54 protein-coding genes and 7 pseudogenes are annotated in these 55,858 nt (G+C 60.2%); 30 read left to right on the top strand and 31 right to left on the bottom strand.

Features of this window, described 5'->3' with window-relative positions; genetic code table 11:
• Window positions 1-146: 146 nt before the first annotated feature.
• On the bottom strand, window positions 147-1,640 hold the full coding sequence (locus F0169_RS06880; protein WP_099236670.1) for an aldehyde dehydrogenase: 1,494 nt from the start codon (window positions 1,638-1,640) through the stop codon (window positions 147-149).
• 229 nt (window positions 1,641-1,869) lie between these two features.
• Here F0169_RS06880 and F0169_RS06885 point away from each other — a divergent pair, with 229 nt between their 5' ends.
• Complete coding sequence (locus tag F0169_RS06885; RefSeq protein WP_058415709.1) at window positions 1,870-2,232, top strand: cupin domain-containing protein; 363 nt, start codon at window positions 1,870-1,872, stop codon at window positions 2,230-2,232.
• Between the two features lie 64 nt (window positions 2,233-2,296).
• Here F0169_RS06885 and rpmG read toward each other — a convergent pair whose 3' ends face one another.
• Together rpmG and rpmB are read right to left on the bottom strand one after the other, a co-directional pair.
• Window positions 2,297-2,452 (bottom strand): 50S ribosomal protein L33, encoded by a 156-nt coding sequence (gene rpmG, locus F0169_RS06890; RefSeq protein WP_003176906.1) that lies wholly within the window; start codon window positions 2,450-2,452, stop codon window positions 2,297-2,299.
• A gap of 11 nt (window positions 2,453-2,463) precedes the next feature.
• Window positions 2,464-2,697, bottom strand: coding sequence for a 50S ribosomal protein L28 (gene rpmB, locus F0169_RS06895; RefSeq protein WP_003176907.1), 234 nt, complete (start codon window positions 2,695-2,697; stop codon window positions 2,464-2,466).
• A gap of 458 nt (window positions 2,698-3,155) precedes the next feature.
• Here rpmB and F0169_RS06900 point away from each other — a divergent pair, with 458 nt between their 5' ends.
• Window positions 3,156-4,748 carry an ABC transporter substrate-binding protein gene (locus F0169_RS06900; protein ID WP_152746088.1) on the top strand — a complete coding sequence of 531 codons (1,593 nt, stop codon included), beginning with the start codon at window positions 3,156-3,158 and terminating at the stop codon, window positions 4,746-4,748.
• Window positions 4,749-4,806: 58 nt separating this feature from the next.
• Here F0169_RS06900 and radC read toward each other — a convergent pair whose 3' ends face one another.
• The gene (gene radC, locus F0169_RS06905) at window positions 4,807-5,481 is read right to left on the bottom strand and encodes a RadC family protein (RefSeq protein ID WP_058415711.1); all 675 of its coding nucleotides are present in this window, start codon (window positions 5,479-5,481) and stop codon (window positions 4,807-4,809) included.
• Window positions 5,482-5,624: 143 nt separating this feature from the next.
• On the opposite strand from radC, the gene coaBC reads away from it, so the two are divergent.
• The 5 genes and pseudogenes from coaBC to argB all read left to right on the top strand — a co-directional run bounded on the left by coaBC (window position 5,625) and on the right by argB (window position 9,882).
• Entirely contained in the window at window positions 5,625-6,833 is a 1,209-nt protein-coding gene (gene coaBC / locus F0169_RS06910) for a bifunctional phosphopantothenoylcysteine decarboxylase/phosphopantothenate--cysteine ligase CoaBC (RefSeq protein ID WP_152746089.1), read from the top strand.
• Between the two features lie 5 nt (window positions 6,834-6,838).
• On the top strand, window positions 6,839-7,294 hold the full coding sequence (gene dut / locus F0169_RS06915; RefSeq protein WP_058415713.1) for a dUTP diphosphatase: 456 nt from the start codon (window positions 6,839-6,841) through the stop codon (window positions 7,292-7,294).
• Between the two features lie 68 nt (window positions 7,295-7,362).
• Window positions 7,363-7,563 (top strand): hypothetical protein, encoded by a 201-nt coding sequence (locus F0169_RS06920; RefSeq protein WP_058415714.1) that lies wholly within the window; start codon window positions 7,363-7,365, stop codon window positions 7,561-7,563.
• A pseudogene (locus F0169_RS06925) lies at window positions 7,536-8,957 on the top strand (phosphomannomutase/phosphoglucomutase); the annotation flags it as partial. The gene F0169_RS06920 and the pseudogene F0169_RS06925, both read left to right, overlap by 28 nt.
• 19 nt (window positions 8,958-8,976) lie before the next feature.
• Window positions 8,977-9,882, top strand: a complete 906-nt coding sequence (gene argB / locus F0169_RS06930) for an acetylglutamate kinase (protein WP_058415716.1) — start codon at window positions 8,977-8,979, stop codon at window positions 9,880-9,882.
• 183 nt (window positions 9,883-10,065) lie between these two features.
• Here argB and pyrE read toward each other — a convergent pair whose 3' ends face one another.
• Entirely contained in the window at window positions 10,066-10,710 is a 645-nt protein-coding gene (gene pyrE / locus F0169_RS06935; RefSeq protein WP_058415717.1) for an orotate phosphoribosyltransferase, read from the bottom strand.
• A gap of 82 nt (window positions 10,711-10,792) precedes the next feature.
• Here pyrE and F0169_RS06940 point away from each other — a divergent pair, with 82 nt between their 5' ends.
• The gene (locus F0169_RS06940; protein WP_058415718.1) at window positions 10,793-11,572 is read left to right on the top strand and encodes an exodeoxyribonuclease III; all 780 of its coding nucleotides are present in this window, start codon (window positions 10,793-10,795) and stop codon (window positions 11,570-11,572) included.
• A 59-nt stretch (window positions 11,573-11,631) separates the two neighbouring features.
• Here the strand turns inward: F0169_RS06940 and F0169_RS06945 are convergent, their stop codons facing one another.
• Together F0169_RS06945 and rph are read right to left on the bottom strand one after the other, a co-directional pair.
• Window positions 11,632-12,000 (bottom strand): DUF4870 domain-containing protein, encoded by a 369-nt coding sequence (locus F0169_RS06945; protein WP_152746090.1) that lies wholly within the window; start codon window positions 11,998-12,000, stop codon window positions 11,632-11,634.
• Window positions 12,001-12,021: 21 nt separating this feature from the next.
• Window positions 12,022-12,743: pseudogene (rph, locus tag F0169_RS06950) on the bottom strand (ribonuclease PH).
• A 211-nt stretch (window positions 12,744-12,954) separates the two neighbouring features.
• Here rph and F0169_RS06955 point away from each other — a divergent pair.
• The 7 genes and pseudogenes from F0169_RS06955 (at window position 12,955) to F0169_RS06985 (ending at window position 19,045) form a co-directional block, all read left to right on the top strand.
• Window positions 12,955-13,816: pseudogene (locus F0169_RS06955) on the top strand (YicC/YloC family endoribonuclease).
• A 10-nt stretch (window positions 13,817-13,826) separates the two neighbouring features.
• On the top strand, window positions 13,827-14,447 hold the full coding sequence (gene gmk / locus F0169_RS06960) for a guanylate kinase (RefSeq protein ID WP_058415722.1): 621 nt from the start codon (window positions 13,827-13,829) through the stop codon (window positions 14,445-14,447).
• A gap of 167 nt (window positions 14,448-14,614) precedes the next feature.
• Complete coding sequence (gene rpoZ, locus F0169_RS06965) at window positions 14,615-14,878, top strand: DNA-directed RNA polymerase subunit omega (RefSeq protein ID WP_003176920.1); 264 nt, start codon at window positions 14,615-14,617, stop codon at window positions 14,876-14,878.
• 60 nt (window positions 14,879-14,938) lie between these two features.
• Window positions 14,939-17,044 (top strand): bifunctional GTP diphosphokinase/guanosine-3',5'-bis pyrophosphate 3'-pyrophosphohydrolase, encoded by a 2,106-nt coding sequence (gene spoT, locus F0169_RS06970; protein WP_083356111.1) that lies wholly within the window; start codon window positions 14,939-14,941, stop codon window positions 17,042-17,044.
• A 24-nt stretch (window positions 17,045-17,068) separates the two neighbouring features.
• Window positions 17,069-17,449, top strand: a complete 381-nt coding sequence (locus F0169_RS06975) for a RidA family protein (RefSeq protein ID WP_003176922.1) — start codon at window positions 17,069-17,071, stop codon at window positions 17,447-17,449.
• A 55-nt stretch (window positions 17,450-17,504) separates the two neighbouring features.
• The gene (locus F0169_RS06980; RefSeq protein WP_099236659.1) at window positions 17,505-18,248 is read left to right on the top strand and encodes a hypothetical protein; all 744 of its coding nucleotides are present in this window, start codon (window positions 17,505-17,507) and stop codon (window positions 18,246-18,248) included.
• A gap of 74 nt (window positions 18,249-18,322) precedes the next feature.
• Window positions 18,323-19,045: a hypothetical protein gene (locus F0169_RS06985; protein ID WP_122249687.1), complete on the top strand. Its 723-nt coding sequence runs from the start codon at window positions 18,323-18,325 to the stop codon at window positions 19,043-19,045.
• Between the two features lie 30 nt (window positions 19,046-19,075).
• Here the strand turns inward: F0169_RS06985 and F0169_RS06990 are convergent, their stop codons facing one another.
• Window positions 19,076-19,933, bottom strand: a complete 858-nt coding sequence (locus F0169_RS06990) for an SDR family oxidoreductase (RefSeq protein WP_152746091.1) — start codon at window positions 19,931-19,933, stop codon at window positions 19,076-19,078.
• Window positions 19,934-20,122: 189 nt separating this feature from the next.
• Between F0169_RS06990 and exbB the strand changes: the two genes are divergently transcribed.
• The 6 genes and pseudogenes from exbB (at window position 20,123) to F0169_RS07020 (ending at window position 26,987) form a co-directional block, all read left to right on the top strand.
• A complete protein-coding gene (gene exbB / locus F0169_RS06995) occupies window positions 20,123-21,103 on the top strand; it encodes a tonB-system energizer ExbB (RefSeq protein ID WP_152746092.1) in 981 nt (326 codons plus the stop codon).
• A 6-nt stretch (window positions 21,104-21,109) separates the two neighbouring features.
• Window positions 21,110-21,535, top strand: coding sequence for a TonB system transport protein ExbD (gene exbD / locus F0169_RS07000; protein ID WP_003195519.1), 426 nt, complete (start codon window positions 21,110-21,112; stop codon window positions 21,533-21,535).
• Window positions 21,532-22,281 (top strand): energy transducer TonB family protein, encoded by a 750-nt coding sequence (locus F0169_RS07005; RefSeq protein ID WP_152746093.1) that lies wholly within the window; start codon window positions 21,532-21,534, stop codon window positions 22,279-22,281. Before exbD ends, F0169_RS07005 begins: the two co-directional genes overlap by 4 nt.
• A gap of 148 nt (window positions 22,282-22,429) precedes the next feature.
• Complete coding sequence (locus F0169_RS07010) at window positions 22,430-23,350, top strand: hydrogen peroxide-inducible genes activator (RefSeq protein WP_058415729.1); 921 nt, start codon at window positions 22,430-22,432, stop codon at window positions 23,348-23,350.
• A 25-nt stretch (window positions 23,351-23,375) separates the two neighbouring features.
• Window positions 23,376-25,450, top strand: a pseudogene (gene recG / locus F0169_RS07015) (ATP-dependent DNA helicase RecG).
• 136 nt (window positions 25,451-25,586) lie between these two features.
• Window positions 25,587-26,987, top strand: a complete 1,401-nt coding sequence (locus F0169_RS07020) for an aminoacyl-tRNA deacylase and HDOD domain-containing protein (RefSeq protein WP_152746094.1) — start codon at window positions 25,587-25,589, stop codon at window positions 26,985-26,987.
• A 109-nt stretch (window positions 26,988-27,096) separates the two neighbouring features.
• On the opposite strand, the gene F0169_RS07025 is transcribed toward F0169_RS07020, so the two are convergent.
• From F0169_RS07025 to F0169_RS07040, 4 genes are all read right to left on the bottom strand, one after another.
• Window positions 27,097-27,474: a hypothetical protein gene (locus F0169_RS07025; protein WP_058415833.1), complete on the bottom strand. Its 378-nt coding sequence runs from the start codon at window positions 27,472-27,474 to the stop codon at window positions 27,097-27,099.
• Between the two features lie 212 nt (window positions 27,475-27,686).
• Window positions 27,687-27,962, bottom strand: a complete 276-nt coding sequence (locus F0169_RS07030) for an HU family DNA-binding protein (protein ID WP_003213368.1) — start codon at window positions 27,960-27,962, stop codon at window positions 27,687-27,689.
• 191 nt (window positions 27,963-28,153) lie between these two features.
• Window positions 28,154-29,302, bottom strand: a complete 1,149-nt coding sequence (locus F0169_RS07035) for an NAD(P)/FAD-dependent oxidoreductase (RefSeq protein ID WP_058415732.1) — start codon at window positions 29,300-29,302, stop codon at window positions 28,154-28,156.
• Between the two features lie 36 nt (window positions 29,303-29,338).
• Complete coding sequence (locus F0169_RS07040; protein WP_003213373.1) at window positions 29,339-29,506, bottom strand: rubredoxin; 168 nt, start codon at window positions 29,504-29,506, stop codon at window positions 29,339-29,341.
• Between the two features lie 195 nt (window positions 29,507-29,701).
• Between F0169_RS07040 and F0169_RS07045 the strand changes: the two genes are divergently transcribed.
• Together F0169_RS07045 and ubiA are read left to right on the top strand one after the other, a co-directional pair.
• Window positions 29,702-30,265 carry a chorismate--pyruvate lyase family protein gene (locus F0169_RS07045; RefSeq protein WP_058415733.1) on the top strand — a complete coding sequence of 188 codons (564 nt, stop codon included), beginning with the start codon at window positions 29,702-29,704 and terminating at the stop codon, window positions 30,263-30,265.
• Window positions 30,265-31,155 (top strand): 4-hydroxybenzoate octaprenyltransferase, encoded by an 891-nt coding sequence (gene ubiA / locus F0169_RS07050; protein WP_152746095.1) that lies wholly within the window; start codon window positions 30,265-30,267, stop codon window positions 31,153-31,155. Before F0169_RS07045 ends, ubiA begins: the two co-directional genes overlap by 1 nt.
• A 120-nt stretch (window positions 31,156-31,275) precedes the next feature.
• Here ubiA and F0169_RS07055 read toward each other — a convergent pair whose 3' ends face one another.
• Window positions 31,276-31,653 carry a COG4315 family predicted lipoprotein gene (locus F0169_RS07055; RefSeq protein ID WP_058415735.1) on the bottom strand — a complete coding sequence of 126 codons (378 nt, stop codon included), beginning with the start codon at window positions 31,651-31,653 and terminating at the stop codon, window positions 31,276-31,278.
• Window positions 31,654-31,805: 152 nt separating this feature from the next.
• On the opposite strand from F0169_RS07055, the pseudogene phoB reads away from it, so the two are divergent.
• From phoB to F0169_RS07070, 3 genes and pseudogenes are all read left to right on the top strand, one after another.
• Window positions 31,806-32,494: pseudogene (gene phoB / locus F0169_RS07060) on the top strand (phosphate regulon transcriptional regulator PhoB).
• Between the two features lie 44 nt (window positions 32,495-32,538).
• Window positions 32,539-33,861: a phosphate regulon sensor histidine kinase PhoR gene (phoR, locus tag F0169_RS07065; protein WP_172979357.1), complete on the top strand. Its 1,323-nt coding sequence runs from the start codon at window positions 32,539-32,541 to the stop codon at window positions 33,859-33,861.
• Between the two features lie 268 nt (window positions 33,862-34,129).
• Complete coding sequence (locus F0169_RS07070) at window positions 34,130-35,470, top strand: hemolysin family protein (protein WP_058415737.1); 1,341 nt, start codon at window positions 34,130-34,132, stop codon at window positions 35,468-35,470.
• A 4-nt stretch (window positions 35,471-35,474) separates the two neighbouring features.
• Here the strand turns inward: F0169_RS07070 and F0169_RS07075 are convergent.
• From F0169_RS07075 to F0169_RS07120, 10 genes and pseudogenes are all read right to left on the bottom strand, one after another.
• A pseudogene (locus tag F0169_RS07075) lies at window positions 35,475-36,145 on the bottom strand (peptidoglycan DD-metalloendopeptidase family protein).
• A 3-nt stretch (window positions 36,146-36,148) separates the two neighbouring features.
• Window positions 36,149-36,469 (bottom strand): helix-turn-helix domain-containing protein, encoded by a 321-nt coding sequence (locus F0169_RS07080; RefSeq protein ID WP_058415739.1) that lies wholly within the window; start codon window positions 36,467-36,469, stop codon window positions 36,149-36,151.
• A 4-nt stretch (window positions 36,470-36,473) separates the two neighbouring features.
• On the bottom strand, window positions 36,474-36,797 hold the full coding sequence (locus F0169_RS07085; RefSeq protein WP_152746096.1) for a type II toxin-antitoxin system RelE/ParE family toxin: 324 nt from the start codon (window positions 36,795-36,797) through the stop codon (window positions 36,474-36,476).
• Between the two features lie 187 nt (window positions 36,798-36,984).
• On the bottom strand, window positions 36,985-37,887 hold the full coding sequence (locus F0169_RS07090; RefSeq protein ID WP_058415741.1) for a response regulator: 903 nt from the start codon (window positions 37,885-37,887) through the stop codon (window positions 36,985-36,987).
• A 168-nt stretch (window positions 37,888-38,055) separates the two neighbouring features.
• Window positions 38,056-38,817, bottom strand: a complete 762-nt coding sequence (phoU, locus tag F0169_RS07095) for a phosphate signaling complex protein PhoU (protein WP_058415742.1) — start codon at window positions 38,815-38,817, stop codon at window positions 38,056-38,058.
• Between the two features lie 123 nt (window positions 38,818-38,940).
• On the bottom strand, window positions 38,941-39,774 hold the full coding sequence (gene pstB / locus F0169_RS07100) for a phosphate ABC transporter ATP-binding protein PstB (RefSeq protein ID WP_058415743.1): 834 nt from the start codon (window positions 39,772-39,774) through the stop codon (window positions 38,941-38,943).
• Window positions 39,775-39,968: 194 nt separating this feature from the next.
• Window positions 39,969-41,639: a phosphate ABC transporter permease PstA gene (gene pstA, locus F0169_RS07105; RefSeq protein ID WP_058415744.1), complete on the bottom strand. Its 1,671-nt coding sequence runs from the start codon at window positions 41,637-41,639 to the stop codon at window positions 39,969-39,971.
• Window positions 41,640-41,654: 15 nt separating this feature from the next.
• A complete protein-coding gene (locus F0169_RS07110) occupies window positions 41,655-43,688 on the bottom strand; it encodes an ABC transporter permease subunit (protein WP_172979358.1) in 2,034 nt (677 codons plus the stop codon).
• Window positions 43,689-44,174: 486 nt separating this feature from the next.
• Entirely contained in the window at window positions 44,175-45,161 is a 987-nt protein-coding gene (locus F0169_RS07115) for a phosphate ABC transporter substrate-binding protein PstS (RefSeq protein WP_058415746.1), read from the bottom strand.
• Between the two features lie 132 nt (window positions 45,162-45,293).
• Window positions 45,294-46,583, bottom strand: coding sequence for an MFS transporter (locus tag F0169_RS07120; RefSeq protein ID WP_058415747.1), 1,290 nt, complete (start codon window positions 46,581-46,583; stop codon window positions 45,294-45,296).
• 408 nt (window positions 46,584-46,991) lie between these two features.
• Here F0169_RS07120 and F0169_RS07125 point away from each other — a divergent pair, with 408 nt between their 5' ends.
• Together F0169_RS07125 and F0169_RS07130 are read left to right on the top strand one after the other, a co-directional pair.
• Window positions 46,992-47,396 (top strand): acyl-CoA thioesterase, encoded by a 405-nt coding sequence (locus F0169_RS07125; RefSeq protein ID WP_003176975.1) that lies wholly within the window; start codon window positions 46,992-46,994, stop codon window positions 47,394-47,396.
• Window positions 47,397-47,453: 57 nt separating this feature from the next.
• A complete protein-coding gene (locus F0169_RS07130; protein ID WP_152746098.1) occupies window positions 47,454-48,353 on the top strand; it encodes a D-hexose-6-phosphate mutarotase in 900 nt (299 codons plus the stop codon).
• A 24-nt stretch (window positions 48,354-48,377) separates the two neighbouring features.
• On the opposite strand, the gene F0169_RS07135 is transcribed toward F0169_RS07130, so the two are convergent.
• The 8 genes from F0169_RS07135 to F0169_RS07165 form a co-directional block, all read right to left on the bottom strand.
• The gene (locus F0169_RS07135) at window positions 48,378-48,914 is read right to left on the bottom strand and encodes a DUF3299 domain-containing protein (protein ID WP_058415749.1); all 537 of its coding nucleotides are present in this window, start codon (window positions 48,912-48,914) and stop codon (window positions 48,378-48,380) included.
• Between the two features lie 76 nt (window positions 48,915-48,990).
• Entirely contained in the window at window positions 48,991-49,236 is a 246-nt protein-coding gene (locus F0169_RS07140; RefSeq protein WP_010168336.1) for a GlsB/YeaQ/YmgE family stress response membrane protein, read from the bottom strand.
• A gap of 106 nt (window positions 49,237-49,342) precedes the next feature.
• Entirely contained in the window at window positions 49,343-50,428 is a 1,086-nt protein-coding gene (locus tag F0169_RS07145) for a 5-(carboxyamino)imidazole ribonucleotide synthase (RefSeq protein ID WP_049710884.1), read from the bottom strand.
• Between the two features lie 11 nt (window positions 50,429-50,439).
• Entirely contained in the window at window positions 50,440-50,931 is a 492-nt protein-coding gene (gene purE, locus F0169_RS07150) for a 5-(carboxyamino)imidazole ribonucleotide mutase (protein ID WP_122249677.1), read from the bottom strand.
• Between the two features lie 196 nt (window positions 50,932-51,127).
• A complete protein-coding gene (locus tag F0169_RS28300) occupies window positions 51,128-51,664 on the bottom strand; it encodes a type II toxin-antitoxin system HipA family toxin (RefSeq protein WP_241679064.1) in 537 nt (178 codons plus the stop codon).
• On the bottom strand, window positions 51,661-52,431 hold the full coding sequence (locus F0169_RS28305; protein WP_425274278.1) for a type II toxin-antitoxin system HipA family toxin: 771 nt from the start codon (window positions 52,429-52,431) through the stop codon (window positions 51,661-51,663). Before F0169_RS28305 ends, F0169_RS28300 begins: the two co-directional genes overlap by 4 nt.
• The gene (locus tag F0169_RS07160) at window positions 52,428-52,802 is read right to left on the bottom strand and encodes a helix-turn-helix domain-containing protein (RefSeq protein ID WP_241679066.1); all 375 of its coding nucleotides are present in this window, start codon (window positions 52,800-52,802) and stop codon (window positions 52,428-52,430) included. Before F0169_RS07160 ends, F0169_RS28305 begins: the two co-directional genes overlap by 4 nt.
• A 170-nt stretch (window positions 52,803-52,972) precedes the next feature.
• Window positions 52,973-53,911 (bottom strand): LysR substrate-binding domain-containing protein, encoded by a 939-nt coding sequence (locus F0169_RS07165; RefSeq protein WP_058415753.1) that lies wholly within the window; start codon window positions 53,909-53,911, stop codon window positions 52,973-52,975.
• A 182-nt stretch (window positions 53,912-54,093) separates the two neighbouring features.
• Between F0169_RS07165 and F0169_RS07170 the strand changes: the two are divergent.
• Together F0169_RS07170 and F0169_RS27755 are read left to right on the top strand one after the other, a co-directional pair.
• Window positions 54,094-55,073 (top strand): annotated as a pseudogene (locus tag F0169_RS07170) (lyase family protein); the annotation flags it as partial.
• Window positions 55,074-55,250: 177 nt separating this feature from the next.
• A complete protein-coding gene (locus F0169_RS27755; protein WP_241679067.1) occupies window positions 55,251-55,517 on the top strand; it encodes a hypothetical protein in 267 nt (88 codons plus the stop codon).
• The last annotated feature ends 341 nt before the right edge of the window (window positions 55,518-55,858 follow it).

Raw genomic sequence — 55,858 nt, forward strand, 5'->3', positions numbered from 1 at the left:
CGGTGTACCTGATGGTCCGAGGTGCCTGCATCGCGAGCAAGCCCGCTCCCACAAAAGCGCCCTTGATCGCTTTGATCCTGGGCGCCGCCCCGTTAACCACGAAGGCCGCACAGAGGCTCGCTTCTACTGCGGGTCAGCGATGATGCTTACAGCTTGATCCAGGTCGACTTCAGCTCGGTGTATTTGTCGAACGCATGCAGCGACTTGTCGCGACCGTTACCCGACTGCTTGAAGCCACCAAACGGTGCCGTCATGTCGCCGCCATCGTATTGGTTGACCCACACGCTGCCAGCACGCAAGGCTTTGGCGGTCAGGTGCGCTTTGGAAATATCCGCCGTCCACACCGCTGCGGCCAGGCCGTATTGGGTGTCATTGGCGATCTGAATCGCTTCCTCGGCACTGTCGAAAGTGATCACCGACAAAACCGGGCCGAAGATCTCTTCCTGAGCGATTTTCATGGCATTGGTCACGCCGTCGAAAATCGTCGGCTCAACGTAAGTACCGCCGGTTTCTTCCAGCGTACGTTTACCGCCGGCAACCAGCTTGGCGCCATCGGCGTGGCCGGACTCGATGTACGAAAGCACGGTGTTCATCTGCTGGGTATCCACCAATGCGCCAACGTTGGTCGCAGGGTCCAGCGGGTTACCCGGCTTCCAGCCCTTGAGTGCTTCAATCACCAACGGCAGGAATTTATCCTTGATCGACCGCTCCACCAGCAAGCGCGAACCTGCGGTGCAGACTTCGCCCTGGTTGAAGGCGATGGCGCTGGCGGCGGATTCGGCCGCAGCTTGCAGGTCCGGCGCATCGGCGAACACGATGTTCGGGCTTTTGCCGCCGGCCTCCAGCCATACGCGCTTCATGTTCGACTCGCCGGAACGGATCAACAGTTGCTTGGCAATTTTGGTGGAGCCGGTGAACACCAGGGTGTCGACGTCCATGTGCACCGCCAGTGCATTGCCCACGGTGTGGCCGTAGCCCGGCAGCACGTTCAACACGCCTTTTGGAATACCGGCCTCAACGGCCAGGGCCGCGATGCGGATGGCAGTCAGCGGGGATTTTTCGGACGGTTTGAGAATCACCGAGTTACCCGTCGACAGCGCAGGGCCAAGCTTCCAGCACGCCATCATCAACGGGAAGTTCCACGGCACGATCGCGCCAACCACACCGACCGGTTCGCGCGTCACCAGGCCCAGTTGGTTGTGCGGCGTGGCCGCGACTTCGTCGTAGATCTTGTCGATGGCTTCGCCGCTCCAGGCCAGGGCGTTGGCTGCGGCTGGAATGTCGATGCCAAGGGAATCGCTGATCGGCTTGCCCATGTCGAGGGTTTCGAGCAGCGCCAGCTCTTGCGCGTTGGCGTTGAGCAGCGCGGCGAAACGGATCATGGTGGCCTTGCGCTTGGCCGGCGCCAGGCGCGACCACACGCCGGAATCAAACGTAGCGCGCGCATTTTCCACCGCGCGCTGAGCGTCGGCGGTGTCACAACTCGCAACGGTGGCCAGCAGGCGACCATCGACCGGGCTGATGCATTCGAACGTGTCACCGGAAACAGCGGCGGTGTATTCGCCGTTGATGTAGGCGCGGCCTTCGATCTTCAGATCCTTGGCGCGTTGTTCCCAATCGGCACGGGTCAGGGTGGTCATGCGAGTGTCCTCCTCTCATTGAATACAAGAGCCGGGGATAACCCCGGCAGCCTTTAAAGAATGCTTGCCCGGCCAGCCTGCTGTTCGGCTCGAGGCACTTGCCACCCTAAACCAGCGGCTGGGGGTGTTTCAATATATTTGACATAACGCCCGTAAACGCCCTTGCGATGTTCATTTTAATAAACATAGACTTTGGGCTTTCCTACCGCAGGCCAGACGGGACACGCACATGAGCATCCAGGACATCGTCGACTTCAGCCAAGCCACCACCGCTCCCGAGCGCTACCGCCCTGCTGCCGAGAAAATCCTCAAGGGCGATCCCGAGCAAACGCTCTACAACCACTACAACAGCCCGTGCGGCCAGATGAGCGCTGGCGTTTGGGAAGGTGCGGTCGGGCAGTGGAAGGTCAATTACACCGAGCATGAGTATTGCGAGATTGTGCAGGGTGTTTCTGTACTGCGCGACGCCGAAGGCAACGCCAAGACCTTGCGCGCTGGCGACCGCTTCGTAATACCTGCCGGGTTCAGCGGCACTTGGGAGGTGCTGGAGGCGTGCCGCAAGATCTACGTGGTGTTCGAAGAGAAAGCCTGACGAGCAGGCAAAAAAAAGCCCGAATCGTGAGAGACGGGCTTTTTTTCACAAGGAAGAAAACCAATTACTTGATTTTGCCTTCTTTGTAGATCACGTGCTTGCGAACGCGCGGGTCGAACATTTTCTTTTCGAGCTTGTCCGGGGTAGTACGCTTGTTCTTGTCGGTAGTGTAGAAGTGACCAGTACCGGCGCTAGAGATCATTCGAATCAATTCACGCATGATATAGCTCCTTAAATCTTGCCAGCGGCACGAATTTCGGCCAGCACGACAGTGATGCCACGCTTGTCGATGATGCGCATGCCTTTAGCAGATACGCGCAGACGGACAAAACGTTTCTCTTCTTCAACCCAGAAGCGGTGATGCTGCAGGTTTGGCAGGAAACGACGACGGGTTTTGTTATTTGCGTGGGAAATGTTATTCCCAGTCACCGGACCCTTACCGGTAACTTGACATACTCTCGACATGCCTCAGCCCTCTAAAACCACATGCCCAACCCGGCATGGGTTGGCCGCTTAATCTCTCAGTCATTTGGCGCCAGGCGCCGCGTTTCTTTAGGGTCTTACCGGCTACACCTACAAGCGAAGGAACCGGGCCCCTAGAAAAGAGCGCTGCTTTATACCAGAAAGACCCAAGTGCAACAACAGCCCGTAAGTTTTTACCGGCGTAAATCTTGGCGATAGACGCCTGAACCGTTGCCAGGAGGGGCCGCTGTAGCAGCCGACCACTCGTCGCACAGAATGATTTACAGCGCTCGCAGGCACCAGGAAGTGCACGGCGAAACGCGCTGAGGCGCCATCAAAACAGCATTTGAGGCAAAAGCACAGGCAAAAATGGGCTAGTCATTTATCCATCAGACCACTACGGTAGTCTTTTTCCAGACTGCACTTGCAGATGGGCCTTCGATTTGCAAAGGAAACCGAATATGCGTCTCGCTGCCCTACCGCTATTGCTAGCCCCACTGTTTATCGCGTTGCCGGCCTTTGCCGACACCCATTTGACCATTTGCACCGAGGCCAGCCCCGAAGGGTTCGACGTGGTTCAGTACAACTCGCTGACCACCACCAATGCCTCGGCCGACGTATTGATGAACCGCCTGGTGGACTACGATGCCGTCAGCGGCAAATTGGTACCCAGCCTGGCAGACAGTTGGGAAGTTTCGCCGGATGGCCTGACTTACACCTTCAAGCTGCACCCGGCGGTCAAGTTCCACCGTACCGACTACTTCACACCGAGCCGCACGCTCACCGCCGATGACGTGCGGTTCAGCTTTGAACGCATGCTCGACCCGGCCAACCCGTGGCACAAAATCGCCCAGAGCGGCTTCCCCCACGCCCAGTCGCTGCAACTACCCACATTGATCAAGAAGATCGACGCGCTCGACCCGCTAACCGTGCGGTTCACCCTTGACCACGCAGACTCCACCTTCCTCGCCGCCTTGAGCATGGGCTTTGCTTCAATTTACCCGGCCGAATACGCCGACAAACTGCTCAAGGCCGGCACGCCAGACAAGCTCAACAGCCAGCCGATTGGCACCGGCCCGTTCGTTTTTGTACGCTTCCAAAAAGATGCCGTGGTGCGCTACAAAGCCAACCCGGACTACTTCGCCGGCAAACCCGCTGTGGATAACTTGCTGTTCGCAATTACCACAGACGCCAACGTGCGCCTGCAGAAGCTGCGCCGGGATGAGTGCCAGATCGCCCTGTCACCCAAGCCGCTGGACGTGAGTGAGGCCGAAAAAGACCCTGCGCTGAAGGTGGAAAAAACCGCCGCTTTCATGACTGCATTCGTCGCCATCAACAGCCAGCACCCGCCGCTGGACAAGCCCGAAGTGCGCCAGGCGATCAACCTGGCTTTCGACAAAAACAGCTACCTCAAGGCCGTATTTGAAGGCACCGCAGAAGCGGCCAATGGCGTTTACCCGCCCAATACCTGGAGCTACGCCAAAGACTTGCCGGGTTATCCACAGGACATCGCCAAAGCCAAGGCGCTGCTTGCACGTGCAGGGCTCAAGGACGGCTTCAAGACCACTATCTGGACTCGCCCAACGGGGAGCCTGCTGAACCCCAACCCGAACCTCGGCGCACAATTGTTGCAGGCGGACCTAGCCAAGGTCGGCATTCAGGCGCAGATCCGCGTGATCGAGTGGGGCGAGCTGATTCGTCGCGCCAAGGCCGGCGAGCATGACCTGCTGTTCATGGGCTGGGCGGGCGATAACGGCGACCCGGATAACTTCCTGACCCCACAGTTCTCGTGCGCGGCAGTCAAATCCGGCACCAACTTCGCTCGCTACTGCGACCCTGCGCTGGACAAGCTGATCAGCGCCGGCAAAACCACCAGCGAGCAAGGCGTGCGCAGCAAGCTGTACCAACAGGCTCAGGCACAAATCCAACAACAGGCATTGTGGCTGCCGTTGGCGCACCCGACCGCGTTTGCCCTGACACGCAAAAATGTCGAGGGTTATCAGGTGAGCCCGTTCGGGCGCCAGGATTTCTCCAGAGTCAGCATTAAGCCCTGAGTGGCAAGCGGCAAGCCCACTTGAAGCTTGCCGCTTAAAGCTTGCTGCTGCTCCCCTCCTACATCCACCCGTACTCGGCCATCGACAGCGGGTCACCGTCGCCCACGATGATGTGGTCGAGCACGCGCACATCCACCACTTCAAGGGCTTTTTGCAGCAGCCTGGTTAATTTTCGATCAGCGGCGCTGGGCTCAGCATTTCCCGAGGGATGGTTGTGGCACAGGATCAGCGCTGCCGCGTTGTACGCCAGGGCGCGCTTGACCACTTGCCGGGGGTAAACCACGGCGGTGTCGATGGTGCCCTGGAACAACGCCTCAAAGCCCAGAACCCGGTGCTTTGAGTCGAGAAACAAGCAGCCGAAAATTTCGTGGGGCTCATGGCGCAACAACGCCTTGAGGTAATCGCGCACGGCCAGCGGGCTTTCCAGCACCGAGTCATGGCGCAGGCCCTCGGCCATATGCCGTCGGGACATTTCCAACACCGCCTGCAACTGCGCAAACTTCGCCGGCCCCAAGCCCAAATGCTGGCTGAACAGTGTCTGGCTGGACTCCAACAGCGGCCGAAGGCCACCGAATTGCGCTAACACATGGCGCGCCAAGTCGACCGCGCTCATGCCGGACACCCCGGTACGCAGGAAAATCGCCAACAGCTCGGCATCCGACAGGCTCGCCGCGCCCAATTCCAAAAGCTTCTCCCGTGGACGTTCCGTCACAGGCCAATCGCGAATACTCATCCCGCCTCCGTGTGCGTGTGCGCCGCTGTTGCCTGGCGGTCGCTGTGTTATCTTAGGCCCTCTTTTTTGCCTGCGATTTCCCTTGGGGAGGGGGCATCGCAAGCGTCATTGAACTGGCATCACTGAACTGGAAAGGCAAACCAATGCAGCGTCTGTATCGGAAACGCATCGTTCTCGGCGTCGGCGGCGGCATTGCCGCCTACAAGAGCGCAGAGCTGGTTCGCAGGCTCCTCGACCAAGGCGCCGAAGTGCGCGTCGTCATGACCCGTGGTGGCAGTGAGTTCATCACCCCACTGACCATGCAGGCCTTGTCCGGCCACCCGGTTCACCTCGACCTTCTGGACCCGGCGGCCGAAGCTGCCATGGGCCATATCGAGCTGGCCAAATGGGCAGACCTGGTACTGATCGCCCCCGCCACCGCCGACCTGATCGCCCGCCTGGCGCAAGGCATCGCCGATGACCTGCTGACCACACTGGTGCTGGCAACTGATGCCACCGTCGCCATTGCGCCGGCCATGAACCAGGCTATGTGGCGCGACCCTGCCACCCAAGCCAACACCCAACTCCTGCAAAGCCGTGGCCTGCAAGTGTTCGGGCCGGCCTCCGGCAGCCAAGCCTGCGGCGATGTCGGCATGGGCCGTATGCTTGAAGCCACCGACCTGGCGTTGTGCGCCGCCGGTTGCTTCCAGCACTTGGCCCTCACCGGCAAGCACGTGCTGATCACTGCCGGCCCGACCCAGGAAAACATCGACCCGGTGCGCTACATCACCAACCATAGCTCAGGGAAAATGGGCTTTGCCTTGGCGGAAGCCGCGGTTGAGGCAGGCGCACGCGTCACCTTGATCACCGGCCCGGTGCATTTGCCGACCCCCGACCGGGTCACCCGAATCGACGTAGTCAGCGCCCGCGACATGCTGGCGGCCTGCGAGGCAGCGATTCCCTGCGAGGTGTTTATCGCATCGGCAGCGGTTGCGGACTACCGCCCGGAAGTCGTTGCCCCGCAAAAGCTAAAGAAAGACCCTACGAGCGGCGACGGCCTGCTCCTGCAAATGGTGCGCAACCCAGACATCCTGGCCACTATCGCCACCCGTGCGGACCGCCCGTTCAGTGTCGGCTTTGCCGCCGAGACCGAACACTTGCTGGATTACGCCGCTCGCAAATTGAAAGACAAAAACCTCGACCTGATCGTTGCCAATGATGTCGCCAACCCGAGCATCGGCTTCAACAGCGAGGAAAACGCCTGCAGCGTGATCGACCGTCAGCTGCACGCCACCGTTTTCGCCCAGACCAGCAAGGGCAAAATTGCCCGCCAACTGATCTCATTTATCGCCCAACGGCTGAATCAGGTTTAATTTACATGCACGCTTTGCAAGCCAAGATCCTCGACCCCCGCATTGGTACTGAATTCCCGCTGCCGGCCTACGCCACTCCTGGCTCCGCCGGCCTGGACCTGCGCGCCATGCTCAAGCAGGACACCGTGCTTGAGCCAGGCCAAACCCTGCTGATTCCGACCGGCCTGTCGATCTACGTCGGCGACCCGGGCCTTGCCGCATTGATCCTGCCGCGCTCCGGGCTGGGCCACAAACACGGCATCGTGCTGGGCAACCTCGTCGGCCTGATCGACTCCGACTACCAGGGCGAGCTGATGGTGTCGTGCTGGAACCGTGGCCAAACAGCTTTCAACATCGCCGTGGGCGAGCGCATCGCCCAGCTGGTGCTGGTGCCGGTGGTGCAAGCGCAGTTCGAATTGGTGCAGGAGTTCGACGAAACTCAACGCGGCGCAGGCGGTTTTGGGCATTCCGGCAGCCACTGACTAAGCTGAATCAGGCCGGGCGCCCTTGTCCGGCCCGATACGACCGCAGGGCATTTTCAGGATGAAGAATGCGCGAACCTAATCAGCGAGATTTTCCCATTGGAATCAGTGTATTACGTGATTCCAAAGGCAAGGCCAGCACGCCGATGGCACTTTTGCACCACGAACTCTCTGCCGAAAACGTCGTCATAACCTTCAGTTTGAGCCCGCCGGTCAGCCATATTCAGGCCAGCTTTGCCCCCTTCAAATGGAGTTTCCCCCCGCGATGAGTACCGCAGCCCGAGTCGCCCCGACATTCCCCGACAGCATTTTTCGCGCTTACGACATTCGTGGTGTCGTGCCCAAAACCCTGACCGCCGAAACCGCCTACTGGATCGGCCGCGCGATTGGCTCCCAGAGCCTCGCCCAGGGCGAGCCCAACGTCTCGGTAGGCCGTGATGGCCGCTTGTCCGGCCCTGAGCTGGTCGAGCAACTGATTCAGGGCCTGGCCGACAGCGGCTGCCATGTCAGCGACGTCGGCCTGGTGCCGACACCGGCGCTGTACTACGCAGCCAACGTACTGGCCGGCAAGTCCGGCGTGATGTTGACCGGCAGTCATAACCCGTCGGACTACAACGGCTTCAAAATCGTCATCGCCGGTGACACCCTGGCCAACGAACAAATCCAGGCGCTGCACACTCGCCTGAAGACCAACGACCTGACCACCGGCGCAGGCAGCATCACCAAGGTCGACATTCTTCAGCGCTACTCTGATGAAATCACCGGCGACGTGAAACTCGCGCGGCGCCTGAAAGTGGTGGTGGACTGCGGCAACGGCGCGGCCGGGGTGATCGCCCCGCAACTGCTTGAAGCCCTGAATTGCGAAGTAATCCCGCTGTTCTGCGACGTAGACGGCAACTTCCCCAACCACCACCCGGACCCAGGCAAGCCCGAGAACCTGGTAGACCTGATCGCCAAGGTCAAGGAAACCGGCGCTGACGTCGGCCTGGCCTTTGACGGCGACGGCGACCGCGTTGGCGTGGTAACCGAAACCGGCGAAATCGTGTTCCCGGACCGCCTGCTGATGCTGTTTGCGCGTGACGTGGTGGCACGCAACCCGGGCGCCGAAATCATTTTCGACGTTAAATGCACCCGCCGCCTGACCCCACTGATCAAGGAATACGGCGGTCGCCCACTAATGTGGAAGACCGGCCACTCGTTGATCAAAAAGAAAATGAAGGAAACCGGCGCGCTGCTGGCGGGTGAAATGAGCGGCCACGTGTTCTTCAAGGAGCGTTGGTTCGGCTTCGACGACGGCATTTACAGCGCCGCCCGCTTGCTGGAGATCCTCAGCAAAGAAAAATCTACCTGCGACGCGCTGTTTCAGACGTTTCCGAATGATATTTCTACGCCAGAGATCAATATCCATGTGACCGAGGAGAGCAAATTCAGCATCATTGACGCACTGCACGATGCGCAATGGGGCGAAGGCGCCAACCTGACCACCATTGATGGTGTGCGAGTCGATTACGCCAAAGGCTGGGGCCTGGTTCGCGCGTCCAACACCACACCGGTGCTGGTGCTGCGTTTCGAGGCGGATACCGAGGCTGAGTTGCAGCGCATCAAGGACGTGTTCCACGCCCAGTTGAAACGTGTTGCCCCTGATCTCCAATTACCGTTCTGATTTTTTACCGGAGCCCTGAATGACCCTCGAACGCGAAGCCGCTGCCAACACCGCCAAGGTCCTTTCCGAAGCGTTGCCCTATATTCGACGCTACGTCGGCAAGACGCTGGTGATCAAGTACGGCGGCAATGCGATGGAAAGCGACGAGCTGAAAACCGGCTTTGCCCGCGACATCGTGTTGATGAAAGCCGTCGGGATCAACCCGGTGGTGGTGCACGGTGGCGGTCCGCAAATCGGCGACCTGCTCAAGCGTTTGTCGATCGAGAGTCACTTCATCGATGGCATGCGCGTCACCGACGCGCAAACCATGGACGTGGTGGAGATGGTCCTCGGCGGCCAGGTCAACAAAGACATCGTTAACCTGATCAACCGTCATGGCGGCAGCGCCATCGGCCTGACCGGCAAGGACGCGGAGCTGATCCGCGCAAAAAAACTGACGGTCACCCGCCAGACGCCGGAAATGACCCAGCCGGAAATCATCGACATCGGCCAAGTGGGCGAAGTGACCGGTATCAACACCGACTTGCTCAACCTGCTGGTGAAAGGCGACTTTATTCCGGTGATCGCGCCGATCGGCGTGGGTGCCAACGGCGAGTCCTACAACATCAACGCCGACCTGGTGGCGGGCAAGGTGGCTGAAGCGCTGAAAGCTGAAAAGCTGATGCTGCTAACCAACATCGCAGGCCTGATGGACAAGGAAGGCAAGGTACTGACCGGCTTGACCACCCAACAGGTGGATGAGTTGATCGCCGATGGCACCATTTACGGCGGCATGCTGCCGAAGATCCGTTGTGCACTGGAAGCGGTGCAAGGCGGCGTCGGCAGTTCGTTGATTCTGGACGGGCGTGTGCCGAATGCGATTTTGCTGGAAATCTTCACCGACACCGGCGTGGGCACGCTGATCAGCAACCGCAAGCGGCCTTAAACGGCGAAAACAAAAGGCCCCGCTCAATCACATTGAGCGGGGCCTTTTTTGTTTGCACAGTTCCAATGTGGGAGCTGGCTTGCATGCGATGACGGCGGCACATTCAAGAACTGCACCGCCTGACACACCGCTATCGCGGGCAAGCCCGCTCCCACACAAGCCCGCTCCCACATGGGTTCGGTGTCAGACGCCGAACTGCTCGCGGTACGCCTTCACCGCCGGCAGATGCTGCTTGAGCTGCGGGTCATCTTCGAGGAACTGCAACACCTGGTTCAACGACACGATGCTCACCACCGGAATGCCGAAATCACGCTCCACTTCCTGGATTGCCGACAACTCACCGTTGCCGCGCTCTTGGCGGTTGAGTGCGATCAACACGCCGGCCGCTTTGGCGCCGTCCTGGGAAGCGATGATCTGCATCACCTCACGGATGGCAGTGCCGGCGGTGATCACGTCGTCGATAATCAGCACCTGGCCTTCAAGTGGTGCGCCAACCAGGCTGCCGCCTTCGCCATGGGCCTTGGCCTCTTTGCGGTTGAAACACCACGGCAGGTCTTGCCCGTGATGCTCGGCCAACGCCACAGCCGTAGTAGCCGCCAAAGGGATGCCCTTGTAGGCTGGACCGAACAGCACGTCGAAGGAAATACCGCTTTCAACGATGGCTGCCGCGTAGAAACGACCCAGCTGAGCCAGGGCCGAACCCGAGTTGAACAAGCCTGCATTGAAGAAGTACGGGCTGGTGCGCCCGGACTTCAGAGTGAACTCACCGAAGCGCAAAACGCCGCGATCGATGGCAAAACGAATGAAATCGCGTTGATACGCCTGCATGAAAAAAGCCTCAGATACCACGGATTTAGCTAATTAGGTAGACGGCGTGTATCATACACGCACGCGATTTTTGGGGCCATTTATGCGGATCATCAGTGTGAACGTCAATGGTATTCAGGCTGCAGTCGAGCGTGGTTTGCTCAGTTGGCTGCAAGCACAGAATGCCGACGTCATCTGCCTGCAGGACACCCGCGCCTCCGCCTTTGAACTGGACGACCCAGCCTTCCAACTGGATGGCTACTTCCTTTATGCCTGCGATGCCGAAGTGCCCACCCAAGGTGGCGTGGCTTTGTACTCGCGGTTGCAACCCAAGGCGGTCATCAGCGGCCTCGGCTTCGAGACAGCCGACCGCTACGGGCGCTACCTGCAAGCCGATTTCGATAAGGTCAGCATCGCGACCTTGCTGCTTCCTTCGGGGCAGAACGGCGATGAAGACTTGAACCAGAAGTTCAAGCTAATGGACGATTTCGCCCGTTATCTGGATAAACAGCGGCGCAAACGTCGCGAGTACATTTATTGTGGCTCGCTCTACGTGGCGCAACAGAAGCTGGATATCAAGAACTGGCGCGACAGCCAGCAATCTCCGGGCTTCCTGGCGCCGGAACGGGCCTGGATGGACGAGATTGTCGGCAACATGGGTTATGTAGACGCCCTGCGCGAAGTCAGCCGCGAAGGCGACCAGTACAGCTGGTGGCCGGACAACGAACAGGCCGAGATGCTCAACCTGGGCTGGCGTTTCGATTACCAGTTGCTGACGCCGGGCCTGCGCCGCTTTGTTCGCGCCGCACGCCTGCCGCGTCAGCCGCGCTTCTCGCAGCACGCGCCGCTGATCGTAGACTACGACTGGACATTGACCATCTGAGGTCTTTAACCAGGCACAAAAAAACCGACATCGCTGTCGGTTTTTTTGTGGGCGCTGGATTACTTGATCAGGCGCCAGACCCACGGATAGCGATAAGCGATGCCGTTGTTGGCCTTGATGCCTGCAATGATCGTCAGCACCAGCGCCACGACCACCAGGATCAACATCAACAGAAAGCCGATCACCACGAACCCCAGCACCATGCAAACCAGCCAGGCGATGGCCACGGTGATCTGAAAATTCAGCGCTTCCTTGCCCTGATCATCGATAAGCGGGTCCATGTCCTTTTTGATTTGCCACAGGATCAGCGGCCCCAACAAGCTGCCGAAGGGGAATACCAACCCCAGAAACCCCGCAAAGTGACACAACATCGCCCACTGACGTACTTCCCTGGACGGTGCTGGAACCGGTAATGGGCTGTCACTCATGGCGCTTCTCCTTGAAGCCTGTCAGTCAGCCAGTGCGGCGTTCTGCAGTTCGAAAATTTCGGTCATGCCCTTCTGGGCCAGGGCCAACATGGCGTTCAGATCGGCGGGCTGGAATGGCGCGCCTTCGGCGGTGCCCTGCACTTCGATGAAACCACCGGTGTTGGTCATCACTACGTTCAGGTCGGTCTCGGCAGCCGAGTCTTCCAGGTAGTCGAGGTCGAGCACTGGCTCGCCCTGGTACATGCCGACCGACACCGCAGCGATCATTTGCTTGAGCGGGTCACCGCCTTTCAGGCCGCCACGCTTCTTGATCACTTTCAGCGCGTCAATCAGGGCCACCATGCGCCGGTGATGGAGGCGGTGCGGGTGCCGCCGTCAGCCTGGATAACGTCGCAATCGACGTACAGGGTCACGTCGCCCAGCTTGGACATGTCCAATGCTGCGCGCAGCGAACGGCCGATCAAACGCTGGATTTCGAGGGTGCGGCCGCCTTGCTTGCCACGGCTGGCTTCACGCTGGTTACGCTCGCCGGTGGCGCGCGGCAGCATGCCGTACTCGGCCGTCAACCAACCCTGGCCCTGGCCTTTGAGAAAACGCGGCACGCCGTTTTCAACGCTGACGGTGCAGATAACCTTGGTATCGCCAAACTCGACCAGTACAGATCCCTCGGCGTGTTTGGTGTAGTTGCGGGTGATGCGGATCGAGCGGAGCTGATCGGCAGCGCGACCACTTGGACGTTTCATAGGGGATACCTGTACGGAGGACAAAAACTGCCGAACATTATAGAGCCGCGAACCGTTTCGGGGCACTTCTAAAAATTCGGTTACGAATTCGGCCCGGCGCCATTGGTTGGGCGCGCTCGCCGCACTGCGCTACAATCCTGCGCCTTCGCAGCCTGTCGGCTTCAATTTACTCATCAGCCCGCATTGGCGGGCTGCATCGCGAGGTACTTCCATGGTGCACAGCATGACCGCCTTCGCCCGCGTCGAAAAAGCCGGCGCCCAAGGCACCTTGAGCTGGGAGTTGCGCTCGGTCAACAGCCGTTACCTGGAGCCGCACCTGCGCTTGCCAGAGTCGTTCCGCGACCTCGAAGGCGCCGTGCGTGAAGCGCTGCGCCAGGGCATCTCGCGTGGCAAGCTGGAATGCACGCTGCGCTTTACCGAGGAAACCACCGGCAAACCGCTGCAGGTGGACCGTGACCGCGCCGCGCAACTGGTCGCCGCCGCCGAAACCATCGCCGGCTGATCAAGCAGCCTGCCGCGCTGAACCCGCTTGAAGTGCTGGCCTGGCCCGGCGTACTGGTGGCCGACGCCAGCGACCCGCAAGCCCTCAATGCCGAAGCCCTCGCCCTGTTCACCCAGGGTTTGAAGGAACTCAAGGCCGGCCGCGAGCGCGAAGGCGCCGAACTGGCCCGCCTGATCAGCGAACGCCTGACCTCAATCGAAGAAGACGTAGTGACCCTGCGCGAACTGGTGCCGCAAATGCTCGCGACCCAACGCCAGAAAGTTCTAGACCGTTTTACCGACATGAAGGCCGACCTTGACCCGGTGCGCCTGGAGCAGGAAATGGTGCTGCTGGCGCAAAAGAGTGATGTCGCCGAAGAACTCGACCGCCTCAGCACGCATATCCTCGAAGTGCGCCGCGTGCTCAAGTCCGGCGGCGCCGCGGTCGGCGTCTGGACTTCCTGATGCAGGAACTCAACCGCGAAGCCAATACACTCGGCTCCAAAGCCTTTGACCCGCGCAGCACCACGGCAGCGGTCAACCTTAAAGTGTTGATCGAACAGATGCGCGAACAAGTACAGAATATTGAGTAAGGCACCTTCCATGACCCACAGCACCGGCACCCTTTACATCATTTCTGCCCCTTCGGGCGCGGGCAAGAGCAGCCTGGTCAAAGCCTTGACCGACGCTGACGAACACATCCGCATTTCGGTCTCGCACACCACTCGCGCCATGCGCCCGGGCGAGGTGGACGGTGTGCACTACCATTTCGTCGAGCGCACCGAGTTCGTCAAAATGATCGAGCACGGTGACTTCCTGGAGCGCGCCGAAGTATTTGGCAACCTCTACGGCACCTCGCAAAGCCACCTGCAGCAAACGCTGGACGAAGGCCACGACCTGATTCTGGAAATCGACTGGCAGGGCGCCGAGCAAGTGCGCCAGCTGATGCCCAAGGCGCGCTCGATCTTCATTCTGCCGCCATCGCTGGAAGCCTTGCACCAGCGCCTGACCAACCGTGGCCAGGACAGCGACGAGATCATCGAAGGGCGCATGCGTGAAGCCGTCAGCGAAATGAGCCACTACGTCGACTACGACTACCTGATCATCAACGACGATTTTGCCCATGCGCTGGATGATTTAAAGGCGATTTTCCGTACCAATCAGCTCCAGCAAAAGCGTCAACAGCAGCGTTTCGGCAAATTACTGGCTGAATTGCTCGGTTGATTGGCGCTTCCCAAAACCGCTGCAAGGGCTTTACATTGGCACTTGTAGCGGTTTTGCGAATGCCTGCCAAAAATCAGCGCTTCCCTAAACGCTGGTGATTTTTTAAACTGTTTAGTCCGCTCGCCCAACCGGGCAGCGCGCATCTTGCATTCGCTCCGAGGAATACCATGGCCCGCGTAACCGTTGAAGACTGCCTAGAACACGTGGATAACCGCTTTGAGCTGGTCATGCTCTCTACCAAGCGTGCCCGTCAATTGGCCACTGGCGGCAAAGAGCCGCTGGTCCAGTGGGAAAACGACAAGCCTACCGTGGTAGCGCTGCGTGAAATCGCTGAAGGCCTGATGAGCTATGAGTTCATCGCCAACGCCGAAATCGTTGAAGACGAACCGCTGTTTGCAGCGTTCGAGGACGAGTCCAACGAGGCCGTCTAAGCCTATGCCTGGTCGACGTAGCACGGCGCAGTGTCAACGCCCGCGGCAGGAGTTAATACTTTGCCGAGCATAGACGCCCTCGCCGATCGCTTATCGACCTACCTCGGCCCAGACCAGGTCAACCTGGTCCGCCGAGCGTATTTCTACGCCGAACAAGCCCACGACGGCCAACGCCGCCGCAGTGGCGAGGCGTATGTCACGCATCCTCTTGCCGTGGCAAATATTCTTGCCGACATGCACATGGACCATCAGAGCCTGATGGCCGCGATGCTGCATGACGTGATCGAAGACACCGGCATTGCCAAGGAAGCGCTCAGTGCGCAATTTGGCGAAACCGTGGCCGAACTGGTCGACGGGGTCAGCAAACTGACCCAGATGAACTTCGAGACCAAGGCCGAAGCCCAAGCGGAAAACTTCCAGAAAATGGCCATGGCCATGGCCCGAGACATTCGGGTGATTCTGGTCAAGCTGGCCGACCGGTTGCACAACATGCGCACGCTGGAAGTGCTGTCCGGCGAAAAACGCCGACGCATCGCCAAGGAAACCCTGGAAATCTACGCGCCCATCGCCAACCGGCTGGGCATGCACGCCATTCGTATTGAATTCGAAGACCTCGGCTTCAAGGCCATGCACCCGATGCGCTCGGCGCGTATCTACCAGGCGGTCAAGCGCGCACGTGGCAACCGCAAGGAAATCGTCAACAAAATCGAAGAGTCGCTGAGCCACTGCCTGGCGATCGACGAAATTGAAGGCGAAGTCAGCGGCCGGCAGAAACACATTTACGGCATCTACAAAAAGATGCGCGGCAAGCGCCGGGCCTTCAACGAGATCATGGACGTGTACGCGTTCCGCATCATCGTCGACAAGGTTGACACCTGTTACCGCGTACTTGGCGCTGTACATAATTTGTACAAACCCCTGCCCGGCCGCTTCAAAGACTACATCGCGATTCCCAAGGCCAACGGCTATCAATCGCTGCATACCACGCTGTTCGGTATGCACGGCGTGCCGATCGAGATTCAGATCCGCACGCGCGAAATGGAAGAGATGGCCAATAACGGCATCGCCGCGCATTGGCTGTACAAATCCAGCGGTGACGAACAGCCGAAAGGCACGCATGCCCGCGCTCGCCAGTGGGTCAAAGGCGTGCTCGAGATGCAGCAGCGGGCCGGCAACTCCCTGGAATTTATCGAAAGCGTGAAGATCGACCTGTTCCCGGACGAGGTCTACGTGTTCACGCCCAAAGGCCGCATCATGGAGCTGCCAAAAGGCTCCACGGCGGTCGACTTTGCCTACGCGGTGCACACCGACGTGGGTAACAGTTGCATCGCCTGCCGCATCAACCGGCGTCTCGCGCCGCTGTCCGAACCGCTGCAAAGCGGCTCCACGGTCGAGATCGTCAGCGCACCGGGCGCGCGCCCCAACCCGGCCTGGCTGAATTTTGTGGTCACCGGCAAGGCGCGCACGCACATCCGTCACGCGCTGAAACTGCAACGCCGCTCCGAATCCATCAGCCTCGGCGAACGCCTGCTGAACAAGGTACTCAACGGTTTCGACAGCGCGCTGGAAAAAATCCCGGCCGAGCGCGTGCAAGCGATGCTCCACGAGTATCGTCAGGAAACCATCGAAGACCTGCTGGAAGATATTGGCCTGGGCAACCGCATGGCGTACGTGGTGGCGCGCCGGCTGCTCGGCGAAGGCGAACAACTGCCAAGCCCCGAAGGGCCGTTGGCGATTCGCGGCACCGAAGGCCTGGTACTCAGCTACGCCAAGTGCTGTACGCCAATACCGGGTGACCCGATTGTCGGCCACTTGTCAGCGGGCAAAGGCATGGTCGTGCACTTGGACAACTGCCGCAATATCACCGAAATCCGCCACAACCCCGAGAAATGCATTCAACTGTCGTGGGCCAAGGATGTGACCGGCGAGTTCAACGTCGAGCTGCGGGTGGAGCTGGAACACCAGCGCGGCCTGATCGCCTTGCTGGCCAGCAGCGTCAACGCGGCCGACGGCAACATCGAGAAAATCAGCATGGACGAGCGCGATGGCCGCATCAGCGTGGTCCAGCTGGTTGTTAGCGTGCACGACCGCGTGCACCTGGCCCGCGTGATCAAGAAGCTGCGCGCGTTGACCGGGGTCATCCGCATCACCCGCATGCGTGCATAACCCACTCATTACAAGGAGTCATACATGACCAAGACCGTTATCACCAGCGACAAGGCCCCAGCCGCTATCGGTACGTATTCCCAGGCCATCAAGGCGGGCAACACCGTGTACATGTCCGGGCAGATCCCGCTGGACCCAAAAACCATGGAACTGGTTGAAGGCTTTGAAGCACAAACTGTACAAGTCTTCGAAAACCTCAAGTCGGTTGCCGAAGCCGCCGGCGGTTCGTTCAAGGACATCGTCAAGCTGAACATCTTCCTCACCGACCTGAGCCATTTCGCCAAGGTTAACGAGATCATGGGCAAGTACTTCGAACAGCCGTACCCAGCCCGCGCCGCCATTGGCGTTGCCGCCCTGCCAAAGGGTGCGCAGGTTGAGATGGATGCGATTCTGGTTATCGAGTAAAACACCCGGCGCAGCCTTCACAGGCTGCGCGACTTCGTTTCAGAAGGATTTCGTCATGCGCAAAGCGCTTATAGCCTTGTCAACGCTGGCCCTGGTGCTCGGCGGCTGCGCCAGCAACCCCGCCGACCTGGACGTGAGCGGAACCTGGGTCAACCAGGCCGCCATCAATGCGGCAGCCAAGGGCGGCCCTTTGCGTGAAGCCCTGCAAACCTTTGGCCCCAACCTTGAGTGGCAGATCAACCCCAAGGCTGCGCAGGCGCGCTACTACAACGGTTTTGAAGTAGCCGAAGGCAAGTTGCTCGGCGAGAAATCGGGCGCCTGGAGCGTCGAGTTTTACGGCAGCTCCGCCACCGAACTCAAGCGCAAAGGCAAACAACTGCTGCAGTCGGCGAATGACAATGAGCCTGAGCAACTGTTCGCCCGCGCCAAAGACCCGGCCCCGGAAGGCGCGCCATTGGGCGCCAACTTCGAGCGGGCGCTGTATGCGGCCTATATGGGCGGCGATTGGAAGATTACCGACGGCAACGGTGACGGCGCCACGGTGCAGTTTCAGCCCGACGGCAAGGTTGCCGGCTTGCCGGGCGTTGATCGCTACTCGCTCTGCCTGGCGGGCGACTGCGCCTCAATGAGCGGCGGCTATGACAGCATCTGGCTGCAGCTGAACGGCCAGGGCAACCCGTGGATCTTCGCCCGCAAAGGCAAGCAACTGGAAATCTTCCAGGCGGTGAATACTGCGCAAGCGGATGAAGGCCCCCAGTTCACACCCGGCCCTCGCCAGTGGTTGCTGGAAAAACAGTGATACAAAGCAAAGGAGCCTACAGGCTCCTTTTTCTTTAGTCTGCGCCATGGTTTTTCGCCCTTGAGATCTGGCCCATGCGCTTGTTTTTAACCCTCGGTTTATTGCTGCTGGCCGGCTGTACCCACCCGCCGCAGACGCCCGATATCAACGGTCTCTGGATCAATCAGGCGCTCATTGATGAAGCCGCACAAGGTCGGCCACTGAACACCAGCGGCGCCAACCTGGAGTGGAGCATCAACACTCGCACCGGCAAGGCGCAAATGAGCAACGCCTTCGAACTGGGCGAAGGTCAATTGCGGCAAACGTCCCCGACAGCCTGGACCGTTGATTACAACGGCTACGGCACGGATACGCTGCGCGTTGACGGCGAGCGGTTAGTGCAACTCGCAACGGATCACAACCCGCAGCAGGTGTTCAGCCGCCCGGCGAATGCCGCCAGAACAGGCGAACGGCAAAGCGACACGTTCAGGCACGCGCTATACGCGGCCTACATGGCCGGCCCATGGAAAATCATTGAAGGCCCTGGTACGGGCGACACCGTAATATTCGCGGCGGATGGCGGTGTGTCGGGCTTTCCCCGGTACGACCAGTACGAACTATGCCTGGGTGGAGACTGCAGCTCTCAAGGCGCAGGCAATGACACACTGTCTTTATACAAAGGCAATAAGGCTGACGGATGGATTTTCGTCCGTCGGGGACAGCGGCTTGAGCTTTTCCATCAGATCAACCTGTCACGGCCGGATGAAATTCCCGAGCTGACTCCCGGCCCACGCCAGTGGGTGCTGGAAAAACAGTGATAAAAAAGGAGCCCGTGGGCTCCTTTTCATTCAGCACTTACCTTCGAGGATAGCCGCATAGCCTTCGCGGTAGCTTGGGTAAGTCGGCACCCAGCCCAGCGCCTTGGCCCGCGCATTGCTGCATTGCTTGCTGCCCGCACGGCGCACGGTGGCTTCCTCGGCCCACTCGGTCACACCCAAGTAGTCGCGCAACCAAGCCACCACGTCCGCCAATGGGGCAGGTGCATCGTCGACGCCGATGTAGACCTTATCCAGCGAACCGCCCTGCTCCACACGCCGCAGCAAAAAGGCCAACAAGCCCGCCGCGTCATCCGCGTGAATCCGGTTGCCATATAAAGGTGGGTCAATTGCCACGCGATAGCCTTGGCGCACTTGGGTCAACAGCCATTCGCGGCCAGGGCCGTAGATCCCGGTCAAACGCACGATGCTCGCGGGGATACCGCTGTTGAGCGCCACTTGCTCAGCTTGGAGCATCACTTGGCCGGAATATCCGGTGGCTTGGGTCTCGGACGTTTCGTCGACCCACTCGCCATTCTGTTGGCCGTACACACTGCTGCTGGAGACAAACAGCAAGTGCTTCGGTTGTTGGCCGTAGTCGCCCAGCCACTCCAACACATGCTGCAACCCTTGCACGTAAGCCGCGCGATACCCGGCCTCATCGTGGTCGGTGGCGGCGGCGCAATACACCACGTAATCCACCCCGCCGATCGGCCAGGTGTCAGGGCAATCTTTGTTGAACAGGTCTCCGGCGATGCCGATCACGCCATCGGGCAGGCGCGAAATGTCTCGCCGCAGCCCGTAAACCTCCCAGCCTGAGGCCAGCAATTGGCTAGCCAGCCGACTACCCACATCACCGCAACCTGCAATCACAACAGAAGGCGCAGACATCACAAAACTCCGTTCTCAAAGGCCTAGATTAGCCTTCACCGATGACTTGGGGCCAGAAAAACGACAAATAAAGTTACTGTATTACTTCTGTTAACAAGAATTACTTGCAATAATGACCGCCCATTTGTCCTCGACCTCATCAGGTCTGGCAGGACGATCACTCATTCTTTTCTCTTAGGTCCGGCCAGCATGACACGTCATACAAACCCCGCTTCGCCAACCAAGCTTCACAGCCCATCCCGCGCCTGGCGTGCGATGGCTGCGATGCTGTTCAGCGTATTGCTGGCACCGACCGCCGCATTCGCTGACGCTGCTGCCCCAGCCGCTCCGGCTGCTGCCGAGCAGACCACAGCCACCCCGGCTGCACCCGCCGCGGCGCCAGCCGCCACCGACCCGGCGCAGGCCGCCAGCCCGGCCGTTGCCGACGAGTCCGGGGCTGTACTGGAAGAAGACAACACACTGGGCATGGCCCATGACCTGTCGCCGTGGGGCATGTACCAGAATGCTGACGTGGTGGTGAAAGCCGTGATGATCGGCCTGGCCATTGCCTCGATCATTACCTGGACCATCTGGATCGCCAAGGGCTTCGAGCTGCTGGGCGCCAAGCGTCGTCTGCGCACTGAAATCGTCCACCTGAAAAAAGCCACCACCCTCAAGGAAGCCAGCGACACCGCAACCAAAAAGGGCACCCTGGCCCACACGCTGGTGCAGGACGCGCTGGAAGAAATGCGCCTGTCGGCCAACGCCCGCGAAAAAGAAGGCATCAAGGAGCGCGTGGCCTTCCGCCTGGAGCGCCTGGTGGCCGCCTGCGGACGTAACATGAGCAGCGGCACCGGCGTGCTGGCTACCATCGGCTCTACCGCGCCGTTCGTCGGCCTATTCGGCACCGTGTGGGGCATCATGAACAGCTTTATCGGCATTGCCAAAACCCAGACAACCAACCTCGCCGTGGTTGCCCCCGGCATCGCCGAAGCATTGTTGGCAACCGCCCTGGGCCTGGTTGCGGCGATTCCTGCGGTGGTGATCTACAACGTCTTCGCCCGTTCGATTGCCGGCTACAAGGCCCAGGTATCGGACGCGTCGGCAGAAGTCCTGCTGCTGGTCAGCCGCGACCTCGATCACCTGCCTACCGAGCGCAGCTCGCAACCGCACATGGTGAAAGTGGGGTAATCGGCCATGGGCCTGCATTTGAATCAAGGCGACGATGAACTCGTCGAGAACCACGAAATCAACGTCACTCCCTTTATCGACGTGATGCTGGTGCTGCTGATCATCTTTATGGTGGCGGCGCCGTTGGCTACCGTGGACATCAAGGTCGACCTGCCCGCGTCCAGCGCCAAGCCTGCACCGCGGCCGGAGAAACCGATTTTCCTCAGCGTCAAGGCGGACCAACGCCTGTTCCTGGGCGAAGAAGAAGTCAAAGCTGAAACCCTGGGCCCGGTGCTCGACGCCAAGACCCAAGGCAAGAAAGATACGACCATCTTCTTCCAGGCCGACAAGGGCGTGGACTACGGCGACCTGATGAGTGTGATGGATGCCCTGCGCGCGGCCGGCTACCTCAAGGTAGGCCTGGTTGGGCTTGAGACGGCAGCCAAGAAATGATCACGACGCGCCACAAACTGACGCGTTATGGCACCAGCCTTGCCGTCGTGCTGGGCGTGCATGCCGTCGCGATTATCATCGCGCTCCAATGGTCCGCGCCGCGCCCGGTGACGTTGCCGCCCGCCGCTATGGTCATCGACCTGGCGCCGATGCCGGCGCCGCCACCGCCGGCACCGCCCAAGGTGGTCACGCCGCCGCAGCCGCCTGCACCGGTAGAAGAGTTGCCGTTGCCGAAACTGGCCGAGGCGCCCAAGCCAACGATCCAGGTGCCCAAGCCGGTCAAGCCCAAGCCCAAACCTCAGCCGCCCAAGCCTGTGGAAAAAAAGCCCGAGCCGCCCAAGGAGAAACCTTCCGAGCAGCCGCCGAGCGAAACGCCACCGACCAAAACGCCTGCGGAAAAATCTGCCCAGCCGGTTCCTGGCCCATCGCCACAGCAATTGGCCGCCAAGGCTTCCTGGCAAGGCGAGCTACTGGCGCACTTGCAGAAATACAAGAAGTACCCGCCAAGCGCCCAGCGCAGTGGCAAGGAAGGCTTGAACCGCCTGCGTTTTGTGGTGGACGGTGAAGGCAACGTGCTGTCCTACGAATTGGTCGGCCGCTCCGGCAATGCCGACCTGGACCGCGCAACGCTGGACATGATCCGTCGCGCCCAGCCACTGCCCAAGCCTCCGGCCGACATGTTGACCGGCGGCAGCGTCGAAATCGTTGCGCCGTTCGTTTACAACATCCAGAAGCCTCGCCGGTAGCATGTGGGAGGGGGCTTGCTCCCTCCCATACTGGATTTGATTGCCTCAAAAAATTACACCCCCCGCTCAATCCACAGCAAAGTTCTGATAACGTGCGTCTATCGATTGCAGCCGGTATGCTTGGCCCGCAACTTCATGGACGCCCGCTATGACTCTTACAGAATTACGCTACATCGTGACCCTCGCCCAAGAACAGCACTTCGGCCACGCGGCCGAGCGTTGCCACGTCAGCCAGCCGACGCTGTCGGTGGGTGTGAAAAAGCTTGAAGACGAACTCGGTGTGCTGATTTTCGAGCGCAGCAAGAGCGCCGTGCGCCTCACGCCGGTAGGCGAAGGTATTGTTGCGCAGGCCCAAAAGGTCCTGGAACAAGCGCAAAGCATTCGCGAGCTGGCCCAAGCCGGCAAAAACCAGCTGACCGCACCGCTGAAGGTCGGCGCCATCTACACCGTTGGCCCGTATCTGTTCCCGCACCTGATTCCGCAACTGCACCGCGTCGCGCCGCAGATGCCGCTGTACATCGAAGAAAACTTCACTCACGTACTGCGCGACAAACTGCGCAACGGTGAGCTGGACGCGGTGATCATCGCGCTGCCGTTCCAGGAGGCGGACGTGTTGACCCTGCCGCTCTACGACGAGCCGTTTTACGTGCTGATGCCAGCCTCCCACCCGTGGACGCAAAAAGACACCATCGACGCCGCCTTGCTCAACGACAAGAGCCTGCTGCTGCTCGGCGAAGGTCACTGTTTCCGCGACCAGGTACTGGAAGCCTGCCCGACGCTGACCAAGGGTAATGACGGCGCCAAACACACCACCGTCGAATCCAGCTCTCTGGAAACCATTCGCCACATGGTGGCGTCCGGCCTGGGTATTTCGATTCTGCCGCTGTCGGCGGTGGACAGCCATCACTATGCCCCTGGCGTGATCGCCGTGCGCCCACTGACGCCGCCGGTGCCGTTCCGCACCGTGGCGATTGCCTGGCGTGCGAGTTTCCCTCGGCCGAAAGCCATTGAGATTCTCGCCGACTCGATCCGCCTGTGCTCGGTGGCCAAACCGCCTGCCGCGAGCTAAGTGCCTGTATGACTGAGCGACTGTAATGACCGAGTTGTCGCAGGTGTCGGTGACCGCACTCAAGGGTGTCGGTGAAGCCATGGCCGAAAAGCTCGCCAAGGTGGGCCTGGAGAACCTCCAGGACGTGCTGTTCCACCTGCCCCTGCGCTATCAGGACCGCACGCGTGTGGTGCCCATCGGCCACTTGCGGCCTGGGCAAGATGCGGTGGTTGAAGGCACCGTCAGTGGTGCCGACGTGGTGATGGGCAAGCGCCGCAGTTTGGTCGTGCGCCTGCAGGACGGCACCGGCGGCTTGAGCCTGCGCTTCTACCATTTCAGCAACGCGCAGAAGGACGGCCTCAAGCGCGGCACCCGCGTGCGCTGCTACGGTGAAGCGCGGCCGGGTGCCTCGGGGCTGGAAATCTACCACCCGGAATACCGCGCCATTACCGGCGACGAGCCGCCGCCGGTGGACACCACGCTCACGCCGATCTACCCGCTGACCGAAGGCCTGACCCAACAACGCTTGCGCCAGCTGTGCATGCAGACCCTGGCCATGCTCGGCCCAAAAAGCCTGCCCGACTGGCTGCCACTGGAGCTGGCGCGCGACTACCAACTGGCGCCACTGGACGATGCGATTCGCTACTTGCATCACCCACCCGCCGACGCCGATGTCGACGAGCTGGCCTTGGGGCACCACTGGGCGCAACACCGCCTGGCCTTTGAAGAACTGCTGACCCATCAACTCTCCCAACAGCGCCTGCGCGAGAGCATGCGCTCGCTGCGCGCGCCAGCAATGCCCAAGGCCAAGCGCTTGCCTGCGCAATACCTGGCTAACCTCGGGTTTGCGCCGACGGGCGCGCAAGTGCGCGTCGGCAATGAAATCGCCTACGACCTGAGCCAGCACGAACCCATGCTGCGGCTGATTCAGGGCGACGTGGGCGCGGGTAAAACTGTAGTCGCCGCCCTCGCCGCCTTGCAGGCTCTGGAAGCCGGTTACCAAGTGGCGCTGATGGCACCGACCGAGATTCTCGCCGAGCAACATTTCATCACCTTCAAGCGCTGGCTCGAACCGCTGGGCCTGGAAGTGGCGTGGCTGGCGGGTAAGCTCAAGGGCAAGGTTCGCGCGTCGGCACTCGAGCAAATCGCGGGCGGCGCACCGATGGTGGTGGGCACCCACGCGCTGTTTCAGGACGAAGTGAAGTTCAAGAACCTGGCCCTGGTGATTATCGACGAACAACACCGTTTCGGCGTGCAACAGCGCCTGGCACTGCGCCAGAAAGGTGTGGGCGGCCGCATGAACCCGCACCAGTTGATCATGACCGCCACACCGATTCCGCGCACCCTGGCGATGAGCGCCTACGCCGACCTCGACACCTCGATCCTCGATGAGCTGCCGCCTGGGCGTACGCCGGTCAACACTGTGCTGGTGACCGACACCCGGCGCGTGGAAGTGATCGAACGCGTGCGTGGCGCGTGTGCCGAAGGCCGTCAGGCGTACTGGGTATGCACGCTGATTGAAGAGTCCGAAGAGCTGACCTGCCAAGCCGCAGAGACCACTTACGAAGACCTCACCAGTGCCTTAGGCGAGCTCAAGGTTGGGCTGATTCATGGGCGCATGAAGCCTGCAGAAAAAGCCGCGGTGATGGCCGAATTCAAGGCCGGTAACCTGCAATTGCTGGTGGCCACCACGGTGATCGAAGTCGGTGTGGATGTGCCCAACGCCAGCTTGATGATCATCGAAAACCCCGAGCGCCTGGGCCTCGCCCAACTCCACCAACTACGCGGCCGCGTTGGCCGCGGCAGCGCCGCCAGCCACTGCGTGCTGCTCTACCACCCGCCGCTGTCACAGATCGGGCGCCAACGTTTGGGCATCATGCGCGAAACCAACGATGGTTTTGTCATCGCCGAAAAAGACCTTGAACTGCGCGGCCCCGGCGAAATGCTCGGCACCCGTCAGACCGGCCTGCTGCAATTTAAAGTCGCCGACCTGATGCGCGATGCTGACTTGTTGCCTGCCGTGCGCGACGCGGCGAAGCGCTGCTTGAACGCTGGCCGGATCACGTCAGCCCGTTGCTGGACCGCTGGCTACGGCATGGGCAGCAATACGGCCAAGTGTGACGCCTGAGGTTTGCGCGCGTACGCTGCGCGCGCCTGCGGCGCTTAGACGCCAACCACGTCACAAACCACAGTTAGTCGACCAACATCGGTAGCAAGCTGGTTATACTTCTGTGACTGTACGAAATTGGATCAGGCCATGTCAGAAGTAGCCCTCGCCACAGCCCCACTGACCGCCCCGTCGGTCATTCAGGCTCTGCTCGCAAAGCTCGCCATCCCTTACACGGAAGTTGCCGAACATGCTGGCCTGAATCCCGCACGAAAGGTCCAGGCAGTGCTGCTGGAAGATGCCGTGGGCGCGCTCATGGTGCTGTTCCCGCAGAGCCAATTGCTCGACCTCAACCGTCTCGCCGAACTCACGGGTCGCCGCCTCACAGCGGTGTCGCCGGAGCGTGTCGAGCGCATGCTCGGCAAACATGAGCTGAGCCTGCTGCCAGGCCTGCCGGCGATGACCAGTTCGCCGTGCCTGTACGAGGGCAGCCTGCTGAGCGAGCCGAGCTTGCTGGTGCATTCGGGCGAAGCCGGTGTGCTGCTGGAGATCGCCAGCGACGACTTCAAGACGATGTTGACCAAGGCCAGCGCCGGGCACTTCGGCGAGCCTTTGAGCAACATTCGGCCCAACCTCGACCGCCCCAACGATGACCGCGAGGAAATCACCCAGGCGATGCAGGCGTTTACCGCGCGCCGAATCCAGCAACGCCTGGAAGCCACCATCGAGATTCCGCCGCTGGCCGACACCGCGCAGAAGATCATCAAGCTGCGCGTCGACCCCAACGCCACCATTGATGACATCACCGGCGTGGTCGAAACCGACCCGGCCCTGGCTGCCCAAGTGGTCAGTTGGGCCGCGTCGCCGTATTACGCCTCGCCGGGCAAAATTCGTTCAGTGGAAGACGCCATCGTGCGCGTGCTGGGCTTTGACCTTGTGATCAACCTCGCTCTGGGCCTGGCCTTGGGCAAAACCTTGAGCCTGCCTAAAGACAACCCGCATCAGGCCACACCGTACTGGCACCAGTCGATCTACACCGCGGCGGTGATCGAGGGCCTGACCCGCGCCATGCCGCGCGCCCAGCGCCCGGAAGCTGGCCTGACGTATCTGGCCGGTTTGCTGCACAACTTCGGTTATCTGTTGCTGGCGCACGTGTTCCCGCCGCACTTCTCGCTGATCTGCCGTCACCTGGAGGTCAACCCGCACCTGTGCCACAGCTATGTCGAGCAGCATTTGCTAGGCATCAGCCGCGAGCAGATCGGCGCCTGGCTGATGCGCTACTGGGACATGCCGGACGAACTGTCCACCGCCCTGCGCTTCCAGCACGACCCGAACTACGACGGCCAATACGCCGAGTACCCGAACCTGGTGTGCCTGGCCGTGCGCCTGCTGCGCAGCCGAGGTATCGGCTCGGGGCCGGTCGAGGCGATTCCGGATGCATTACTGGAGCGTCTGGGCTTGAGCCGCGAAAAGGCTGAAGCAGTGGTCGGCAAAGTGCTGGATGCCGAGGTGCTGTTGCGCGAGCTGGCATCGCAGTTCACGCAGGGTTAAAAGCGCCATCGCAGCGCTGCGGTCTGACCGACCGTGGTGCCTGCATCGCGAGCAAGCCCGGCTCCCACATTGATCGCGTTCGCATGTGGAAGCGGGCGGGCCTGTGAAATCAGCGTTTGTTTTTCTTCGGCTTCAAATACTTGGTCAAGCCCTGAAACCAGATCACCAGCGCCGGGTTGCCCTTGATCTGAATCGACTTGTCCTGAATGCCCGTCATGAACGCCAGTTGCTTGTTCTTGGCCTGCATCGTGGCGAAACCGTAGGCGGCATCTTTGAAGGCGATAGCAAAGGCCGGCGCTGGGTGAACACCTGAGCGGCTGGTGATGCGCTGGTCTTTGACGATGAAGTGACGGGCAACGTTGCCGTCAAGAGTCTGCAACTGGAACGCCAGGTCTTTGTCACCCAGCTGTTGCTGGAAAGCAGGGTTGGTACGGCTGGCTTTGCCCATCATCAGGCCCAGTACCCACAGCAAAAGACGAAATTTCATGCAAACGGCCTCGGTCTGATTATTAAGTGGCCGCGACAGTTTAACGATTTGCAGGTGGAACGCCACCGATCTTGCGCTTTAGCCGGAGATCGGCAGGCGTTTAACGCTTATAGCAACAAATCCCCCGCGCTTTAAACAAAAAAATGGGCACCCGACCCAGCCGGCGTGCCCATTCTTTTTACCGCCCCTCCTCCCTTCGAGACGTACCGCTGTTACGGGTTGACGCTGTCTTTGAGCGACTTGCCCGGCTTGAACGCAACGGTGTTGCTGGCCTTGATTTTCACAGGTTCACCGGTTTGCGGGTTTTTGCCGGTACGGGCGCCGCGGTGGCGTTGCAGGAAGGTGCCGAAGCCAACCAGGGTGACGCTGTCCTTGCGATGCAGGGCGCCGGTGATTTCTTCGAGAACGGCATTGAGGACGCGGTTGGCCTGTTCCTTGGTGAGATCCGCTTTTTCAGCGATGGCGGCTGCGAGTTCTGGTTTACGCATAAGTGAAGCCTCTTTGACGGTTTTTTGTTGTTATGTCCGTGCTGCTCTCTAACGGAGCAGCGCCCAAGGCGCCGCAGGCTCTACTCTGCGGCAGACGGGAGTGAGGATGGCATGCCCTCGGACGCCGCGCCAGTCTCGCGGCGACCTTTCTACCGGGAAAAACCGGGTTATTCCGACAGAACGACAGCTATTTACGCCAGCAGCGGAGGAAGTTCTTTGTTCAAGGCCAGTTTTTCCATCACGGCGCTGCCGGTCAGTGCATAACCCAGCAGGCGGCCACTCGCGTCGCGGCACAAGGCCTTGATGTCGGCGCCCTGCCCCTCAACGCTCCACACGCCTTCGGTGCCGCGTGGCGGTGGCGAAACCACCAGCGGGCAGACCGGGGTTTTCACGGTGATCGGCATCGGCCCGTAGCTGACGGCGGTAGCGTTGCCGGCCAGCGTCTGCGCCAGCGCGCGGGCGCAGCTCATCAGCGGCATCACGTAGAGCAGGTTCAGGCCGTCGACCTCGGCGCAGTCGCCCAAGGCGTAGATATTGGCGTGGGAGGTCTTGAGGTGGCGGTCCACCATGATCCCGCGATTGATTTGCAGGCCGGCGGCGGCGGCAAGATCGACACGCGGGCGCAGGCCGATAGCCGAGACCACCACATCGCAGTGGATCACTTCACCGTCCGACAGGTGCGCTTCCAGGCCGTCAGCGCTGCGCTGCAGGCGGTTAAGCACCGGCCCCAAGTGGAAACGCGCACCCAGGCCTTCCAGCCCGGCTTTTACCGCCGCAGCCGCCGCCGGGTGCAGCAGCGTCGGCATGACTTGCTCGCACGGCGCTACCAGGTCGATTTCGTAACCACCGAGGATCAGGTCGTTGGCGAATTCGCAGCCGATCAGCCCGGCGCCGAGCACCAGCACGCGGCGTTTGCCGGCCACCGCGGCGCGAAAGCGCGCGTAGTCTTCAAGGTCGTTGATCGGGAACACCAGCTCGCCCGCATCGCCTTCGACCGGCACACGCACCGTCTCTGCGCCCCACGCCAGGATCAAGTCACGGTAGGCCACGGCTTCTTCGCCGATCCACAGGCGCTTGTGGCCTGGGTCGATGCCGCTGATGCGAGTGTGCGTGCGCACTTCGGCCTTTAGCTGCTCGGCCATGGCGCCGGGTTCAGCCATGCTCAGGCCATCGGCCTGTTTGTTTTTGCCAAAGCCGGTGGAGAGCATGGGCTTGGAGTAGGAGCGCCCGTCATCCGCGGTGATCAGCAGCAATGGGGTCTCGCTGTCGAGCTTGCGAAACTCGCGGGCTACGTTGTAACCGGCCAATCCTGTGCCGATGATCACGACAGGTGCGTTCATTCCTTTCTCCTTGTAAGACGTTTCTTGATTCGACGATCAGCCGATTTCGATCATTTCAAAATCCATTTTACCGACGCCGCAGTCCGGGCACAGCCAGTCTTCCGGGACGTCCTGCCACAGAGTGCCGGGGGCGATTCCGTCATCCGGCCAGCCGTCTTTTTCGTCGTAGATCAGGCCGCACACTACACATTGCCACTTCTTCATTACTTGCTTCCTCAGGGTCCAGGCATCTTGGCCGACGGTCGATAGACCAACGTTGCCGCACGGCTCAGGGCGTTTTGTACTGATCGAGGCCGGCAGATGCAAGCGCGATCGACGCATGCGGCCAGTTTGGCCCGGCAAAAGCTCAGGATGCCATGGTAAGCTCGCCGCCTCTTTTGCTGCCAATACTGACTCACCGTGTCGCACTCAATCGACCTTCCCGATGCTTGCCAATGGCTGACCCAACGCCTTCTGAGCCCTGCGCCTGCGCCCCTGACCCTCAATTGGTTGTTCGACGAAGGCTCGCTGACACGGCGGCTGACGTGGCTGTCCAACGACGGTTTCAGCGTGACGCCGCTGTTCGAAGGCTGGCAGCCCCTGCGCGCGGATGAATGTGCCGCGCTGGGGCTGGCGCCGGCCACGGTCGGTTGGGTGCGCGAGGTGTACCTGCGTGGGCATGGCCAGCCTTGGGTGTTCGCCCGCAGCGTGGCGGCTCGCAGTGCCCTGCAGGGCGACGGCTTGCACATGGATGCGTTGGGCAGCCGCTCGTTGGGTGAATTGCTGTTCTGCGACCAGGCATTCGCGCGCCAGGCGATTGAAGTGTGCCATTACCCACGGCAATGGCTGCCGACTGCAGACCAGGTCGACGGCCTGTGGGCGCGCCGCTCGCGCTTTGATCGCGGGCCGTTGAGCGTGCTGGTCGCGGAAGTCTTCCTGCCGGGGTTTTGGCACGCGCTGCATGAACATCCGGAGAACCACTGATGTATCAACGCTTGCTCAAATCCTTGAACCGTTTGAACCCAAGGGCCTGGGACTTCATTCAGTTGACCCGCATGGACAAGCCGATCGGCATCTACCTGTTGCTGTGGCCGACGCTGTGGGCGCTATGGATCGCCGGCAAGGGCTCGCCTTCGTTGATCAATATCGTGATTTTTGTGCTGGGCGTGGCGCTGACCCGCGCCGGCGGCTGCGTGATCAATGATTGGGCCGACCGCAAGGTCGATGGCCATGTGAAACGCACTGAGCAGCGCCCGTTGGTGAGCGGCAAAATCAGCTCGAAAGAGGCGCTGGTATTTTTTGCGGTGCTGATGGGCATCAGTTTCTTGCTGGTGCTGCTGACCAACGCCACCACCATCCTGCTGTCACTCGGCGGCTTGGCCCTGGCGGCGAGCTACCCGTTCATGAAGCGTTACACCTATTACCCGCAGGTAGTGCTGGGCGCGGCGTTTTCCTGGGGTATGCCGATGGCGTTTACCGCCGAGACCGGGCACTTGCCCGCCACGGCGTGGCTGCTGTACATCGCCAACTTGCTGTGGACGGTGGGCTACGACACGTATTACGCGATGACTGACCGCGACGATGACTTGAAGATCGGCGTGAAATCCACCGCTATTCTGTTCGGCGATGCCGACCGAGTGATCATTCTCACCCTGCAAAGCCTGGCGCTGGTGTGCCTGCTGTTGGCGGGCATGCGATTCGAGCTGGGCGGCTGGTTCCACTTGGGGTTGTTGGCGGCAGCGGGCTGTTTTGTCTGGGAATTCTGGTACACCCGCGACAGGGACCGCCTGAAATGCTTCAAGGCGTTTTTGCACAACCACTGGGCCGGGTTGGCGATTTTTGCCGGGATCGTGGCGGATTACACATTTCGCTGAGACTGTTTGCGGTGGCTGTTCGGACGCCTTCGCGAGCAAGCCAGCTCCCACAGTTGAAATGCATTCCAAGTGCGGGAGCGGGCTTGCTCGCGAAGGCCTTAGTGGCACCGAGACCGAGAGTCAGGGCTTGATGATGTGCCACGCGCCGCCCTTGCCATCACCGGTCTTGTCACCGGCTTTCTTGTCATCTTTATAGGTGTATACCGGTTTGCCTTCATAGGCCCACTGGCTGGTTTGATCATCACGCGTGATAACCGTCCACTTGCCCATCGACTTGTCGGTAGACTCGGCCTTCAGCGGCGGCCAGTTGGTCGCGCACTGGTCCTTGCACACCGACTTGCCGTCGGCATCCTTGTCGAAGGTGTAAAGGGTCAAACCCTTGTGGTCCACCAACATTCCATCTTTAGTCATCGCAGGCTCCGCCGCAAATGCCAGGGCCGGCAGCGTCAATGCGGCCGTTACCAGCAGGGCTTTCCAGGAAATCGTACGGTAAGTCATCGGAACCTTCCTTTTGTGGTTGTCAGGATTCGGACCCAAAGCGTAGCCCAGAGACGCGCGAATTGCCCTAGCGACTAAATTACTGTCACACGAATGCAATAATTCCGTTATCTAATGCGGCGCAAGACAGTTAAATGACAAGAGGACTTAGCATGGTTGGCAGGAGCATTCTGATCGTCGACGACGAAGCGCCCATTCGCGAAATGATCGCCGTTGCGTTGGAAATGGCCGGCTATGACTGCCTGGAGGCTGAGAACTCCCAGCAGGCCCATGCGATTATCGTCGACCGCAAGCCGGACCTGATCTTGCTGGACTGGATGCTGCCCGGCACCTCCGGCATCGAACTGGCCCGCCGCCTCAAACGTGATGAGCTGACCGGGGATATTCCGATCATCATGCTCACCGCCAAAGGCGAAGAAGACAACAAGATCCAGGGCCTGGAAGTGGGTGCTGATGACTACATCACCAAGCCATTTTCGCCACGCGAACTGGTTGCCCGCCTCAAAGCCGTACTGCGCCGTGCCGGCCCGACCGATGGCGAAGCGCCTATCGAGGTCGTGGCCTGATACTCGACCCGATCAGCCACCGCGTGACCATCGACGGCACACCGGCCGAGATGGGCCCGACCGAATACCGCCTGCTGCAATTTTTCATGACTCACCAGGAGCGCGCCTACACACGCGGCCAATTGCTCGACCAAGTGTGGGGCGGCAACGTGTACGTGGAGGAGCGCACCGTCGATGTGCATATCCGCCGCCTGCGCAAAGCCTTGGGCGATGCTTACGAGAATCTGGTACAAACCGTGCGCGGCACCGGCTACCGGTTTTCGACCAAGAGCTGAGCCGGGCTGACCTTCCTTAACAGCTGACAAGGACGCATGTTTAAGTGAACCAAAACTGGCATGGCACCCTGATCCGCCACATGTTGCTGTTAATCACCGGCTGCCTGGTGGTGGGCTTGGCCAGCGGCCAATACGGCTGGAGCCTGGCCGTGGGTATCGGCCTGTACCTGGGCTGGACCCTCAAACAATTGCTGCGCCTGCATGAATGGCTGCGCCAACACAAACCCGAGGAAGCACCCCCCGACGGCTACGGCCTGTGGGGCGAGGTGTTCGACAGCATTTACCACCTGCAACGCCGCGACCAGCGGGTTCGCGGGCGCCTGCAAGCGGTGATCGACCGGGTGCAAGAGTCTACCGCCGCGCTGAAAGATGCGGTGATCATGCTCGACAGCGATGGCAACCTGGAATGGTGGAACCGCGCGGCTGAAACCCTGCTGGGCCTCAAGACGCCGCAAGACAGCGGCCAGCCGGTGACCAACCTGGTGCGCCACCCGCGCTTCAAGGAATACTTCGAACAGGAGAACTACGACGAAGCGCTTGAAATACCCTCGCCCACCAATGACCGCGTGCGCATCCAGCTTTACCTGACGCGCTACGGCAACAACGAACACTTGATGCTGGTGCGCGACGTGACCCGCATTCACCAGTTGGAACAGATGCGCAAAGACTTCGTCGCTAACGTCTCGCATGAGCTGCGCACGCCGCTGACGGTGATCTGCGGCTACCTGGAGACGCTGCTCGACAACGTCGACGAGATCAACCCGCGCTGGAGCCGTGCCCTGCAGCAGATGCAGCAGCAAGGTTCACGCATGCAGACCCTGCTCAACGACCTGCTGTTACTGGCCAAGCTTGAAGCCACCGATTACCCGTCGGACAACCAACCGGTCAGCGTGCAAAGCCTGTTGCAGACCATCAAAAACGACGCCCAGGCCCTCTCCGGCCAGCGCGGGCAACACATCACCCTGGAAGCCGACGCCCTGGTGCTGCTCAAAGGCAGCGAGGGCGAATTGCGCAGCGCGTTTTCCAACCTGGTGTTCAACGCCGTCAAGTACACCCAGGACAAGGGCACTATTCGCATCCGCTGGTGGGCCGATGAGCACGGCGCGCACTTGAGCGTGCAGGACTCCGGCATCGGCATCGACGCCAAGCACTTACCGCGCCTGACCGAGCGGTTCTACCGCGTCGACTCCAGCCGCAACTCCAACACCGGCGGCACCGGGCTCGGTTTGGCGATCGTCAAACACGTGTTGTTGCGCCACCGTGCGCGGCTGGAAATCACCAGCGTGCTGGGCCATGGCAGTAACTTCACCTGCCACTTTCCACCGACGCAAGTGACCCGTTCGCGAGTGATCGAGAAGGATGAGTAACCCAAAAACACCACCCATCCAATGTGGGAGGGGGCTTGCTCCCAATGGCGGTGTATGAGCCGACAGATTTGCTGACTGATACTCCCTCATCGGGAGCAAGCCCCGTCCCACATTAGAATTTCACGCTTTTCGACAACACTTTCCCGGTCCCGCCCGGCAGCGGGCACTAGGCAAGCGCCCCGTCAGCCGCTACATTGACCGACTTGCGCCTGCATTGCAGGCCTACTGCCACCCCTTATTGAACAAATGGAACCTGCAAAACCCCATCATGGACCCTTCCCCTGGTATCACCCTCGCTACACTCTTCGCCGACTTCGGCATGATTCTTTTTGCACTGGTCCTGGTACTGCTCAACGGTTTTTTCGTTGCGGCGGAATTTGCCATGGTCAAACTGCGCGCCACGCGGGTCGAGGCCATCGCCCACAAAAACGGCTGGCGCGGGCAAATCCTGCGCACCGTGCACAACCAGCTCGACGCCTACCTGTCGGCCTGCCAGTTGGGTATTACCCTCGCCTCCCTGGGCCTTGGTTGGGTCGGTGAGCCGGCCTTTGCGCATATCCTCGAGCCGTTGCTGGGCGCTGTGGGCGTCGAGTCGCCGGAAGTGATCAAGGGCGTGTCGTTCTTTGCCGCCTTCTTCGTGATTTCCTACCTGCACATCGTGATCGGTGAACTGGCGCCCAAGTCCTGGGCGATTCGCAAACCCGAACTGCTCTCGCTGTGGACGGCCGTGCCGCTGTACCTGTTCTACTGGGCAATGTACCCGGCGATCTACCTGCTCAACGCCAGCGCCAACGCCATTCTGCGTATCGCCGGCCAGGGCGAGCCTGGCCCGCACCATGAACACCATTACAGCCGCGAAGAGCTCAAGTTGATCCTGCACTCCAGCCGTGGCCAGGACCCGAGCGACCAAGGCATGCGCGTGCTGGCTTCGGCCGTGGAGATGGGCGAGCTGGAAGTGGTCGACTGGGCCAACTCACGGGAAGACTTGGTGACGCTGGACTTCAACGCCCCGCTCAAGGAAATCCTCGCGCTGTTCCGTCGCCACAAATTCAGCCGCTACCCGGTGTATGACGCGGTGCGCAACGAGTTTGTCGGCCTGCTGCACATCAAGGATTTGCTGCTGGAACTGGCTGCGCTGGACCACATTCCCGAGTCGTTCAACCTGGCCGAACTGACGCGCCCGCTGGAGCGCGTATCGCGGCACATGCCGCTGTCGCAGTTGCTGGAGCAGTTCCGCAAAGGCGGCGCGCACTTTGCCCTGGTGGAAGAGGCCGACGGCAACATCATCGGCTACCTGACCATGGAAGACGTGCTTGAAGTGCTCGTCGGCGATATTCAGGACGAGCACCGCAAGGCCGAGCGCGGCATCCTCGCCTACCAGCCGGGCAAACTGCTGGTGCGTGGCGACACGCCGCTGTTCAAGGTGGAACGCCTGCTGGGCGTCGACCTCGACCACATCGAAGCCGAAACCCTGGCAGGCCTGATCTACGACACCTTGAAACGCGTGCCGGAAGAAGAGGAAGTGCTCGAAGTTGAAGGCTTGCGCATCATCATCAAGAAGATGAAAGGGCCGAAGATCGTATTGGCCAAGGTGCTGTTGCTGGACTGACGCCTCAGTTGCCCAACGCAAAGTTGGGCAATGTGCCTACGGGCTGGTTGAACTCATACGGGATCGACACCAGCCCCGCCTCAGTGGCGCGCTGCACCACAAAATGCAGGTGCGGCCCGCTGCTGTTGCCGGTATTGCCCGACAACGCCAGTGGGCTGCCTGCCGCCACACGCTGCCGACCCGCACGCTGACCGAACCTTGCTTGAGGTGCAGGTACACGCCCTCAGTGCCGTCATCGTGCTGCACCCGCACAAAATTGCCTGACGCATCACCGCCATGCCCGGCTTGATCGTTCTCGGTCTTCACCACCCTGCCGCTGCGCGCCGCGATGACCTGAGTCCCTTCGGGCATGGCAATATCCAGGGCGTAGCGGCTCTTGGCGTCGGTGTGGCTGAAGCTGCCGTTCGGCCCTTGGCTCAGGCGAAACGGCCCGCCACGCCACGGCACCGGATAACGATAGGCGCGCTGTGGATAACGCGTTTGAGGCACGCCCGGCACCGGCCGCTGCGCTCGCGCCGGTTTGCGCTCCTGAATCACAAACGCCTGAGCGCCAGGGCTTGGCTGATCGCTGAAAAACACTACGCCATTAGCATCGGTGGCTTTGTAGAGGGTCATGCACATGGCCGAGGTCGCGGCGGTGAACAGCCCACAAAACAGCAGTGCGCGCATAAGCAAAAGTCAGTGACAAGGCTGTGTAAGGTCATGCGTCAGCACGCTAAAACAGATGTCCACGTCCAGCTGTGCGGCCGCCGATAAGTTGACTAATGCATCGAGAGAAAACTTATCGATCTTGCCATTAAGCACGTCATTAAGGCGAGGCTGGCTGATACCGAGCCGTTGCGCTGCATCCTTCTGAGAAAGCTCCCAACCACGAATGGTCTTGCACAGTTCCAAAAGCAGCTTTGAGCGCAGGCGCATGTTGGCGGCTTGCTGGGGCGTCTCTTCCAGGGCATCCCAAACACTGCTGAAATGTTCGGTGTGAATTTTTGGGTCTGTCATGGGCTTAACCTAACTCCTGCAATCTGGCGCGAGCCAGTTCGATGTCACGCGCTTCAGTTTTCTGTGTGGTCTTGCGCAGTGCGTGCAGCACATAGACAGCTTGAGGCCGACTGACCACATAGAACACTCGAAACGCTCCCGATTCCTCAGCGATGCGAATCTTACTGACACCCCTACCGATGGTTTTCATGGGCTTGCAGTCAAAAGGCTGTTCACCCTGTTGCAATAAGTCCAACTGAAAACCTGCTGCCCTTCGGGCATCCAGAGGGAATGCCTTCAGATCCTTTAGCGAACTTCCTAAAAACACCACATCCTTGTGCCTCGGCATTAGCTTCTCCTTTGCTGGAAAGAAAAAGCGTAATCGACGATTCGACTATAAGCGCTGGAGGTGTGTTTCAAGGCATCGCAAAGGCTTGATAAAGTCGCTGCGACATCAAGAGAATATATCTAAACCGATATAGATCAAGCCACTCGACGGGAATCAGACAGCCGGTCGATTCCCGCTACTCAGGCGATCACGCACCCGGCACAAAATGCTTCTGCGCCGTACCGCGCGCGATCAGCCGGGAGATGTAGTCGAGCTTTTGGGCATCCTGGTCGATGAACCGGAAGGTCAGTTGCAGCCAGTCGCTGTCGGGCTTCGGCTCGAAAGCAACAATGGCGTGCAGGTAGCCGTTGAGGCGGGCTACTTCGGCGTTGTCGCCTTGCTCAAGGTCAAGTACCGCGCTTTCCAGTACTTGGGGCAGGACTTCGCCGCGACGCACCACCAGCAGCGCTTCCTTGATGCTCAGCGCCTTGATTACGCACTGCTGGGTGCCGCTGGACAGGCGCAATTGGCCTTGACCACGACCGCCGGCCGGCGACGCCGATACGGGGGCTGGCGCGGGCGGGTTATTAAGCAGGCCTTTGCTCGGCGCGGCCGCTACCGGCGCCGATTTGACCGCCTCAGGCTTGCCGCCGGTCAGGGCGCTCAAGGAATCGTTGCCGAAGGCCGAGTTCATCTTGGTCGGCGCACTGGCAATCAACGCGTCAAGGCGGCCGACTTTGTGCAGCGCCTGCCTGACCTTGCTCAGCAACTGTTCGTTGGTGAACGGCTTGCTGACGTAGCCGGATACACCGGCCTGAATCGCCTGAACCACGTTTTCCTTGTCGCCACGGCTGGTCACCATCACAAACGGCATGGCCTTGAGGTGCGCTTGCTCGCGGCACCAGGTCAGCAGTTCAAGGCCAGACATCTCGGGCATTTCCCAGTCGCACAGCACCAGGTCGAAGGTCTCGCGCATCAGGATGGCTTGGGCCTTTTTACCGTTCACCGCGTCTTCAAGCTTGATCCCCGGGAAGTAGTTGCGCAGGCACTTCTTTACCAGGTCGCGGATAAACGAGGCGTCATCCACCACCAGTACACTGACTTTACTCATCGACCCTTCATCCTATAAAAACTTCGGCACGCAGAACGCCTGACTGATGGCATTTTGCCAAAACCTGCTAATCACAGCCGGATTTTATTGATCCCGCTGCGCAAATAATTCAGCTGCCACAAACAAAAACGCCCGACCAAAGGCCGGGCGTTAATTTCTCGGGCAACCTTACTTATCGTCAGATTCGCCCGAAACATTAGGGATTTGATCGGCTGAGCCTTCAACTTCGGCCTTCATGCGCTTAAGGCCCATGTGCCGCACGTCGGTGCCGCGCACCAGATAAATCACCAGCTCAGAGATATTACGCGCATGGTCGCCGATTCGCTCCAGGGAGCGTAGCACCCAGATGATGCTCAATACCCGCGAAATAGAACGCGGGTCTTCCATCATGTAAGTGGCCAGCTCACGCAGGGCGGTCTTGTACTCGCGGTCGATGATCTTGTCGTACTGGGCCACCGACAACGCCAGGTCGGCGTCGAAGCGGGCAAAGGCGTCAAGCGCATCGCGCACCATGTTGCGCACTTGGTCGCCGATATGCCGCACCTCCACATAACCACGCGGCGCTTCGCCCTCTTCGCAGAGCTGAATAGCGCGACGCGCGATTTTGGTCGACTCGTCGCCGATGCGCTCCAGGTCGATCACTGACTTGGAGATGCTGATGATCAAACGCAGGTCGGACGCCGCGGGCTGGCGACGCGCGAGAATGCGCAGGCATTCTTCATCGATGTTGCGTTCCATCTGATTGATCTGGTCATCAATGTCACGCACTTGCTGGGCCAGGCCCGAGTCGGCCTCGATCAGCGCGGTAACCGCATCGTTGACTTGCTTCTCTACCAGCCCGCCCATTGCCAGGAGGTGGCTGCGCACTTCCTCAAGCTCGGCGTTGAACTGCGCGGAGATGTGATGGGTGAGTCCTTCCTTCGAAATCATGGTTTTGCTCCGCAAATCTAATTTAGCCGCAAGCTACAAGCTGCAAGCCACAAGCTGATTTGTATGGTTACGCTGAACTGTCTTTACTGGCCGCTTGAAGCGTGCGGCTTGCAGCTGCTCCAACTAGCCATAACGACCGGTGATGTAGTCTTCGGTCTGTTTTTTAGCCGGGTTGGTGAACAGCGTATCGGTGTCGCCGAACTCGACCAGCTTGCCCATGTACATAAAGGCTGTGTAGTCGGAAACCCGCGCGGCCTGTTGCATGTTGTGGGTCACGATGACGATGGTGAATTTGGATTTGAGCTCGTAGATCAGCTCTTCAACTTTCAGTGTCGAAATCGGGTCGAGCGCAGAGCAGGGTTCGTCGAGCAGCAAGACTTCCGGCTCCACCGCGATGGTGCGGGCGATGACCAAACGTTGCTGCTGGCCGCCGGACAGGCCGAGTGCCGATTCGTGCAGGCGGTCTTTTACCTCGTCCCACAGCGCGGCGCCTTTAAGCGCCCACTCAACGGCTTCGTCAAGAATGCGTTTTTTGTTGATGCCCTGGATGCGCAGGCCGTACACCACGTTTTCGTAGATGGTCTTGGGGAACGGGTTGGGCTTCTGGAACACCATGCCCACGCGACGACGCAACTCTGCCACGTCTTCGCCCTTGCGGTAGATGTTGGTGCCGTAGAGGTTGATCGCGCCTTCTACACGGCAGCCGTCCACCAGGTCGTTCATGCGGTTGAAGGTGCGCAGCAGCGTGGACTTGCCGCAGCCGGACGGGCCGATAAAGGCGGTCACGCGCTGCTTGGGGATGTTCATGCTGACATCGAAAAGCGCCTGCTTCTCACCGTAATACAGGCTCAGGCCCGGCACTTCGATGGCCACGGTTTCCTGGGCCAGGCTCAGGCTCTGTTTGTCGCGACCCAAAGCCTGCATGTTGATGCCATGGGTAGGGGTTTCGTGTTGCATGGGATGCTCCCTGTGCTACCAATTCATTTCGTTGAACCGCCAGCTTCATGATTGGGCCTGGCGGTTTACCTCAAATCTGTGTGTGGCGCGGTTCACTGTGGGAGGGGGCTTGCTCCCGATAGCGGTGTATCAGAAACACATGTGCTGGCTGACACATCGCTATCGGGAGCAAGCCCCCTCCCGCATTGGTTCGGTTAGCTGTCCAGCGCTTTGTACTTCTCGCGCAGGTGGTTACGAATCCACACCGCTGACAGGTTAAGCGTGGCAATCACCAGCACCAGCAGCAACGCGGTGGCGTAGACCAACGGCCGTGCGGCTTCGACGTTAGGGCTTTGGAAGCCGACGTCATAAATATGGAAGCCCAAGTGCATGATCTTCTGATCCAGGTGCAGGTAAGGGTAGTTACCATCCAGCGGCAGCGACGGTGCCAACTTCACCACACCCACCAGCATCAGCGGCGCCACTTCACCGGCGGCGCGGGCCACGGCGAGGATCATGCCGGTCATCATCGCCGGGCTGGCCATCGGCAGCACGATCTTCCACAGCGTTTCGGCTTTGGTCGCGCCGAGTGCCAGCGAGCCTTCGCGCACCGTGCGCGGAATTCGCGCCAGGCCTTCTTCGGTGGCCACGATCACCACCGGCACTGCCAGCAGCGCCAGCGTCAGCGAGGCCCAGAGCAGGCCCGGCGTGCCGAAGGTCGGGGCCGGCAGGGCTTCGGCGAAGAACAGACGGTCGACCGAGCCGCCCAGTACGTACACAAAGAAGCCCAGGCCGAACACGCCGTAAACAATCGCCGGTACGCCCGCCAGGTTGTTCACGGCAATGCGGATAATCCGCGTCAGCGTGTTTTGTTTGGCGTACTCACGCAGGTACACCGCCGCCAGCACGCCGAACGGGGTCACGATCATCGCCATGATCAGGGTCATCATTACGGTGCCGAAGATCGCCGGGAAAATCCCGCCTTCGGTGTTGGCTTCCCGTGGGTCGTCGCTGAGGAATTCCCAGACCTTGCTGAAGTAGAAGCCGACCTTGGTGATGTAGCCCATGGCGTTCGGCTGGTAGGCATGCACGACTTTGCCGATGCCGATTTCGAGTTCTTTGCCGTTGGCATCGCGGGCGGTCAGGCTGTCGCGATTGAACTGGGTGTGCAGGTCAGCCAGGCGCGCTTCGATGTCCTTGTAGCGGTTGTTCAGTTCGGCGCGGCCGCTGTCCATATCAGCCTGAGCGGTAGCGTCCAGCTTGCCTTCCAGCTCCAGCTTGCGACCGTGCAGGCGGATGCGTTCCAGCCCGGCGTTGATCGCGCCGATGTCGGTTTTTTCCAGGCTCTTGAGCTGCGCCGCCAGCTTGTTCACGCGCTCGACACGCGCTTGCAGCTCCGGCCACGCCGCTTCGCCTTGAGCGATGACCTTGCCATCCTGCTTGACGTTGACCAGGGTGCCGTAGAAGTTGCCCCACTCACGACGCTCGATGGCCATCAGCTCTGCGGGCTTGGTCTGGTCCTTCAGCCACTCGCCGACAATCCAGGTGAAATCGTTGCCGTTCAAGTCGCGGTTGCCGACCTTGATCAGCTCGCGGGTCATGAACTCCGGGCCTTGGTCGGGCACCGGCAGGCCAGCGCTTTTCAAGCGCTCGCGGGGTACTTCTTCCTTCTGCACCACTTCGCCGATGACGATATGGTTTTCCTGGCCCGGCACGTTGTAGTTGGCCTGGATCAGGTCGGCCGGCCAGAAGTGGCCCAAACCACGCACCGCAATCACAGCCAGCAAACCGATGGTCATGATGACCGCGATGGACACTGCGCCACCGCTGATCCAGACGCCGGGGGCGCCGCTCTTGAACCATCCATTCAGGGAGTTCTGTTTCACAGACTTCTACCTTTCTTAAAGCGACGAGTATTTCTTGCGCAGACGCTGACGAATCAGCTCGGCGAGGGTGTTCATGATGAAGGTGAACAACAGCAGCACCAGCGCCGAGAGGAACAGCACGCGGTAGTGGCTGCCGCCGACTTCCGACTCAGGCATCTCCACCGCGACGTTGGCCGCCAATGTGCGCAGGCCTTCGAACAGGTTCATCTCCATCACCGGCGTGTTACCGGTGGCCATCAGCACGATCATGGTCTCGCCCACAGCGCGGCCCATGCCGATCATCAGCGCAGAGAAAATCCCCGGGCTGGCGGTCAGGATCACCACGCGCGTCATGGTCTGCCACGGCGTGGCACCCAGGGCCAGCGAGCCCAGCGTCAGGCCGCGCGGCACGCTGAACACGGCGTCTTCGGCGATGGAGTAGATGTTCGGGATCACCGCAAAGCCCATGGCCAGGCCGACGACCAGGGCGTTGCGCTGGTCGTAGGTGATGCCAAGGTCGTGGGAGATCCACATGCGCATGTCGCCGCCGAAGAACCAGGTTTCCAGGTACGGGCTCATGTACAGCGAGAGCCAGCCCACAAACAGGATCACCGGGATCAGGATCGCGCTTTCCCAGCCATCCGGCACCCGCAGGCGGATCGAGTCCGGCAGGCGACTGAAGACAAAACCGGCGACTAGAATACCGATCGGCAACAGCATCAGCAGGCTGAAAATACCCGGCAGATGCCCTTCCACATACGGCGCCAGGAACAGGCCCGCGAAGAAGCCGAGGATCACCGTCGGCATCGCTTCCATCAGCTCGATCACCGGCTTGACCTTGCGGCGCAGGCTTGGGGCCATGAAGTAGGCGGTATAAATGGCGGCGGCGACGGCCAGCGGTGCGGCCAACAACATCGCATAGAACGCGGCTTTCAGCGTACCGAAGGTCAGCGGCGCCAGGCTCATTTTAGGTTCGAAATCGGTGTTGGCGGCGGTCGATTGCCAGACGTATTTAGGCTCGTCGTAGTTTTCGTACCAGACCTTGCTCCACAACGCGCTCCACGACACTTCCGGGTGCGGGTTGTCGAGCGTCAAGGGTTGCAGCTTGCCGCCGGTTTCGACGATCACACGGTTGGCGCGTGGCGACAGGCCGAACAGGCCTGGGCCGTCGACCACCGGGTCAACCAACAGGGTGCGGTGCGCAGTGCTGTGGAACACGCCGAACTTGCCGGAGGCGTCGAGGGCAGTGAAGCCTTTGCGACGCTCTTCAGCGGTGATTTCAATAATCGGCGAGGTGCCCATCTGGAAGGTGCGAATTTGCTTCAGGTGCTGCTCGCCATCCGGGTCCCGGGCCATGAACCATTGCGCCAGGCCACCCTTGGAGTTACCGACGATCAACGAAATACCGCCGACCAGTTGGGTGCTGGCGGTGATTTCAGCGGCGCCGTCTTCGAGCAATTTATAGCGACCGTTGAGGCTCTTGTCGCGCAGGCTGAACACATCGGCAAGGGCACGGCCGTTGATCACATACAGCCACTGCTGGCGTGGGTCGATAAAGATCGCCTTCACCGGCTCGGTCATTTGCGGCAGCTCGACACGCTTCTGCTCACTGGTGACTTCACCGGTCATCATGTTTTCTTCGCGGCTCAGGGTCAGCACGTTCAAGTACGAACCGGCAGAACCTGCAACCACCAGCGACGAATCGGTGGCATTGAGCGCGACGTGCTCCAGCGCGCGGCCCTGCTCATCAAGCACGATCGGCGTGTCACCGTAAGGGTATTCAATGGCCGGCGTGATGGTCTTGTTGCCGTCCGGGTAGGACACCTTGTACGTGTGGCGGAACACCAGAGACTGGCCATTCGACAAACCGAGAATCACCAGCGGGCTGCCTGGCTGGTCTTTACCGATAGACACGACGCTGGCGCCGGCCGGCAGCGGCAAGTCGACACGTTTGAGCTCGTCACCGGTTTGCACATTAAAGAACAGCGCCTGGCCCTTGTCGGATACGCGCATGGCGACCTGGTTCTGTTCTTCGAGGGAGATCAGCAACGGCTTGCCGGCGTCCTGAATCCAGGCGGGCGTCAGCGCGTCTTCCTTGGTCAGCGAAGCCCCTTGGAACAAGGGCGCGACGACGTAGGCAAGGAAGAAGAAAATCAGGGTAATCGCACCGAGGACGGCGAGGCCGCCAATCAACACATACCAACGGGTCAGGCGATCTTTGAGCGCGCGAATACGGCGCTTGCGTTGCAGCTCAGGCGTATTGAAATCAATGCGCTTGGGAGGGGAAATCGTCGTCATGGTGGAATTGGCCAGATCATTCATGCGCACACCCTAGCGGTCCTGTATGACAGAAAGATGACAGTGCAGTGACGCAAGAAATCCGCCGCGTAGCAGGGCTGCCAGCGGACTAAAGAGTTAGGGGTGTAGACGGTTTAATGTGGGAGCGGGCTTGCCCGCGATGGCATCAATGCAGTTTCAACTCTACACCGCGTCGCCAGCATCGCGGGCAAGCCCGCTCCCACACAAAAACATGCATCTACACCAGGTATTGCAGGCTTAGTTGCCTTCTTTCAAACCCAGGTCAGCCAGGGCCTTGGTGACAACTTTGGCCGGCAGTGGGATGTAGCCGTCTTTTACCACGACTTCCTGGCCCTGTTTGGACAGAACCAGTTTCACGAACTCAGCTTCCAGCGGGGCCAGAGGCTTGTTCGGGGCTTTGTTGACGTAAACGTAGAGGAAACGCGACAGCGGGTATTTGCCGTTCAGGGCGTTTTCTTCGCTGTCTTCGATGAAGTCAGTGCTGCCTTTTTTGGCCAGGGCCACGGTCTTCACGCTGGCAGTCTTGTAGCCGATGCCCGAGTAACCGATGCCGTTCAGCGAAGAGCTGATCGACTGCACAACCGAAGCCGAACCAGGTTGTTCGTTCACGTTAGGCTTGTAGTCGCCTTTGCACAGGGCCTCTTCCTTGAAGTAGCCGTAAGTGCCGGATACCGAGTTGCGACCAAACAGTTGCACTGGCTTGTTGGCCAGGTCGCCGGTCACACCCAGGTCGCCCCAGGTTTTCACGTCGGCTTTGGCACCGCACAGACGCGTCGAGGAGAAGATCGCATCGACCTGTTCCATCGTCAGGTGCTGGATCGGGTTGTCTTTGTGCACGAACACCGCCAGGGCATCCACAGCCACCGGGATAGCGGTTGGCTTGTAGCCGTACTTCTGCTCGAAGGCAGCCAGTTCGGTGTCCTTCATCTTGCGGCTCATCGGGCCCAGGTTAGAGGTGCCTTCAGTCAGCGCAGGTGGTGCAGTGGCGGAGCCGGCAGCCTGAATCTGGATGTTGACGTTCGGGTATTCCTTTTTATAGGACTCAGCCCACAAGGTCATCAGGTTAGCCAGAGTGTCGGAACCAACGCTGGACAAGTTGCCCGATACGCCAGTGGTCTTGGCGTAAGCCGCAATTGCCGGGTCAACACCAGCGGCCACCGCGTGGGCGGTCGCAACGCTAGCAGCGACAAAAGTCATTGCCGCCATCAAACGCTTCAGTTTCATGCCTTGCTCCTAGCAGATAGGGATAATTGGAACGGGGCCAAGTATCGAGAGGCCGTGTGAACACTCTATGTCCGAAATATGACAATTGGATGAAAGGCCACTACCGCAAAGCATGTGAAATACCATCAGAGGTCAGCGACCGCGCGCCCACAGATACCCGCCCACCACCATCCCCATCACGCAAATGACCGCAACGTAGTAAGCCGGGCCCATCGGGCTTTCTTTCATCAGCAGCGACACCGCCAACGGCGTCAGCCCGCCAAATACCGCATAAGCCACGTTGTAGGAGAACGACAAGCCGCTGAAACGCACCACCGGCGGGAAGGCTTTGACCATCACGTAGGGCACCACACCGATAGTGCCTACACACAAGCCGGTCAAGGCGTACAGCGGGAACAGCCATTCGGGGTAGGCGACGAGGCTGTGATAAAGCGTCCAGGAGCTGCTCAGCAACAGCAGGCAACCCACAACCAGCACGCGGCCGGCGCCGAAGCGGTCGGCCAGTGCGCCGGAAAGAACACAGCCCAAGCTCAGGGTGATGATGGCCAGGCTGTTGGCTTGCAGGGAAACGGTCGGGCTGAAGTGGTAGACGGTTTGCAGCACGCTCGGGGTCATCAAGATGACCACGATGATGCCGGCGGACAGCAACCAGGTCAGCAGCATCGACAGCACGATGGCGCCACGGTGGTCACGCAGCACCGTGCCCAGTGGCAGTTCGGCGGCCAAGGTCTTGCGTTGCTGCATCTCGGCGAAAATCGGTGTTTCATGCAACCAGCGACGCAGGTACACCGACAGCAGGCCAAACACACCGCCGAGCAGGAACGGGATGCGCCAGGCGAAATCCGACACCTGCTCCGGGCTATAAAGAGTGTTGATGGCAGTGGCCACCAGCGAACCCAGCAGGATACCGGCGGTGAGGCCGCAGGTCAGCGTGCCGCAGGCATAGCCGATATGGCGCGACGGTACGTGTTCGGAGACGAACACCCACGCGCCGGGGACTTCGCCGCCAATTGCCGCGCCCTGAATAACGCGCATCAGCAGCAACAGGATCGGCGCCCACAGGCCGATCTGCGCGTAGGTCGGCAGCAGGCCCATGATCAGGGTCGGCACGGCCATCATGAAAATGCTCAGCGTAAACATCTTCTTGCGGCCCAGCAGGTCGCCGAAGTGCGCCATGATGATGCCGCCCAGCGGGCGCGCCAGGTAGCCGGCGGCGAAGATGCCGAAGGTCTGCATCTGGCGCATCCACTCCGGCATGTCGAGCGGGAAGAACAGTTTTCCGACCACGGTGGCGAAAAACACGAAAATGATGAAATCGTAGAACTCAAGCGCCCCGCCCAAGGCAGACAGCGACAGGGTTTTGTAGTCGTTGCGGGTCAGCGGGCGCGACGGTTGCGCGCTGCTTTCGGGCACGGAGGACATGGCAAGGCTTCTCTTATTAGTCAGAACGGCAAGCACATAGCTTGGGCAGAGCCAGAAGGGGTTCGGCAAGATAGCAAATCGCTTGCAAAAGCACACCAGAAGCACAGTTGCCGTAAAAAGCCCCGATACAGCCACTAATTGCCGACCAAATGAGCGCCGGGAGGTCGTCGTGGCGTCAGGGTGTCGATATACTCGGCCCTTGCCAGCGTCAGAGCCGCAGGCTTGAGGGGCTGCTGTGCCAAACCGCCGTTGGGCGCCACCCAGCCGGTTTGGCAGAGTTTCCCTTTAGTACGCCTTACGAGAAACGTGTCGAACGGAGTATGTTGGTGCTGAACCGTTTTTCCACCAGTCGGCTATCCACTTTGCTACACCTATAAAAAAGCGTCACGGGTCAGAGGCACCCCCGGCATGATCGAACTCGAACAAGAAGATCCTATCCCGCAAGGCGATCTCGCCCTGCAAATCACCGCGCTCCCGCGTGAAACCAATGGCTTCGGCGATATATTCGGCGGCTGGCTGGTTGCGCAGATGGATTTGGCCGGCACTGCAATGGCCAGCAAGGTCGCGGGCGGCCGCGTGGCCACCGTGGCGATTGATCGCATGGCCTTTTTGGTGCCGGTGGCGGTTGGCGCGCAATTATCGTTCTATACCCAGGCGCTGGAAATCGGCCGCAGCTCGATCCAGATGATGGTCGAAGTGTGGAGCGACGACCCGCTGTCCAGCGAATGGCGCAAGGTTACCGAGGCGGTGTTCGTGTTTGTCGCCATCGATGGCAGCGGCCGCACGCGCTCGGTTCCATCGCGCGCGCGTTAAACCTCGCAGGGTTTTGACGGTCAATTGCCCCATTGCCTGCCATTAAGAGTGCCTGTTATGCCTACGCCCCACGTAGAGAACGTGCAAATCGACCAACTGGACTGCTGGCGCATCCGCCACAACGGCGCCGAACTGATGGTGGCCCAACAGGGCGCGCACATTTTCAGTTACCAGCGCCAGGGCGAACAGCCGCTGATTTGGCCTAACCAACAGGCCGTGTTCAAAAAGGGCAAAGGCATTCGTACCGGTGTGCCGGTGTGCTGGCCGTGGTTTGGCGTGTTTGACCGCAACCCGCAAAGCGTGAAGGCCATGCGCCAGAGCGACGAGCCGGCCGGCGCGCATGGTTTTGTGCGCACCGCGATCTGGACGCTCGACACGGTGACGCCGGTTGGCGACGCGCTTCAGGTGGATCTGCTACTGCCGGTGCCCGAGGGTGGCTTCCCCGGTTGGCCGCATCAGGTTGACCTGAAGCTGAGCCTGCTGTTGGACGATCAGCTGCACATTCGCCTAACCAGCCATAACCGCGGCACCGACACCGTGACCCTCAGCCAGGCGCTGCACACCTACTTCGCCGTAAGCGACGTGCGCAACGTGCAGGTCGAAGGCCTCGACGGGCTGGCGTATATCGACACCGCTGACGGCTGGACCGAGAAAACGCAAACCGGTCTGCTGCATTTCACCGCCGAGACCGATCGCATCTATCTTGATACGCCGTCCCAATTGAGCATTGTCGATAAAGACTGGCAGCGCCGCGTCCAACTGACGGCCGAGGGCTCGACGTCGACCGTTATCTGGAACCCCTGGACTGACCGCGCCAAAGCGTTTGACGACATGGCCGATGATGGCTGGCGGGGCATGCTGTGCATCGAAACGGCCAATGTGCTGGACGATGTGGTGAGTCTGGCGCCGGGCGAAAGTCACACGCTGGGTGTGAGCATCCGCGGCCTCACCTTGTAAACATGTGGGAGCAGGTGCTGGGCTTTAGAGGTCGGACTCTTTTACCGCCCTCACCTTTCCCGCATCCAGCGCGTACGCCGCATCGGCCAGGTCGTTGTTGACCTTCTCGACCTTCAATGTGCCCGTCACCCACAGCGGCGTGTAAATATCATCCAGCTTCAACCCCTTTGGGTAGCGCACCAGCACCAACTGGTTAGGCGGCGGTGGTGGCACGTGGATGCAAGCGCCAGGGTACGGCACCAGGAAGAACAGCGTGCTGCGGCCCTTGGCGTCGGTTTCCAATGGCACGGGGTAGCCACCGATACGGATGCTCTTGCCGTTCATGGCGGCCACGGTTTTGGTGGAATACATCACCGCTGGCAACCCCTTACTCTGCTTCAAGCCACCTTTGTCGGTGAACGTGCCTTGGGCTTCGGGGGAGTTGTGGTCGATTTCAGGCATTGCTTCGAGGGCTTTCTGATCCGACAGCGGCATCAGGTCGAGCCAGTCGGTTTCCGGCAATTCGCCAGCGTGGGCAAGGCCAGAGCCTAGCAAAAGGAGAGTCAGCAGAAGACGGCGCATGGAGAGGCTCGGCAATTACAAGTGGCGAGCATTCTAACCCTCTGCGCCTGCGCAGCGCAGAGGGCTCGACGCTAAATCATTTTTTTCGCAGCAGACCGTAAATCACCAGCAGCACGATGGCGCCGATCAGCGCACCGATAAAGCCTGCGCCTTGGCCTGCCTGGTAGATGCCCAGGGCCTGACCACCGTAGGTGGCGACCAGGGAACCTGCGATACCCAGCAGGATGGTCATGATCCAGCCCATGCTGTCGTCGCCAGGCTTGAGGAAACGTGCGAGCAGACCGACGATCAAGCCGATAAAGATGGTTCCGATGATACCCATGGCATTTCCCTCTGATTGAATGTGAGTCATGAAAAAGCCTAGTAAGGCTTTACCATCCTGCAATCAGAGAGACGACGGTGACCAATGGTTCCCGCCGTCGCACCGGTTATTGCTCGGCGATCAGCGCCTCAACCTTGAGGATCTGCGCCTCAAGGGTCGCGCGGTCCTTGCAACGCAGATTGGCGTGGCCGACTTTGCGCCCGGCCTTGAAGGCTTTGCCGTAGTGATGCAGATGGCAGTCATCAATCGCGATGACTTTTTCCACCGGCGGCACAACCCCGATGAAGTTGAGCATGGCGCTCTCGCCGACCTTGGCCGTGGAACCCAATGGCAAGCCCGCCACCGCCCGCAGGTGGTTTTCGAACTGGCTGCACTCGGCGCCTTCGGTGGTCCAGTGCCCGGAGTTGTGCACACGCGGGGCGATTTCGTTGGCCTTGAGGCCGCCGTCGACTTCAAAGAACTCGAACGCCATCACGCCGACGTAATCCAGCTGCTTGAGCACCCGGCTGGAGTAATCTTCGGCCAAGGCCTGCAACGGATGGTCGGTGCTCGCCACAGACAGCTTGAGAATGCCGCTGTCATGCGTGTTGTGCACCAACGGGTAGAAGCGGGTTTCGCCATCGCGCGCGCGCACCGCGATCAACGAGACTTCACCGGTGAATGGCACGAAGCCTTCCAGCAAGCAGGCCACGCTGCCCAGCTCGGCAAAAGTGCCGACCACATCGGCGGCGGTGCGCAGGACTTTTTGGCCCTTGCCGTCGTAACCCAAGGTGCGGGTTTTCAGCACGGCGGGCAGGCCGATGCTGGCGACGGCGGCGTCCAGGTCTGCCTGGGACTGAATGTCGGCGAACGCCGGCGTCGGAATGCCGAGGTCCTTGAACATGCTTTTCTCGAACCAACGGTCGCGAGCAATGCGCAAGGCTTCGGCGCTCGGGTACACCGGTACGAACTGCGACAGGAAAGCCACGGTTTCGGCCGGGACGCTTTCGAACTCGAAGGTCACCAGGTCGACTTCATCGGCCAATTGGCGCAAGTGGTCCGGGTCGCTGTAGTCAGCGCGCAAGTGTTCACCCAGGGCTGAGGCGCAAGCGTCCGGCGCGGGGTCCAGGAACGCGAAGTTCATCCCCAGCGGGGTACCCGCCAGGGCCAGCATACGGCCCAATTGGCCGCCACCGATTACACCGATTTTCATCGTCAACACCCTCAGGCGATACGTGGGTCTGGGTTTTCCAGCACGCTGTCTGTCTGCTCGGCACGGAATTTCTTCAGCACCGCGTGAAACTGCGGGTGCTTGGCGCCCAGGATGCTGGCGGACAGCAGCGCTGCGTTGATCGCGCCCGCTTTGCCGATCGCCAGCGTGGCCACCGGAATACCGGCCGGCATCTGCACGATGGACAACAGCGAATCCACGCCCGAGAGCATCGACGACTGCACCGGCACGCCCAGCACCGGCAAGTGAGTCTTGGCCGCACACATGCCTGGCAAGTGCGCTGCACCGCCGGCACCGGCGATGATCACCTCGATGCCACGCGATTCTGCTTCATCGGCATACTGGAACAGCAAATCCGGGGTGCGGTGGGCAGAGACCACTTTCACTTCATACGGAATGCCGAGCTTTTCCAGCATATCGGCGGTGTGGCTAAGGGTGGACCAATCGGACTTGGAGCCCATGATCACGCCAACCAATGCACTCATCGTCGTGCCTCTTCTCTCTGGGCGCCCGCAGGCGCGTCAAAAAACAACAAGCCACGCGGGAAATCCGGCGTGGCTTGGTGTACGAATTAAGGCCGGTTGGACCGGCCGAAGGCCGCGCAGTATACCGTAATGCAGCAGATAAACAGCCCCTCGGATGACCATCTGTCTTGCGGCGCAAAGTGGCGGTTTTATTGACTCAGGAGTCAGCGATGAGGTCGATGCGATGGGTCTTGGCAATGGCATCAATCATGGCGGATGAAACACCCGCTGCTGCCGCGATGACAGGCCATTGCGCCACCGCCTCATGCACCTCCCGGATGATCTGCCGGGCCTTGAGCCCCTTGATCTGACGCCCAACACTGAGCAGGTCATCCAGCACAAAGTTGTCGCGTTTGCCGTTAATGCTCATCTGATGGCTATTGACCCAGAAGTTTCCAGGCATATAGGACCATGTCACGTCGTAGGCAGGCGACAAGTACCAGGTGCCATCGGTATCCAGCAAAAAGCTGATGTTCTTGGTGTGATCGTCCTGATTTCGAGCAATCACATTGAACACCATCCGCCGAAAAAACTGCTCTGCCTCTCGGCGCCCCAACTTCAACACCCGGAACACGCTCAATGCCTCGGCGTATGAGTATTCCCCGGGTTTTTTATAGTCAGCATGATCCAGCGCGCACAACGTCGCGGTATGGATTTTTTCGCCTTCATCGGTGCGGTCAAATCGCCGGGTCATAAAATGGGCGCGCCACCCTCTTCAAGCAGGCGGCATTCGGTCATTACCACCAAGGCTTGCCTGGCCATGAGGTGGTAGGCATATTCGATCCGGCCAAAGCCTTGGCTGTCGGCAAGCACGTCAGTGTTTTTGGCGACGTCAAATTTGAGCAGCCAGTAGCTGTAGCCCTGCGGCGCTGTCACTTGCCCTGACCGGACGTGCCCTTGGTCGTTGATTGCGATGATTGCCTTCGCCCGCGCACCGCCTGCGCTGGTGCCGACCTGAATCAAGCGCTGCAAGGCGGCATCGTCGACAGTGGGATCATTCGACGTCAGCCGGTCCTCCAGGCTCTCGCGCCCCGCAAGGACCTCACCGGCCAACTGAACCAGCGCCTCGATCTCGATACTTTCGGCTTCGTTGGCCTCTGTTTTCATCGCTGGGCGGTACTCCAGCGCGCCCATCCCGCGATTGCCCTGATACAGCAACCGATCCACTGGCGTGAAGGCAAGCTTGTCGCGACCTTGCTGGGCTAACCAGGCGTCAATCAGCGCATTACCAAAGTCATCGGGAAGTGAGTCGGCAAAAATCGCAGGCAGTGCGTTATAGGTTTGCCGATTCAGGTTTGAGAACGCATAGGTGTAATCGGCACGGGCAGGCATGTGGATGGGCGAGATTTCCAACCCGGTAGCCACGAACTCGGGAGAAAATTCGAACCCGCCAACCAGCGTTGCCTCGTCCCAATTGAGTGCCCCGACGTACAGGCCCCATAGGTAAATTTGTGCGATCACCAACCGGTGTCCTTCTTGATTGCATCGGGAGCGATAAGCTTTTTCTTGCCCGTTACCGAAGCTTCTGCGGATGGATTCTTGCGGGTGGTGTAAGCGCGCTGGCGTTTTTTCCCGGCCATCTTCGCCATCTGAATCGGGCTGGAACGTACCTCCTCGACAAGAGAGCTCAACCGGTCCAATTCGCCGATCACGCGTAACACCGAAATCAGGTTAAGCAAGGTGCCCTTGCCCGCCATCAGTTGACGTAGCGTCGTGCGGGAAATACCCGCCTCTTCGGCGACGGTTTCCTGATTGATGTTCTTTTTCACCCTCAAGGTTTCAAGGCGCGAGCCAATCGCTTGCGCGATGGCCTGCTCACTCATCGTAGTCATTCGCATGTTGTCCAGCTTCCTGATCGATAGGTGAACTTGCATTCAGTATTGATCAGTATCCCAGCCAATAATCCGGCGACAAACCAATTGCGATAAAGCCAGATTTTTTGGATAGAAACATGATCAAAATATGACTATAGATGGTTTATTGATCAGAAAACTAACCAATTTTATAACTGCCCGGTACCACCGCGCTCAGCCACCGGGTTTTGCGCTGCGCCGCCTTCCAGCTTGCGCCACAGTAAGCGCACGTTTGCCTTGCGCACCAACGCGCAGCGGTACAGGCGAATCTCCAGTGGCACATGCCATTGCGGGCCGCCGCACACCACCAACTCGCCGCGTGCCAATTCGGCGCGCACACTCAGTTGCGGCACCCAGGCGATGCCCAACCCTTCCAACGCCATGCTTTTCAGGCTGTCGGCCATCGCGGTTTCGTACACCGTGGTAAAGCGCAGGGCGCGCTGGCGCAGCAGCAAGTTCACCGACCGCCCAAGGAAGGCGCCGGCGCTGTAGGCCAATAACGGCACGCTGCCCTCGCCTTCCAGGTCGAACAATGGCTTGCCATCGGCATCAGCAGCGCACACCGGCAGCATTTCGGTATTGCCCAGGTGCAGTGACGGGAATATCTCCGGGTCCATTTGCAATGCGGCGTCCGGGTCGTAGAACGCCAGCATCAAGTCACAGCCGCCTTCGCGCAGGGCGTGCACCGCGTCGCCGACGTTGGTGGCGACCAGCCGCGTGGCGATGTTCAAGCCTTCGTTGCGCAATTGCGCGATCCAGCGCGGGAAAAAGCCCAACGCCAGGGAATGCGCGGCCGCCACTTGCATGACTTCGCCCTGCCCGCTTTCCAGATGGTGCAAATGGCGCAGCACTTCACCGAGCTGTTCAACCACTGTTCGCGCGGTCACCAGAAACAACTGCCCGGCGGCCGTCAGCTCAACCGGTGTGCGCGAGCGGTTCACCAGCGTCAGGCCCAGCGCGGCTTCAAGGCTGCGGATACGTCGGCTGAAGGCCGGCTGAGTGACAAAGCGTCGCTCTGCGGCCTGGGAAAAACTGCGCGTCGCCGCCAGGGCGCTGAAGTCTTCCAGCCATTTGCTCTCAAGGTTCATTACTGCCTCCCGTGGGCACGCACCAATTTGGTACACACGCCCGCCATGATAACCGGGTCACACCTACATTATGCCGTTTGTGCATAGGCCAGTGCTGAACAGCATTGGCCCAAAACTTCCCACAAGCCTAGCATTCGCAGCGTTCCGGCCAGTTCCGGGTCCTTATCGAGATGATTTCCGTCATGTCCTCCGCTGCATCATTCCGCACAGAAAAAGACCTGCTTGGCGTACTCGAAGTACCTGCTCAAGCGTATTACGGCATCCAGACCCTGCGAGCGGTGAATAACTTCCGCCTCTCGGGCGTTCCGATTTCGCATTACCCTAAATTGGTGGTCGGCCTGGCAATGGTCAAGCAAGCGGCCGCTGATGCCAACCGCGAGTTGGGCCAGCTCAGCGAAGCCAAGCACGCTGCCATCAGCGAAGCCTGTGCACGCCTGATCCGCGGCGATTTCCACGAAGAGTTCGTGGTGGACATGATTCAAGGCGGCGCCGGCACTTCAACCAACATGAATGCCAACGAAGTCATCGCCAACATCGCGTTGGAGGCCATGGGCCACAACAAGGGCGAATACCAGTACCTGCACCCTAATAACGACGTAAACATGGCGCAGTCGACCAACGATGCTTACCCGACCGCGATCCGTTTGGGTCTGCTGCTCGGGCATGATGCGCTGTTGGCCAGCCTCGACAGCCTGATCCAGGCATTCGCCGCCAAAGGCGTCGAATTCAGCCACGTACTGAAAATGGGCCGCACCCAACTGCAAGACGCCGTGCCGATGACCCTCGGCCAGGAATTCCGCGCCTTTGCCACCACCCTCGGTGAAGACCTGGCGCGCCTGAAAACCCTCGCGCCAGAGCTGCTCACCGAAGTAAACCTGGGCGGCACCGCCATCGGTACTGGCATCAACGCCGATCCGCGTTACCAGGCCCTGGCCGTACAGCGCCTGGCCCTGATCAGCGGCCAGCCGCTGGTGCCGGCGGCTGACTTGATCGAAGCGACCTCTGACATGGGCGCCTTTGTACTGTTCTCCGGCATGCTTAAGCGTACCGCGGTAAAACTCTCGAAAATCTGCAACGACCTGCGCCTGCTGTCCAGCGGCCCACGCACCGGCATCAACGAAATCAACTTGCCGGCGCGCCACCGGGCAGCTCGATCATGCCCGGCAAGGTCAACCCGGTTATCCCGGAAGCCGTCAACCAGGTGGCTTTCCAGATCATCGGTAACGATTTGGCGCTGACCATCGCGGCCGAAGGCGGCCAACTGCAGCTGAACGTGATGGAGCCGCTGATCGCCTACAAGATCTTCGACTCGATCCGCCTGCTGCAACGCGCCATGGACATGCTGCGCGAGCATTGCATTGTCGGCATCACCGCCAACGAAGCGCGTTGCCGTGAACTGGTGGAGCACTCCATCGGCCTGGTGACCGCACTGAACCCATACATCGGCTATGAAAACGCCACCCGCATTGCGCGTATCGCCCTCGAAAGCGGCCGCGGCGTGCTGGAACTGGTGCGCGAAGAAGGCTTGCTCGACGACGCTATGCTCGACGACATCCTGCGCCCCGAAAACATGATTGCGCCACGCTTGGTCCCGTTGAAGGCCTAAGCGTTTGTTGCACCGCTCACCAGGTTGAGGGACTAGACACCTCTCACCTTTTGAGGGCCTGAAGGCTCACTCTTCAGGCCCTTTTTTTTGCCTCAGGGTTGTGAAATGAAGCCTATAAAAAATCCAATATCGCAGCGTAAACCCTCCTTGCCCCCAATAGCTTGGCTGAAACCTTTAATCGCCCCGTGCAGACGGATCCCGCTTGCGTAGGTATAGTGCCGACCCTCTTCGCGTCTGTGGCCGTCGGTAACGAGGCCCGGGTAACCGCGAAAGCGCATGAATAACAACACCCGCAAAAGGATTGGGGTCGAACCGTCGCGCACTGCCTGGTGCTATGCGAA

It is taken from the genome of Pseudomonas kitaguniensis (assembly GCF_009296165.1).
GTDB lineage: Bacteria > Pseudomonadota > Gammaproteobacteria > Pseudomonadales > Pseudomonadaceae > Aquipseudomonas > Aquipseudomonas kitaguniensis.

Excerpts from the sequence above, each read along its gene's own strand:
- F0169_RS06880 (WP_099236670.1), bottom strand. The coding sequence starts at position 1,640 with ATGACCACCCTGACCCGTGCCGATTGGGAACAACGCGCCAAGGATCTG.
- F0169_RS06885 (WP_058415709.1), top strand. The coding sequence starts at position 1,870 with ATGAGCATCCAGGACATCGTCGACTTCAGCCAAGCCACCACCGCTCCC.
- rpmG (WP_003176906.1), bottom strand. The coding sequence starts at position 2,452 with ATGCGTGAATTGATTCGAATGATCTCTAGCGCCGGTACTGGTCACTTC.
- rpmB (WP_003176907.1), bottom strand. The coding sequence starts at position 2,697 with ATGTCGAGAGTATGTCAAGTTACCGGTAAGGGTCCGGTGACTGGGAAT.
- F0169_RS06900 (WP_152746088.1), top strand. The coding sequence starts at position 3,156 with ATGCGTCTCGCTGCCCTACCGCTATTGCTAGCCCCACTGTTTATCGCG.
- radC (WP_058415711.1), bottom strand. The coding sequence starts at position 5,481 with ATGAGTATTCGCGATTGGCCTGTGACGGAACGTCCACGGGAGAAGCTT.
- coaBC (WP_152746089.1), top strand. The coding sequence starts at position 5,625 with ATGCAGCGTCTGTATCGGAAACGCATCGTTCTCGGCGTCGGCGGCGGC.
- dut (WP_058415713.1), top strand. The coding sequence starts at position 6,839 with ATGCACGCTTTGCAAGCCAAGATCCTCGACCCCCGCATTGGTACTGAA.
- F0169_RS06920 (WP_058415714.1), top strand. The coding sequence starts at position 7,363 with ATGCGCGAACCTAATCAGCGAGATTTTCCCATTGGAATCAGTGTATTA.
- argB (WP_058415716.1), top strand. The coding sequence starts at position 8,977 with ATGACCCTCGAACGCGAAGCCGCTGCCAACACCGCCAAGGTCCTTTCC.
- pyrE (WP_058415717.1), bottom strand. The coding sequence starts at position 10,710 with ATGCAGGCGTATCAACGCGATTTCATTCGTTTTGCCATCGATCGCGGC.
- F0169_RS06940 (WP_058415718.1), top strand. The coding sequence starts at position 10,793 with ATGCGGATCATCAGTGTGAACGTCAATGGTATTCAGGCTGCAGTCGAG.
- F0169_RS06945 (WP_152746090.1), bottom strand. The coding sequence starts at position 12,000 with ATGAGTGACAGCCCATTACCGGTTCCAGCACCGTCCAGGGAAGTACGT.
- gmk (WP_058415722.1), top strand. The coding sequence starts at position 13,827 with ATGACCCACAGCACCGGCACCCTTTACATCATTTCTGCCCCTTCGGGC.
- rpoZ (WP_003176920.1), top strand. The coding sequence starts at position 14,615 with ATGGCCCGCGTAACCGTTGAAGACTGCCTAGAACACGTGGATAACCGC.
- F0169_RS06975 (WP_003176922.1), top strand. The coding sequence starts at position 17,069 with ATGACCAAGACCGTTATCACCAGCGACAAGGCCCCAGCCGCTATCGGT.
- F0169_RS06980 (WP_099236659.1), top strand. The coding sequence starts at position 17,505 with ATGCGCAAAGCGCTTATAGCCTTGTCAACGCTGGCCCTGGTGCTCGGC.
- F0169_RS06985 (WP_122249687.1), top strand. The coding sequence starts at position 18,323 with ATGCGCTTGTTTTTAACCCTCGGTTTATTGCTGCTGGCCGGCTGTACC.
- F0169_RS06990 (WP_152746091.1), bottom strand. The coding sequence starts at position 19,933 with ATGTCTGCGCCTTCTGTTGTGATTGCAGGTTGCGGTGATGTGGGTAGT.
- exbB (WP_152746092.1), top strand. The coding sequence starts at position 20,123 with ATGACACGTCATACAAACCCCGCTTCGCCAACCAAGCTTCACAGCCCA.
- exbD (WP_003195519.1), top strand. The coding sequence starts at position 21,110 with ATGGGCCTGCATTTGAATCAAGGCGACGATGAACTCGTCGAGAACCAC.
- F0169_RS07005 (WP_152746093.1), top strand. The coding sequence starts at position 21,532 with ATGATCACGACGCGCCACAAACTGACGCGTTATGGCACCAGCCTTGCC.
- F0169_RS07010 (WP_058415729.1), top strand. The coding sequence starts at position 22,430 with ATGACTCTTACAGAATTACGCTACATCGTGACCCTCGCCCAAGAACAG.
- F0169_RS07020 (WP_152746094.1), top strand. The coding sequence starts at position 25,587 with ATGTCAGAAGTAGCCCTCGCCACAGCCCCACTGACCGCCCCGTCGGTC.
- F0169_RS07025 (WP_058415833.1), bottom strand. The coding sequence starts at position 27,474 with ATGAAATTTCGTCTTTTGCTGTGGGTACTGGGCCTGATGATGGGCAAA.
- F0169_RS07030 (WP_003213368.1), bottom strand. The coding sequence starts at position 27,962 with ATGCGTAAACCAGAACTCGCAGCCGCCATCGCTGAAAAAGCGGATCTC.
- F0169_RS07035 (WP_058415732.1), bottom strand. The coding sequence starts at position 29,302 with ATGAACGCACCTGTCGTGATCATCGGCACAGGATTGGCCGGTTACAAC.
- F0169_RS07040 (WP_003213373.1), bottom strand. The coding sequence starts at position 29,506 with ATGAAGAAGTGGCAATGTGTAGTGTGCGGCCTGATCTACGACGAAAAA.
- ubiA (WP_152746095.1), top strand. The coding sequence starts at position 30,265 with ATGTATCAACGCTTGCTCAAATCCTTGAACCGTTTGAACCCAAGGGCC.
- F0169_RS07055 (WP_058415735.1), bottom strand. The coding sequence starts at position 31,653 with ATGACTTACCGTACGATTTCCTGGAAAGCCCTGCTGGTAACGGCCGCA.
- F0169_RS07070 (WP_058415737.1), top strand. The coding sequence starts at position 34,130 with ATGGACCCTTCCCCTGGTATCACCCTCGCTACACTCTTCGCCGACTTC.
- F0169_RS07080 (WP_058415739.1), bottom strand. The coding sequence starts at position 36,469 with ATGACAGACCCAAAAATTCACACCGAACATTTCAGCAGTGTTTGGGAT.
- F0169_RS07085 (WP_152746096.1), bottom strand. The coding sequence starts at position 36,797 with ATGCCGAGGCACAAGGATGTGGTGTTTTTAGGAAGTTCGCTAAAGGAT.
- F0169_RS07090 (WP_058415741.1), bottom strand. The coding sequence starts at position 37,887 with ATGAGTAAAGTCAGTGTACTGGTGGTGGATGACGCCTCGTTTATCCGC.
- phoU (WP_058415742.1), bottom strand. The coding sequence starts at position 38,817 with ATGATTTCGAAGGAAGGACTCACCCATCACATCTCCGCGCAGTTCAAC.
- pstB (WP_058415743.1), bottom strand. The coding sequence starts at position 39,774 with ATGCAACACGAAACCCCTACCCATGGCATCAACATGCAGGCTTTGGGT.
- F0169_RS07115 (WP_058415746.1), bottom strand. The coding sequence starts at position 45,161 with ATGAAACTGAAGCGTTTGATGGCGGCAATGACTTTTGTCGCTGCTAGC.
- F0169_RS07120 (WP_058415747.1), bottom strand. The coding sequence starts at position 46,583 with ATGTCCTCCGTGCCCGAAAGCAGCGCGCAACCGTCGCGCCCGCTGACC.
- F0169_RS07125 (WP_003176975.1), top strand. The coding sequence starts at position 46,992 with ATGATCGAACTCGAACAAGAAGATCCTATCCCGCAAGGCGATCTCGCC.
- F0169_RS07130 (WP_152746098.1), top strand. The coding sequence starts at position 47,454 with ATGCCTACGCCCCACGTAGAGAACGTGCAAATCGACCAACTGGACTGC.
- F0169_RS07135 (WP_058415749.1), bottom strand. The coding sequence starts at position 48,914 with ATGCGCCGTCTTCTGCTGACTCTCCTTTTGCTAGGCTCTGGCCTTGCC.
- F0169_RS07140 (WP_010168336.1), bottom strand. The coding sequence starts at position 49,236 with ATGGGTATCATCGGAACCATCTTTATCGGCTTGATCGTCGGTCTGCTC.
- F0169_RS07145 (WP_049710884.1), bottom strand. The coding sequence starts at position 50,428 with ATGAAAATCGGTGTAATCGGTGGCGGCCAATTGGGCCGTATGCTGGCC.
- purE (WP_122249677.1), bottom strand. The coding sequence starts at position 50,931 with ATGAGTGCATTGGTTGGCGTGATCATGGGCTCCAAGTCCGATTGGTCC.
- F0169_RS28300 (WP_241679064.1), bottom strand. The coding sequence starts at position 51,664 with ATGACCCGGCGATTTGACCGCACCGATGAAGGCGAAAAAATCCATACC.
- F0169_RS07160 (WP_241679066.1), bottom strand. The coding sequence starts at position 52,802 with ATGACTACGATGAGTGAGCAGGCCATCGCGCAAGCGATTGGCTCGCGC.
- F0169_RS07165 (WP_058415753.1), bottom strand. The coding sequence starts at position 53,911 with ATGAACCTTGAGAGCAAATGGCTGGAAGACTTCAGCGCCCTGGCGGCG.
- F0169_RS27755 (WP_241679067.1), top strand. The coding sequence starts at position 55,251 with ATGCTGCGCGAGCATTGCATTGTCGGCATCACCGCCAACGAAGCGCGT.